This is a genomic window from Actinomadura sp. SCN-SB, assembly GCF_043906805.1.
Classification (GTDB): domain Bacteria; phylum Actinomycetota; class Actinomycetes; order Streptosporangiales; family Streptosporangiaceae; genus Spirillospora.
In genome coordinates this window covers 1-56,850 of sequence record NZ_JBIMPP010000027.1, presented here as the reverse complement: position 1 = coordinate 56,850, position 56,850 = coordinate 1, and the positions used below count along the sequence as shown (strand labels likewise).

Below are 56,850 nucleotides of genomic sequence, written 5' to 3'. Positions count from 1 at the left end.
CCGCGCACGCGCTGCGTGGGGCTCTGCCGCGGCACCGCCCGCACCCCGCCGCGCTTCGCGCCCCGCGCGGGCCGCCGCTTGGACCGTCCCGGCCGCTCGCGCGGCTCGGCGGCCGCCCGCCTGGGCCTGGCCGGGTACGGCTCGGACCGCGTCCTGGCCGGGCGCGCCGGGTTCGACCACGCGGGATTGGACCAGGCGCCGCCCCGCATGTCGTTGCGCGGGTCGTCCCGCGGATCGGTGCGCAACCCGGCCCGTGCCACGCTCCGCATGTCGTTGCGGGGATCGTTGCGCGGCCCGGGGCGGGGCGTCCCGCCACGCGGGTCGTTCCTCACGGCGTTACGCGGGTCGTTCCGCCGGTCACCGCGAGGCGCCCGCTGCTCGCCCGTGGGATGGTCACGCCGGGTGCTCCGGGAGTCCCCCAGGCCCGCGCCTCGCGGATCCGTGCGGCCGGGGCCGTGCGGCTCGCCCAGACCCGGACCCCGCGGATCGGTGCGCCCGAGCCCGCGGGGAGCGCCCGCGTTCCGGGGATCGGTGCGCCCGGGGTCACGCGGCCCGCCCAGGGCGGCGCCGCGCGGATCGGTGCGGCCGGGATCGCGGGAACCCGTGCGGCCGGGGTCACGAGGGCCGGTGCGCCCGGGGTCACGAGGGCCCGTGCGCCCGGGGTCGCGGGGCTCGCTCCGGCTCAGGCCGCGAGGGTCGGTGCGGCCAGGGTCACGGGGACCGGGATCGCGAGGGTCGCGGGGACCGGGGCGGCCGCGTGGCGCGGTGCGGCCGGGCGCGTCGCGGCGGACGGTGCGCAGGTCGTTGCGCGGGTCGCTGCCCATGTCATTACGGGGGTCGCGCTTGTCGCGGCCACGCCGTGGCCGCTCGCGCGGCGCCTGGGCACGCGAAGCCTTGTCGCGTGGTGCCTGGTCACCGGGGTCGTCCTCGCCGAACACCCAGGCCAGCCCGGACTGCGCCGGCTCGCCCTGCCGTCGCTGCCCGGATCCCTTGGCCCGGGATCCCTGCTTGGACCGTGGACGTGCCGGGTTCGCCCAGAAGGCTTCATACGTGCTTTCAGACGCATGCCTACTGTCGCGTCGCGCCATGCCCTCTCCTGTGGAGGAGGTGGAGGCAAGGCGAACGCCACCCGTGGTTCCGTCGTCGTCATGGGCCGGGGACCCGTGACGTGTCCCTGATTCGCCGCGGACGACGGCGACGAGCCCGCTCCGCTCACGCCGCGCCCTGGGACGGCTCGCCCTCGAGTCCGTCCCGACACGACGGGAGCATACGCCTCGCGGCCCCCCTTGAGACGCAATGGCGGCAAAAAACCCGCCGGAACCGTTATCCAGAAGAGGACCGCCGCCGTTTTCCGCCCTCCTCGCCCACGACGCCCATTCGGGATGAGAGCGCAGGTCAGAGGCCATCTAGCGGCGAAAACGGCTTAGACCCGGCTCAGCGGCACCTTAAACAAGACATAACCGGCGTGCCAGGTCCCCGCACAGGGTTTACTCTCGGAGTGTCATCGGTCGTCGGCGCCGTGAGGAGGTACCCCGGATGATCGACCTCCACGGGGTGGCCCACCCCTCCTCCGGCGCGCGCACGACACGATGCCGGGGTCGCGCCCGGCACTCCCGTCCACGTCTTGACGATCCACGGATTCCGGCCGTCCCGCATGACGCGCCCGCCTCCAGGTTCTCCCCCCGAAACGGGCGCCAGGCCGGAGCGTGGTGGATCGCAGCCTCCTCGACAGGGGCACCGTGGAACTGGTCTCCGGGAGTGCCCGGCGCGATCTCAACGCCGTCAGGTGGTCCAGGGCAGCCGTAGCGCCTCCAGCTCCGGGTCGGCCAGGATCGACTCGATGAGCGAGGACGGCCCCGCCACCTTGGTGCCCCACAGGTCCCAGTCGCAGTAGACGACCCAGGACCGGTCCTCGGCCCACAGGTTGGACGGGCAGCTCGGCATCCCCGGATGGTCGTACAGGTCCGCGGCGTCCCCGAGCCGCCCCGCCAGCACCGTCTCCCGGTCCCAGTCCCCGGTGACCAGCGAACAGTAGTACGCCAGGCAGCGCCGGCCCTCCCCCTCCACGTCGTGCCGGGCGAGGAGGGCCATCAGGCGCCGCCAGCCCTCCCGGTCCAGGCAGCCCTCGGCCGGGGGCTGGATCGCGGCCGACCAGCTTCCCGTGGGGTGCGCCTGCCGCAGGCAGCGATGGCCGGGCAGCGTCCCCTCGGGGACGACCGGTTCACCGAACCCCCGTGCCAGCTCGGCCCACCGCAGCCGCCGCCAGCCGGGTCCCGGATGGCCCGCGCGGCCCAGCCGGACGCCGGTCACCACGGCGCCCTCCATCAGGTCGCCCAGGTCCACGTCGCTGGTCGCCTCGGGTTCGGCGAGCCCCGACGCCGTGACCGTCCGGTGGACGTCGTCGTGGGTGGTGGTGACCAGCCCGTCCTTCCACACGTACATGGAATGCAGGATCCACACCGCGTCCGGGCGGCGCGGCGGCTCGTACCCCGCGTGGCCGTGGTCGGGGTCGAGCTTCTTCAGCCAGCCGGTGACCTCCCCGGAGACCGGTGCCCACGCGTCTTCGACGTCCGCCATGACCCGAATCCTGCCATTGCCCGGCACGGCCACGGCAGGTGGGTTCCTGTGATCTTTCAGGTGAGCACGAGGGCGTCCAGACGTGACGCCTGGAGTTCCCAGCGCCACTCCCGCCTCACCCACGCGCGGCCCTGCTCGCCCATTTTGCGGGCCTTCCCAGGGTCGCGCAGCAGGTCGATCAGCGCGCGCGCCACCGCGGCCACCGAACGCCCGTTGACGACCACCCCGGTCTCCCCGTCCAGGACGGCGTCCGGCGCGCCCCCAGAGTCACCCGCCACGACGGGCAGGCCGGTTGCGGACGCCTCCAGGTAGACGATGCCGAGCCCTTCCACGTCCAGGCCGAAGCGGCGCGTCCTGCACGGCATGGAGAACACGTCCCCCGCGTCGTAGTGAGCGGGCAGCTCCTCCCAAGGGACGCTCCCGGTGAACACCACCGAGTCCTCCACTCCCAGGGAGGCGGCCAGCTTCTCCAGGGACGCGCGGTACGGGCCGCCCCCGACAAGAAGCAGCGCCGCGTCCGGGACGTCCTTCAGCACCCGGGGCCAGGCGTGAATGAGAGCGTCCTGCCCCTTACGCGGAACGAGACGTGACACACACACGACCACGGGACGGTCCACCAACCCGTGCCGCGCCCGTATCTCCGCACCGCCCGCGCCCTCGTGGAAGACGCCCTCGTCCACTCCTGGCGCGAGCCATGCCATGCGGGACGCAGCCGCGGGCGACAGGGCCCGCGCCATACGGGAACGGGTGTACTCCCCCAGGTAGGTCAGCGTGTCGACGCCGTCACCGATCCGCCGCAGCAGGCCACGCGCCACCGGCAGCGAAGCCCACCCCGCCTCGTGCCCGTGGGTGAGACCCACCAGCCGTTCCGCGCCACGCCGCCGCAGCGCGGGCGCCAGCAGTCCCAGCGGCGCGGCGGCGCCGAACAGCACCGAGTCACAGCCCTCCGCCCGTAGCAGATCCCCCGCCCGGCGCAGCACGGACGGCTCCGGCACCATCAGCGAGGTCGGGTGCCGCACCACCGGGAAGGGCTGCTCGGCGTCGAACCTCTTCGCGCCCTTCCACGCCGGCGCGTACACCACCACCGACCCCGGCGGGCGGCGCACCGCCAGGTTGTGGACGAACGCCTGGATGCCGCCCGGACGCGGCGGGAAGTCGTTGGTGACGACAAGGGTCCTGGTCATCGCTTTCCAGCCTACGGAGGTACCGGAACGAGGAAGCGGCCCGCCACCGGGGCATCCCGGTGACGGGCCGCTTCACGAGTCCCCAGAGGTCGGCGGGGTCAGGGGTTGAGCTGCTTGGGCCCCCCGCTTCCGACCTCGACCTCCTCGGGATGGTGACCGTTGCCGTGGTCGCCGTTCGCGTGCTCGCCGTTCCCGTGCTCCTCGACGGGGATGTCGTCGAACGTCCACGCCCGGTTGAGCCGCGAGCGCAGGTGCCCCAGCGGGCCCTTGCTGGCCGGCGACGGCACGCCTTTGGCGTCCACCGCGGGCGGCTCGGGACGGGCGTTCTCCTTGCTGAGCAGCACCGCCTTCTCCTCGGGACGGGGCGGCTCGTGCCGCTCGCTGAACTTTCCGTCCGGCGACATCACGATGATGCCGCTCTCCACGCCGTGGCCGACCGTCGCGGCGTCCTTGCGCTGCAACCCCAGGCAGATCCGCTTGGTGACGGCGTACACCACGAACGGGCCGACGATCACCGTGACCCGGAAGAACCAGGTCGTGGCGAACAGCGACACGTGGAACCGCTCGGCGATGACGTCGTTGGCCCCGGCGAGCCACAGCAGCCCGTAGAAGGTCACCCCGGCCATGCCCACGCCGGTGCGGACGGGCGCGTTGCGCGGCCGCTGGTTGACGTGGTGGTGCCGTTTGTCGCCGGTGACCCACTGCTCGATGAACGGGAACAGCGCGAGACCACCGAAGACGATGCCGAGCGGCACGGTCGCGGGGATCAGGACGTTCCAGCTGATCGTGTGGCCGAGCGCGGTGGTCTCCCAGTTCGGCATGATCCGCAGGGCGCCTTCCAACACGCCCATGTAGAAGTCCGGCTGCGACCCGGAGGAGATCGCCCCGGGATCGTAGGGGCCGAACAGCCAGATCGGGTTGATCTGGGCGACTGCGCCCAGCAGCGCGCACACGCCGAAGGTGAACAGGAAGTAGGCGCCCGTCTTGGCCATGAAGACCGGGTAGAACGGGTAGCCGTACACCTTGTCCTCGGTCTGCTCCTTGGTCGGCATGGCGGTGTGCTTCTGCACCCACATGATCATCATGTGCGCGGTGACCAGCGCCAGGATGATGCCCGGGATCAGCAGCACGTGCAGGGTGAACAGCCGGGGGATGATGTCCCCGGTGTTGCCCTCGGGGAACTCGCCGCCGAACAGGAACATGTAGAGGTAGGTGCCGACCACCGGGATCGACTCGGCCACGCCCTGGGTGATCCGCAGCCCCGTCCCGGACAGCAGGTCGTCGGGCAGCGAGTAGCCGAACAGGCCCTCCACCATGCCCAGCGTGAACATGCCGATGCCGATCAGGTAGTTCAGCTCGCGCGGCTTGCGGTACGCGCCGGTGAAGAACACCCGCAGCAGGTGCGCCATGATCGACGCCATGAACAGGATCGCGGCCCAGTGGTGGATCTGCCGCATCAGCAGACCGCCGCGCACGTCGAAGCTGATGTGCAGGGTGGAGGCGTACGCCTCCGACATCCGCACGCCGTTCAGCTTGGTGTACGACCCGTCGTACACCACCTCGATCATGCTGGGCTTGAACCACAGCGTCAGGAACACTCCGGTCAGCAGCAGGATGACGAACGAGTACAGGGCGATCTCGCCCAGCATGAACGACCAGTGGTCGGGGAAGACCTTCTTCGCGTTGCGCTGCAGGAAGTTGGTCGACCCGAACCGGTCGTCGAGGTAGTTCGCCGTCCCCTCGACCGCCTTGGGTGCGGTGGCCCCGGGGGCCACCGGTGCCTGAGTCATCCGCGCTCCCAGAAGGACGGCCCGATCGGCTCGGGGAAGTCGTCGGTGGCGATCAGGTACCCGTCCTCCTCGCTCAGCGGAAGCTGCGGCAGCGGCCGCGCCGCCGGGCCGAACACGACCTTGGCGGCGTCGGTGGCGTCGAACGTGGACTGGTGGCACGGGCACAGGATGCGGTGCGTGGTCTGCTCGTACAGGGCCGCCGGGCAGCCCACGTGCGTGCAGATCTTGGAGTAGGCCACGATCCCGTTGACGTCCCAGTTGCGGTTCCGCAGAGCCGGCTTCATCTGGTCCTCCGGGATGTTGATCAGGATCGTCACCGCCTTGGCGATCTCGTTCAGCGGGTGGTGGGCGTGCTCCTCGATGCCCTCGGGCAGCACCGTGATCATGGCGCCGGGCGAGGAGAAGTCGCTGACCTTGAGCGGCTTGTTGGTGCCGTCCACGACCAGCCGGACGCCCTTCTTGCCCTCGCGCTTGGCCCGCTCGACCGCCTCGCCCCAGTAGGTGCGCCGCAGCCGCTTCTCCGGCAGCGGGCCCAGGTCGCGCAGCAGCACCAGCGGGGCCAGGCCCAGCGGCGCCGCGGCCAGCAGCAGGGTGCGGCGCAGCAGCGGCCGCTTGGTGATGCCGCTGTCCTGCGCGCCCTCCATGAAGGTCTCGCTGAACCGCTGCCTGGTCTCGTCGTCGGCGCGCGCCTCGTGCCGCTCCTGGACGATCGGCTTGCTGGTCATCAGCCGCCGCACCCAGATGGTGATGCCGATGGCCAGCGCCAGGAACGACAGCGCCATCAGCCCGCCGAGCCAGTAGTTGGACTCCCTGGCCCGGTCGATGCCGTGCATGCCGCCGTGGCGGCCGCTCCACCCGATGTAGTAGGCGATGAACCCGATGCTGGCGGCGAACGCGACGAGGAAGAACAGCGCCACGACGCGCTCGGCCCGCTTGGCGGACTGCTCGTCGAGCTCCTCGCCGAACCCGGCGGGCGCGGAGATGTCCTCGCTGGCCAGCAGCTTCCTCTCGGCCGCCGGGGACGGGGTGCCCACGACCCGCTCGGGCCGGCCGTGGGCGTCCGGCTCCCGTCCGGAGCCGGTGGTGTCGTTGTTGTCGCTCATGACTTCTTCAGCTTCTTCGGCTTCTTCGCGGTGATCCACATGGCCGCGAGGACCAGCAGTCCGATTCCGACCAGCCACCCGACCAGGCCCTCGGAGACCGGGCCGATCCGGCCGAGCCCGTTGCCGCCGGGGTTGGGCTCCTCACGGGTCTGCACGAGGTAGGCGATGATGGCCTTCTTGTCCCTGGGGGTCAGCGTGGTGTCGTTGAACACCGGCATGGCCTGCGGCCCGGTCAGCATGGCCTCGTAGATCTGCGTCGGGGTGACGTCGCTCTTGTCCAGCGGCGGGGCGTACTTGCCGCCGGTCAGCGCGCCGCCCGAGCCCACGAAGTTGTGGCACTGGGCGCAGTTGGTGCGGAACAGCTTGCCTCCGAGCGCGACGTCGCCGCCCTCCGGGTCCACCGCCTGGGCGCTGGGCACGTCGGGGCCGTCGCCGAGCGAGGCCACGTAGGCGCGCAGGTCGGCCAGGTTCTTCTCGGCCCGGGCCTTCTGCCGCTCCAGGGCGGCGCGCTCCTCGGGGTTCTCGACGTCGGTGTCGATCTGGGTGTTGAAGTCCGGGACCGGCGCCTTGCGCGGTATCTGGGCTCCGGGGTTGGCCGCCGGCATCCGGCCCGTGCTGACCTGGAAGTCGACCGAGGCGGCGCCCACTCCGATCAGGCTCGGCGCGATCGGGTTGCCCTTGGCGTCCTTGGTGCCCTCGGCGTTCAGCCCGTGGCAGCTCGCGCAGTTCTTGTTGAAGAGCGCCTTGCCGTTCTGCAGGTCGTTCGCCGCCGCGGCGGTGGCCGTGGCCTCGGCGCGGTCGGGCCGCGGCTGGAACCCGGCGTAGATCACGCCGATCGCCGCCAGGGCCGCCAGCACGACGGCGTAGCCCGCCCACGGGCGCCGTCGCCATGCGGTGAACCTTTTCACGGAAATCCCCGTTCGGGTCTCGTCGTCGGTGGAAGTGGAGTGGAGCGCGTCACAGGTCGAGCAGGTAGATCGCGGCGAACAGGCCGATCCAGACCACGTCGACGAAGTGCCAGTAGTAGGACACGACGATCGCGCTCGTGGCCTGCTCGTGCGTCCAGCGCTTGGCCGCGTACGTCCGGCCGAGCACGAACAGGAACGCCACGAGGCCGCCGGTGACGTGCAGCCCGTGGAAGCCGGTGGTCAGGTAGAAGACCGAGCCGTAGGCCGAGGAGGACAGCGTCAGCCCGTCCTTGGTGACCAGGCTGAAGTACTCGTAAGCCTGCCCGGCGATGAAGTAGGCGCCCATGAGGAACGACAGGACGTACCACTCGCGCAGCCCCCAGCGCCGGAAGTTCAGCAGCCCGCCGTCGCGTCCCACCTTGCCGGCCTCGGCCTTGAACACGCCCATCTGGCAGGTCACCGAGGACAGCACGAGGACGGTGGTGTTGGCCGCCGAGAGCGGCAGATTGAGCGGGGCGCCGGGCCAGGCGTGCTCGCCTTCCTGGCCGATCGTCACCGAGCGGATCGTGAAGAACATCGCGAACAGGGCCGCGAAGAACATCAGCTCGGACGACAGCCAAACGATCGTCCCCACGCTGACCAGGTTGGGACGATTCGCCCGAGCGTGAGGGGTTGTCTCTATCGCGGGTGCTGCTGTCACGGGGGCCATTATTACGTCACCGGTCCCAAGATCCGCGCATGACCCCCCTTGAGCGCTCTCCGGGCATGTCCCACCAGGGCGTTCGCGGCCTCGCGCGGTGCCCTCGCGGGGCCGGTCACCGGCCGTCCGACCGGCCCGGCCGTACCCGGGGTGACCTCGCGGCCACGTTTCGGCCACGGAAGGGACACGGCCGGGCCGCGCCGCGCGGCCGGCCGTCCGGCCACGTCAGCCACATGATCGCGCACGCCGGCGGGGACGTGGCAGAGGCGGCGCCGCGCCCGGTACGCTCTCAGCCATGAGCACCACCCCGGAGAGCCCGATGAAGGTCCTGGTCTACAGCGACGACGCGAACACCCGCGCCCAGATCCGGCTGGCCATCGGGCGGCGGCCCGCCGCCGACCTCCCCCGGGTGGAGTTCGTCGAGTGCGCCACCCAGCCCGCCGTGGTGGAGCGGCTGGACGAGGGCGGCATCGACGCCGTCGTGGTCGACGGCGAGGCGCAGCCCGCGGGCGGCCTGGGCGTGTGCCGCCAGGCCAAGGACGAGGTGTACGACTGCCCGCCGGTGCTCGCGATCATCGCCCGGCGCGACGACGGCTGGCTGGCCACCTGGTCGGGCGCCGACAAGGTGGTCGGCCTGCCCCTGGACCCGATGGCGCTGGCCACCGGCGTCGCCGAACTGCTGCGCTGGCGGGCGGGCGACCGCCTACCGGCTCTGTAACACCTGCTCGCCGGGGAGGCGGGGGCGAGCCCCCGGCCTGGAAGGGGGCACGGCATCGGCCGGCCCCCGCGCGTCCCCTCGGACCCGAACCGGGAGACACCATGGATGCGCGTACCACTTGGCCGGCGCTGCTGAACGCCCTGCTGGACGGCCACTCGCTGACCAGCGCGCAGACCGCCTGGGCGATGAACCAGATCATGGCCGGCGAGGCCACCGACGTGCAGATCGCGGGCTTCGCCATGGCGATGCGGGCCAAGGGCGAGACCGTCGAGGAGGTCTCCGGGCTGGTCGAGGGGATGATGGCCAACGCCACCCCGATCGAGGTGCCGGGCCGGATCGGCGACCTGGTCGGCACCGGCGGCGACCGGGCCAACACCGTGAACATCTCCACGATGGCCGCGGTGGTGGCGGCCGCGTCCGGGGTCAAGGTCGTCAAGCACGGCAACCGCGCGGCCTCGTCCGCCTGCGGCGCCGCCGACCTGATCGAGGCCCTGGGCGTCAGGATCGACCTGCCGCCCGCCCGCACCGCCGAGGTGGCCGAGGAGGCGGGCATCGCCTTCTGCTTCGCGCCGCTGTACCACCCGGCGCTGAGGCACGCGGCCAAGGCCCGCGGCGAGCTGGGCATCCCCACCGTGTTCAACTTCCTGGGCCCGCTGACCAACCCGGCGCGCGCCACCACTCAGGCGGTGGGCGTCTTCCACCCGCGGATGGCGGGCATCGTGGCGGGCGTGTTCGCCAAGCGGGGCTGCTCGTCGCTGGTCTTCCGCGGCGACGACGGCCTGGACGAGCTCACCACCACCGGCCCGTCCACGGTCTGGGTGGTGCGCGACGGCGGCTCGGCCGAGACGACGTTCGACCCGGCCGACCTGGGCATCCCCCCGGCCCGCCCGGAGGACCTGCGCGGCGCCGACGCCGCCTTCAACGCCCGGGTGGCCCGTGCCGTGTTCGCGGGCGAGCCCGGCCCGGTCCGCGACATGGTGCTGCTGAACGCCGCCGCGCTCATGGTCGCCTACAACGGCGTCCCGGCCCCCGAGCGCCTCACCGGGGAGCTGGCCGCCGCCTACGCCAAGGCGGGCGAGGCCATCGACGAGGGGCTGGCCGCCGCCAAGCTCGACCAGTGGATCAAGGCGAGCAACGCCTAGTCCGCGGCGGGGAGGCCGAGGGAGAACGCGGCCTCGAGGTCGTGCTGCGAGTAGGTGCGGAAGGCGATGTGGGTCTCGGTGTCGCGGATGCCCCGGACCTTGTTGAGGCGGCCGGGGATCACGTCGTTGAGGTCGTCGTGGCGGCGCACCCGCACCATGGCGATCAGGTCGTACTCGCCGGTGATCGAGTAGACCTCGCTGACGCCGTCCAGCGCCGCGACGCTCTCGGCCACCTCGTGGATGCTCGCCACATCCGCCTTGATCAGCACGATCGCGGTGACCACTGGACCCTCCCCACCCGTTAGGACGATGGGCAGAACCCTACAGGGAGCTGCGGCTATCCGCGGCTGAGCGCGAGAGCGCGGCGGGACGGGCCGGTGCGGCGGGCCACGACCGCCACGGCGAGACCGGCGATGAAACCGGCGATGTGGGCCACGTACGCCACGTTGCTCTCCTCGTCGCCGAGGGACAGCCACTGGAGGACGAACCAGTACCCCAGGACGACCCACACCGGCAGCCGGACCACGATGATCGGCGGGACCAGGCTGACGATCCGGCCGCGCGGGTTGAGGACCAGGTAGGCGCCCAGGACGCCCGCGATGGCCCCGGACGCGCCGATGAGCGGGACCGTGGAGTCGGGCGAGGTGTAGGCGAACCCGTAGACGGCCACCAGGCCGAAGAACAGGTAGCACAGCAGGAAGCGCAATCGGCCGAGCCGGTCCTCCACGCCCATGCCGACCACGAACAGCGCGATCAGGTTGCCCAGCAGGTGCAGCGCGCCCGAGTGCAGGAACATCGAGGTGAACGCGGAGACCCAGGGCGTCTTGCGGTACTCGGCGACGCCGCACTCTTGGACGATCTCGCCGCGCATGGGCTGCTGCCTGCCGGTGGTCAGCTCCTTGGGGACGGCCCCGTGCTCGAAGGCGAACCGGGCCGCGTTGCACTCGCGTTCCTTGCCCGACCCGTACCAGCTCGGGAAGCTGGCCATCGGGGTGAACAGGAAGACCACGACGTTGACGGCGACGAGCAGGTAGGTCACCCAGGGGACCCGCCGGGCGGGCTGGCTGTCGTAGAGCGGCAGGGCCATGGGGACGTCCCTCGTTGCGTGCCGGGTCGGTGGGCGCGGATGCCTTCCGTCATCCTTCCGTCACCTTAGTGGGCGGCCGGCTCTCGGCTCGCCGGGCTCGCGCGCGGCGTAGGCGTTGTCGATCCAGGCGCGCAGCCGCTCGCCGCCGTGGACGGGCGAGGTCCAGGTGCCGTCGACCTCGACGGGACGGGTGCCGGGCGCGTCCATCCAGCGCAGGACGCACTCCATCTCCTCGGCGGACGCGGCGCCGCCCGGCGCCCCGGTCGTCACCGACCACGGGAAGACGGTCTCGGCGGTGGCGATGAGGGCGTCCACGTAGGGGCGCGGGTGCGCCCCCGGCGGGATCGTCCCGGCGGCGGCGAGCCGGCCGTACCGCACCACCGCCAGCTCCCAGCCGCCGTCGAAGGCGGGACGCGCGGCCACGATCTGGCGGCAGCCGGCGAGCGCGCCGAGCCGCTGCCCGCGCGCCGCCGCCCGGACGAAGGCGGCCAGCCGGTCGCGCTGCGCCGCGGCCTCCTCGTACCGCTGCGCGGCGGCGAGGCGGTCGATGCGCACCTGGGCGGCGGCCACGACGGGACGCACGTCACCGGCCAGCACGGAGCGCGCGGCGGTGACGTGCGCCTCGTAGCCCTCGACCGTCTCGTGGCCCTCGCAGGGCGCGCCGCACCTGCCGATCTCGCCGAGCACGCAGCCGCGCGCCTTGCCGCGTTCGATGAGCCGGGGCGTGAGCCGCTGCGTGCACTGCCGCAGCGGGATCGCCTCGTGCATCGCGGCGCGCGCCTCCTCGGCCTGCCGCTGGGACGACAGCGGCCCGAGGTAGGCGGCGCCGTCGTCGCGGCACTCCCGGACGATCGACAGCCGGGGGAACGGCTCGACGGTCAGCTTGAGCCACAGCACCCGCTCGGGGAACTTCGAGCGCCGGTTGTAGCGGGGCTTGTGCTCGGCGATGAGCCGCAGCTCGCGGATCTCGGCCTCCAGGCCGGTGGCGCACACGATGGTGCGGACCCGTTCGGCCAGCCCGACCATCTCCCTGACCCGCCACCGCGTCTCCGAGCCGGTGAAGTAGCTGCGGACGCGGGTGCGCAGGTCGCCGCTCTTGCCGATGTAGAGCGCCTCGCCGCCGGCGTCCTCGAACACGTACACGCCGGGGGCGCTGGGGACGGTGTCGGCGAGATGGCGCTTGCGCCGCTGCTCGGGCGTGGGTGCCTTGGCGAAGCCGCGCAGCTCCTCCAGGGTGGTGACGCCGAACGAGCCGAGCCGCTCGATGAGGCCGTGCAGGACGTCGACGGTGGCCCTGGCGTCGGCCAGCGCCCGGTGGACGGGCCGGGTGCCGGCGCGGAAGAACCGGGCGAGGGTCTCCAGCCGGCAGTTGGGCACCTCGTCGCGGGTCAGCACGCGCCGCGCCAGGTCGACGGTGTCGATGACGGGGAACGCGGGCCAGGCGTAGCCGTGCTCGGCGCACGCCGCCTTGAGGAAGCCGGTGTCGAACGGCGCGTTGTGCGCGACCAGCACGCAGCCGCGGGCGAACTCCAGGAACGCCGGGAGCACCGCGTCGATCGTCGGCGCGGCGGTGACCATCGCCTGGGTGATGCCGGTGAGCGCGGTGATGAACGGCGGGATCTCTGAGCCGGGATCGACCAGCGTGCCGAAGTCGCCCAGGTGCTCGCCGCCGCGCACCTTGACCGCGCCGATCTCGGTGATCGCCGACTCGGCCGGGGAGCCCCCGGTGGTCTCCAGGTCGACCACCACGAAGGTGACCTCGGCCAGCGGGGTGCCCAGGTCGTCGAGCGTCCCCTGGACGCCGTAGGCGGGCAAGGGCTCCGAAGCGCTGGCCGTCATGGGCGCGACCGTAAAGGACGCCACCGACAGACCAGGGCGAGGCATCCCCCGGTGCCTGCGGACGCTTCGCGCTAGTGTTGGAGGAACGCTGGGATTCCTCCAGGTGAGGGAGCCGCCGGGGCCGCGCGACCCGTGGCCGCGAGCGGAGCGGGCGTGCCGGGGCCGGGGTCCGGCGGATCGCGCGTTCGCGCAGGTTAAGGCGCGTGTCACACGGGAAGGCAGAACGGCGTCCGCGGCGGGACGGCCGTCGCCGTCCCGGAACGCCGGCCCGGGGGGAACGGCGAGCGAGCGGTCTTCGGGGGGACATCGGCGGCACGGCCTGGGAGGAGCGAGATCATCGACAGCGGCGCGGAGGCCGGAGAACGCCTGGCCCGCCCCCTCCCCGAGGCGGTCAGGGTCGGCGTCGTGGAGGCGGCGGCGGAGCTGATCGGCACGCTGCCCGCCGACGAGGTGCCGCTGCCGCTGCGCCGGTTCGCCCGGTTCGAGCGCCGCAAGCGGGCCAAGCTCGCCGGGCAGCACATCGCCGCGCAACTGGAGAAGGACGCCGGGTTCCGCGAGCGCGTGGCCGTCCCGCTGCGGAAGGCGCAGCCGGAGCTGGCCGAGGCGGTCGAGGAGGGCCGGCTGCCGCCGGCCGCCGATCCCGTGCGGGTCGCGGTGCTGGCCTACCTGCTGCGCCCGCAGGGGTGGACCGCGCTGGTGGAGACGGCCCGGGACGAGCTGGAACGCTCGGCGAGCGCGTCCGAGGGCGAGGCCGCCGAGCGGCGCATCGCGGAGCTGCGCGAGGAGGTCGCCGCGGCCCGTGCCGGGCGCGCCGCCGAGGTGGACCGGCTGCGCTCGGAGCTGCGCGAGGTCAAGGCCGAGGTCACCGAGCTGCGGCGCAAGCTGCACGACGCGCGGACGCGCGCCAGGGCGGCCGAGGAGAGGGCCGAGGCGCTGGCCGCGCAGAGCGAGCGCGAGCGGGCCGCCGCCCGCGAGGGCGCCGCGGCGGCCGACAAGGAGCTGCGCAGGCTGCGGGGCAGGCTGGCGCGGGCCGAGACGGACGCGGAGGCGGCCAGGAGGGCCGCCCGTGAGGGCCGCAACGTGGACGACGTCCGCCTGCGGATGCTGCTCGACACGCTGGTGGACGCCGCGCTGGGGATGCGCAGGGAGCTGGCGCTGCCGTCCACGATCGCGCGTCCCGCGGACGCGGTGGCCGGGGCGGGCCCGGGGGCGGCGGCGAATCCCGTGATGACCGGCAGGTCCCTGTCCGACCAGGACCCGCAGCTGCTGGACCGGCTGCTGTCGCTGCCCCAGGTGCACCTGCTGGTGGACGGCTACAACGTCACCAAGACCGGGTACGGGGAGCTGCCGCTGGCCGACCAGCGCAGGCGGCTGCTGTCCGGCCTGGGCGGGCTGGCCGCGCAGACCCGTGCCGAGATCACCTGCGTGTTCGACGGCGCCGAGCTGGACGCCCCGGTCGCGACGGCGGTGCCGCGCGGGGTGCGGGTGCTGTTCAGCCGCCCCGGGCAGACCGCCGACGAGCTGATCGGCGAGCTGGTGCGGGCCGAGCCGCCCGGCCGGCCCCTCGTGGTCGTGTCCTCCGACCGCGAGGTCGCCGACAACTGCCGCCGCGCCGGAGCCCGCCCCGCCCCGTCCACGCTCCTCCTGCGCCGCCTCGGCCGTACGTAGCCGCTCCCGGGTTCTGTCGGACCTTCCCCGTACCGTCGCTGCCGTGAACGAGGCATCCGGTACCGGATGAGGTACAGGGGGACATCATGGTGATCGAGTGTGAGGGCTGCCGGGCGCGCGGCACGGGCTGCGGCGACTGCGTCGTCCCCGCTCTGCTGGAGTGCGCGGGAGCCGGCCCCGCCGCCGGGGTGCTGGACATCGACGAGGACGAGCGGCGCGCGCTGCGGGTGCTGGCGGAGCACGAGCTGGTGCCGCCGCTGCGCATGGTCCCGTTCCCGCCACGCGGCGTGACGAAGAACAGGCGTGACGAGCGCGCTTCGTGATCTTAATTGCACCCATGGTGGCATAAGGTCGATTTAAGGCGCCTAAGAGCAACGAATCAGTTGTGACGGGTGAGGTGCCTCGCTAGTGTCGTCCGGCGACATCACGGACGAGAGGGGCACTAGCGATCGTGGCCAGTGATCACACCAAGGCGGGCTCCCAGGCGCAGCGCAACCGCCCGCACGTCATCGCGGGGCGCGGCACCACCCCACGCCGGATCACGGCGACCGTCTGCCTGGCCGTGGCGGCCTCCTTCGCCGTGCCCGCGACCGCGGCGCACGCCGACCCCGAGGCCGAGGCGAAGAAGAAGCTGACCAAGCTCAACGAGCAGGTCGACCAGCTCGTCGAGAAGTACAACCAGGTCAACCAGAAGTACAAGATCGCCAAGAAGAAGTACCAGGCGTCCAAGGCGTCCAGCGCCGAAGAGCTCGCCACCTACAACGCGTTGCAGGCGAAGGTCTCCCAGATGGCCGCCGACGCGTACAAGCGGGGCAACACCGGTGACGTCGCCGGTCTCGTGGGCGCCGACGACCCGCAGGCGGTGCTCGACCAGGCCGCGGTCTTCACGCACCTCGCCCGCAACCGCAGCTCCGAGCTGGCCCAGTTCCTCGGCGCGGCGCAGCGGGTGCAGCGCGAGCTGGCCCAGACCAAGGCCGCCTACGACGAGGCCAAGAGGCAGCAGGACGAGCTGAAGGCGCGCAAGGCCGTCCTCGACAAACAGGTCAGGAAGCAGAAGGCGCTGGTCGCCAAGTACGACCCACCGTCCGCCGGCGGCGGTGTCGGCGGCACCTACAACGGCCCGGCCAGCGGGCCCGCGCGGGTCGCGTTGAACTTCGCCTTCGCCCAGAAGGGCAAGCCGTACCAGTACGGCGCCGAGGGGCCGAACTCCTACGACTGCTCCGGCCTGACGATGAAGGCGTGGGCGGCGGCGGGGGTCAACATCACCCGTACCACCAACTCGCAGTACGCCGCCACCAAGCGGGTGGCCAAGAGCGACCTGCAGCCCGGTGACCTGGTGTTCTTCAGCAACCTCGGGCATGTGGGGCTCTACATCGGCAACGGCCAGATGATCCACGCGCCGAGCACCGGCAAGACGGTGTCCATCGTCAACATCAACTCCGGCTACTACGCGGCGAACTACGTCGGCGCGGGCCGGCCCTGACCCGGCGGGGCCGCCGTGGTCAGGGCCGGGTAGTCAAGATCGAGTCGAGCCGACGCCGCCGGATCGGGTTGTCCCTGGTCCGGCGGCTTTTTGTGCCCCTATTTGCCATCTCGCCGACCTTTGCTATCTTGTGTCCCACTCGCGGCGCCCGCCAGGCGTCGCCCCAGGTAGCGGCGCTTCTCACGCACCGCGCCTCCGCGGCACCCCCCAGGTGCCGTCCCCGCTCGGCACTCCCCAGGTGCCGCGTCACTTCAGTTCCACTCCAGTTCACTCAAGGCCGGCCCGGCCGCACCGTGAGCATCACGGCAGTGTGCATGGGCGCTTCCGTGGCGTTCATGGCGGCCCACCCATCGGGCCTCGGCCGTGGGCGATTCCTGTTCTTGGACGCCCCCACAATCCCGAAGAACCGACAACTCCCATAGCGCCTCGCAGCGCGGCCTGGAGCCAGGCGTGGCCGCCCGTCCCCGCTTCCCTGGGACGTCCCCGTTTCTTCCCCTGATCCCTTGGGGAGCCGGGGCGGCCACGCCGTCTTCGGCCGTGCGGCTTGACGGGCCTTGACGGGCCCGGCTGCGCTCACCCAACCCCCCACGGGCCCCGACCCCTTCGGGGAGCCGACCCAGTCCGAGATGTCGGCGTCCGGACGTACCGGACGCCCACCGCCGAGTCCGCGCGACGCGGAGCCGGGGACCCATCCAGTCCCACGGGGTGAATCGGCCGCAGGACGTGACGTCCAGGCCGTAGGGCACGCTTCCACGCCCGAACCCGACAGCTAACCCGGCAGGCGGTCATTGGAAGCCGAGGAGCCCACGTGGCAGCTAAGCACCGCTGTGCCAAGGGAAGGCACCGCACCCCCCAACCCCTGAACGTCACCCTCCGCACCACCGGCGGGCTGCTCGCCGGTGTCACGCTGATCGGCCTGGCCGCCGGGACCGCCAGGATCGCCGGGGCCGACGGCCCGTCCGCGCGAGCCGCCACCCTGGCGGCGGTGGCCCCCGACGCCGAGGTCGGCGTCCCGCACACGTCGCGGGAGGACGGCGAGAGCGAGAACGGCCACGCGTCCCTGGTCCGCGCCACGATCATGAAGCGCAAGGCCAAGGCGAAGCGCGTGCGGTCCATGCCGGGACAGTCCATACCGGCGGAGGCCGAGGCCGAGGCCGAGGAGCACGCGGACGTCCAACGGCAGGTGGCCGCGCCCAAGGCCCCGGCGCCGAAGGCCGCCCGGCCGGCGCCCGCCAAGAAGAGGGTCACCGCCGCCGACGCCATCAAGCTCGCCAGGGAGCAGGTCGGGATCCAGGAGGACTCCCAGGGCAAGACCAAGTTCCAGGAGTGGTACGTCACGACCAAGCGGGCCAGGGAGACCGCGCGGCGCGACGGCGGGCGCGACCCGAAGATCTACGCCAACGCCGCCTGGTGCAGCATGTTCATCTCCTGGGTCGGCGACAAACTCGGCCTGAGCGACCAGATCGGCAGCGACGCCTGGACGATCGAGCACGCCAAGTGGTTCCAGGAGCGGGATCGCTGGGGCACCAGGCCGAGGCCGGGCGCCATCGTCTTCTTCGCCTGGAACGGCTCCAAGAACCTCTACGCCATCGAGCACGTCGGGATGGTGATCAAGGACAAGGGGCACGGCACGATCGAGACCGTCGAGGGCAACACCAGCAACGCGGTCCGCGTGCGGCAGCGGTCCACCAGCACCGTCGTCGGCTACGGCTACCCCGACTACGCCAAGGGGTGACCGACCGGAGGGCGGCCGGCCGGGCCGCACCGCGCGCATAGGATCACGCGCATGGGCGCGGGAGGCGCGGGCTCGGTCCGCGGACGGGCGCGGGTCCCGCGGCGCACGGCGTCGATCGCCGTCGCCGCGGGACTCGCCGTCTGCGTGCTCGGCGGCCTGGGCCTGGCCGGTGCCCGTCCCGGCGACGGCCGGTCCGGCGCCCCCGGCGCGGCCCGGGAAGCCGTGGCGCCGCCCGACCGGAACGCGATAGGCGCCGTCCTGGCCAACCGTGCCCGCGCGGTACGCGACCGCGACCGGATCGCCTTCATGGCGACCCTCGCCTCGGCGCCCGCGCCCTACCGGCAGGCCCAGGCGGTGATGTTCGACAACCTGCTCAAGCTGCCGCTGCGGGACTGGCGGGAGGACTTCACGTCCCTGGAATCCACCGGAGGCGGCGCCGCCGTCGTCAGGATCCGGCTGACCTACACCCTCCGCGGCCACGACGCCGAGCCCGTCGCCCGTACCCGGTACCTGGTGTTCGCGCCGCGTCCCGGCGGCTGGGCGGTCGTCGGGGACGGGACGGCGCGCGGTCACGCCGACGACGCCGAGATCTGGGACGGCGGCCCGCTGACCGTCGTCCGCGGCCGCTCCGTCCTGGTCATCGGCGACGCCCCGGGGCTGCGGGAGATCGCCCGCCGCCTGGACGCGGCCGTGCCCGCCGTCACCGCGGTCGCCGGCCGGCTCGCCCCCTCCGGCTGGGCGCGGCGGGTCGTCGCGCTCGTCCCGGCGGACCCCGCGCGGGCCGCCTCGCTGGCGGGCGGCCGTCCCGGCCTGCACGAGATCGCGGCGCTGGCCACCGTCGCCCCCACCACGGGCGGGCGGGGCGCCGACCGGATCGTCATCGCGCCCGCCGCCTTCGGGCGCCTCAACGCGCTGGGACGCGACGTGGTCCTCACCCACGAGCTGACCCATGTGGCCACCGGCGGTGCCCGCGACGGCCGCACCCCGCTCTGGCTGATCGAGGGGTTCGCCGACTACGCCGGGTACCGGGGCCGGGACGTGAGCGTGCGGTCGGCCGCCGCCGAGCTGCGGCGCGAGGTGGCCGCGGGACGGCTGCCGGACGCGCTTCCGGGACGCGCCGCGTTCGACGGCGGCTCGCCCCGGCTCTCGCAGGCGTACCAGGAGTCCTGGCTGGCCTGCCGGATGATCGCCGAACGGTACGGTGAGGCGGCGCTGGTCCGGCTCTACCGCGCGGCGGGACGCAGCACGGAATCGGCCGCGCTGAGGGAGGCGCTGGGCGTGGACCTCCCGCGCTTCACCGCCGCCTGGCGCGACTACCTGCGGAGGGAACTGCGATGACGGGACGCGGCAAGGCCGGCACGGGCGTCGATCCCGGCGAGGGGACGGGATCCGGGCCCGCGCCCGGCACCGGCCGCCCCGGGCCGGACCGGCGGTCCCGGCGGGCCGCCGCGATCGCCTCGGCGGTGCTGTTCGCCGCCGTGATCGCCGTGATCGCGGTGACGACGCCATGGCACCCGCTGCCCGGGACCGTGCCGGGCGGCGCGGTCCCGGTGGACCCGGCCCGCGACTTCAGCCCCGCGGAGATCGCCCGGTCCCGCGCGTTCGACGCCGCGCTCACACCCCGCGCCTACGCCGGCCTGGCCGTGGGCCTGGTCGTCGTGCTCGTGCTGGGGCTGACCCGGCTGGGGTCCGGCCTCATCGCCCGCTGCACCGCGTGGCCGCGGCGCCGTTCCCTCCGGGTCGCGGTCGCGGTCGTCGTCCTCACCACCGTGCTGCACCTGGCGAGCCTCCCGTTCGGCGTCTGGGGCGAGGCGGTGCTGCGCCGGTACGGGCTGTCCACCCAGTCCTGGCCCGCATGGCTGCTCGACGACGTCAAGTCGCTGGGCTTCACCTGGCTCATCTACTCGATCGCGCTGCTCCTGCTGTACTGGGCGCTGCGGCGGTTCCCCCGGTACTGGTGGACGGGCGCGGCGGCCGGGGCCTTCGCCCTCGTCGTGGCGGTGTCGTTCCTCTACCCGGTCGTGTTCGAGCCAGCGTTCAACGACTTCCGGCCGCTGCCGCAAGGGCGGCTGCGCGCCGACCTGCTGGCGATGGCCCGGCGGGACGGCGTCCCGGTCAAGGACGTGCTGGTCGCCGACGCGTCGCGGCGCACCACCTCGCTCAACGCCTACGTGTCGGGATTCGGCTCGACCCGGCGCATCGTCATCTACGACACGCTGCTGGAGAACACGCCGCCCGCGCGCGTCGAGGCGATCGTGGCGCACGAGCTCGGCCACGCCAAGAACGACGACGTGCTGCACGGGACGCTGATCGGCGCGCTGGGCGTCTCGGCGGCCGTCTGCCTCCTGCACCTGCTGCTGAGCTCGCCGCGCCTGCTACGGCGCTCCGGCGTCGTCCCGGACGGCGTTCACGGCGGGGGCGAGCCGCCCCAGGGGAACCCCGGCGCCGATCCACGGTCGATCGCGCTGCTGCTCGCGGGCGTGGCGGTCGCGACACAGGTCGGCATGCCCGTCCAGAACCTGGTCAGCCGCCACATCGAGGCCAGGGCGGACGCCCACTCCCTGGACCTCACCCGCGACCCCGCCACGTTCGCGTCCATGCAGCACGAGCTGTCGGTGCGGAACATCTCCGACCTATCCCCCGACGCGATCGAACGCTTCCTGTGGTCGAGCCACCCGTCCGCGCCCGAACGCATCGCCATGGCCCGAGACTGGGCGCGGCAGCACCACGTCCCCGAACCTCCCCCACGACGACGTTAGCCCCGCACCCGGAGGTGCGGGGCCGGCGGCCGGGCAGGTCAGGGGCGCCGTTCGGGCGACCCCGCCATCGCCTCCGTGGACCGGTGCGCCACGGGCACGCTGCCGTCCGGCCCGACCTTCAGGGAGTGCTTCAGGGCGCTGCCCTTCACCCACTCCCCCCACTTCATCTGCCAGTAGCCCCAGCCGTTGTCCGGCTCCAGCTCCCGGTCGCTGCCCGTCACGATGTACGGGTCGCCCCGCTGCGCGAAGTTGTAGAACCACCTCGCGTCCGAGGGGCTGGCGTTCACGCAGCCGTGGCTGACGTTGCTGTTGCCCTGCGCCCCGACCGACCACGGCGCCGAGTGCACGTACTCGCCGCTGTTGGAGATGCGGACCGCGTGGTGGACCGACAGGCTGTAGTAGCCGGGGGAGCCGGGCCCGATCCCCTCCCAGCCGGAGGTCATCGTCACCGGGTTGCCCTTGTCCATCGTCAGATGGATCCCGTTGGTCGTGGTGTACTTCCTGACGCCGCCGCGGCCCATGCTGATCGGCATCTTCCGCACGACCTCGCCGTTCTTGCGGACGATCATCTTGTGCTTGTTCTCGCTCGCCGTGCTGATCTGCTCCTCTCCGATCCGGAAGCGGACGGTGGTGTTCTTGCCCCCATAGGTGTCGCCGGCACCGGCGACACCCGCCAGCCGCGCCTTGAACGTGACATCGGTGTGCCGCGGCCAGAACGCCTTGGTGCGGAACACCAGGGTCTTGTTGTCGAACCAGTGCCACGCGCCCTCGACCGGCTTGCTGGACCGCACCTCCAGCGCCCGCTCCACCCCCGCCCGGTTGGTGACCTCGCGCTGGAACCGCATCACGATCGGCATGCCGACGCCGACGGTCTCCTTGTGCTTGGGCGCCTCGTACACCACGCCCAGCGTCCTCTTCGCCTCGGCGGTGACGAACCGGCTGCTGACCGTGCGGGTCCTGCCGTCGTCCCCGACCGCGGTGGCGGTGATCGTGTACCTGGTGCCGGGCTCCAGCGTCCAGCGGGACCGCCACTGCGTCCGCTCGGCGTTCAGCGCGCCCTCCACCGGCTCGCCATCGGTGGTCACCGTGACGTTCTCGATCGTGCCCTGACGGGCCTGCACGGACACCGGGGCGTCGGGACGCGGACGCGCCGTCCCCGACCCCGTCGTCGCCGCCGCCGCGACCGGGCTCACGGCGAGCGACACCGCCCCGGCCCCGGACGGCAGATCCGTGTCGGAGCCCAGCGAGCACCCCACCGCGCCCGCTCCGGCCGTCACCGTCACCAGTCCGAAGAGCACCGTAGTGCGAACATTCAACGCGGTCATCATGAATGGGCCGGTACCCGGGAAAATCAGGGGGCACCGGGCGCTTGACGTACCTTTACCGGGTCCCAACCGAATGATCAGGACCGTCCGGTTCAGGACGGTTGGGGGCAGTGCGACGGTTGGGCCTTGTACGACGGTTGGGGCTCTACGACGGTTCGGTCCCATACAGCCGTACGGCGCCGGACGGTTCGTCCGGCGCCGTACGGCGTTCCAGCGTGACGGGCTCAGTGCGAGAAATGACCCCGGTAGTACTCGAAGACCATCCCGATCGTGCTCATGATGCACGCGGCCACGCCGACGATCACCAGCCACCAGCCGAACACGATGCCCAGCGTCACCGTGGCGGCCGACAGCGCCACGAACAGCGGCCACCAGCTGTGCGGGCTGAAGAAGCCCAGCTCGCCCGCCGCGTCCGCGATCTCGCCCTCGGGATCGTCCTCGTACAGCGGGCCGCCGTTGCCCTTCTCCAGCCGCCGCACCGTGAAGTGGATGTAGAACCCGATCAGGCCGGCCAGGCCGACCGCCAGCGCCAGCGCCGTGGTGCCCGTCCAGTCGCCCGACCACAGCCAGTAGACGACATCGGTGGCGAGGAAGAAGACCGCGCACCCGTAGAACATGAACGCCTGTACGCGCATCTCCTACCCCTTCGTCCCGGTGAGCTCGCCCTTGGCCCCGACGTGCGGGTGGTGCAGGTCGAAGGCCGGCCGCTCGGAGCGGATCCGCGGGATCGCGTTGAAGTTGTGCCGCGGCGGCGGGCACGACGTCGCCCATTCCAGCGACCCGCCGTACCCCCACGGGTCGTCCACCTCGACCCGCTTGCCCCGCTTCGCGGTGATGTAGACGTTGTAGAAGAACGGGATCATCGACAGGCCCAGCAGCATCGCGAACACCGTCGACACCTGGTTCATGCCGGTGAACTCCGCGGCGTAGTCCGCGTACCGGCGCGGCATGCCCGCGGCGCCCAGCCAGTGCTGGATCAGGAAGGTGCCGTGGAAGCCGATGAACAGCATCCAGAAATGCACCTTGCCGAGCCTGTCGTTCAGCATCTTGCCGGTCCACTTCGGCCACCAGAAGTAGAACCCGGCGAACATCGCGAACACCACGGTGCCGAACACCACGTAGTGGAAGTGCGCCACCACGAAGTAGGAGTCCGACAGCTGGAAGTCCATCGGCGGCGACGCCAGGATCACGCCGGTCAGCCCGCCGAACAGGAACGTCACCAGGAACCCGATCGACCACAGCATGGGCGACTCGAACGACAGCTGTCCCCGCCAGATCGTGCCGACCCAGTTGAAGAACTTCACCCCTGTGGGCACCGCGATCAGGAACGTCATGAACGAGAAGAACGGCAGCAGCACCTGGCCCGTCACGAACATGTGGTGCGCCCACACCGTCACCGACAGGCCCGCGATCGAGATCGTCGCGAACACCAGGCCGATGTAGCCGAACACCGGCTTGCGGCTGAACACGGGCAGGATCTCCGTCACGATGCCGAAGAACGGCAACGCGATGATGTAGACCTCCGGGTGCCCGAAGAACCAGAACAGGTGCTGCCACAGCAGCGCGCCGCCGTGCGAGGCGTCGAACACGTGCGCCCCGAGCTTGCGGTCGGCCTCCAGCGCCAGCAGCGCCGCGGCCAGGACCGGGAACGCCAGCAGCACCAGGATCGAGGTCAGCAGCGTGTTCCAGGTGAAGATCGGCATCCGGAACATGGTCATGCCCGGCGCCCGCATGCACAGGATCGTGGTGATGAAGTTGACCGCGCCCATGATCGTGCCGAAGCCCGACATGGCCAGGCCCATCACCCACATGTCGCCGCCGATGCCCGGCGAGCGCACCGCGTCCGACAGCGGGGCGTAGGCGAACCAGCCGAAGCTGGCCGCGCCGCCCGGCGTCAGGAACCCGGCGATCACGATCAGGCTGCCGAACAGGAACAGCCAGTACGCCAGCATGTTCATCCGCGGGAACGCCACGTCCGGCGCCCCGATCTGCAGCGGCATCACCACGTTGGCGAACCCGGCGAACAGCGGGGTCGCGAACATCAGCAGCATGATCGTGCCGTGCATGGTGAACAGCTGGTTGAACTGCTCGTTGCTGACCACCTGCAGGCCGGGCTTGTACAGCTCCAGCCGCATGACCAGCGCCAGCACGCCGCCGAACAGGAACATCACGAACGAGGTGATCAGGTACAGGTAGCCGATCACCTTGTGGTCGGTGGACGACAGCCAGGACGCCAGGATGCGCCCCTTGCTCGTCCGAGCGCCTCCCACAGGAGCCACGCCGGGCGCCTCGCTCACGGTCGTCACTGGGCACCCCCCGTCGCACGGGCCTTGGCCGCGGCGATGTACTGGTCGTACTCGGCCTGCGGCACGACCTTCAGCTGGAACAGCATGCGGCTGTGGTCCACGCCGCACAGCTCCGCGCACCGGCCCTCATAGGTGCCGGTCTTGCGCGCGGTGAACTCGAACTCGTTGACATAGCCGGGCATGACGTCCTTCTTGTACAGGAGCGCCGGCACCCAGAACGAGTGGATGACGTCGTTGGCGTGCAACCTGATCCGCACCGTGCGGTCCACGGGGATGGTCAGCACCGGCTTGGCGCCCGTGGTGGCGTTCGGGTCGACCGGGGTGCCGACCTCGGAGGCGACCGTCCGCTCCCGCCCCGAGGCGTCCTTCTCGCGGTAGTCGAACTGCCAGCTCCACTGGAACCCGGTCACGTCGACGGTGACCGCCGGGTTGGCGGTGGTCTTCTCGACGTAGGTCTCGTCCCGGGCCGTGAAGTAGAACAGCACGCCGATGATCACGAACGGGACCGCCGTGTAGAGGATCTCGATCGGCATGTTGTAGCGCACCTGCGGCGGCAGGTCGTCGGAGCGCCTGCGGTGGAACAGCACCGCCCAGATGATCAGTCCCCAGACGACGCCGCCCACGGCGAACGCCGCGATCCAGGACCCCTGCCACAGCGTCAGCATGCGCTCGGCCTGGTCGCTGATCGGCTCGGGCATGCCAAGGCGGGCCGCCTCGCTGTCGCTGCTGCACGCGGTCGCGGTCAGCGCCAGCAGGCCCAGCGCGCCGGCGCCCGTCAGTGCGCGCGTCGATGCGCGGCGGCCGCGCACAGGCGTACGCCGCTCCCTAGAGCGGGTCGGACTCACGGAATGCCTTCCCCACGGATAGAAGCCCGGTCGGCCGGGCGGTGAGATCAGTTGTTACACGTGTGTGGGGGACACATTAGCGTGAGGGTCCCGCAAACCCCCGATCGGGTGGCCGGTTAGGGTTTCTGGCGTGGCCCACCCCGTCCCGAGCGGCTATTTCGACGCCGCGTCCACCGAGCCCGCGCACCCCGCCGCGCGCCGGGCCCTGCTGGACGCGCTGGACGGCGGCTGGGCCGACCCGGCACGCCTGTACGGCCGCGCGCGCCAGGCCCGCGTCCTGCTGGACGGCGCCCGCGAGCGCATCGCCGGGGTCCTCGGCGTACGGGCCGACGAGGTGTCGTTCACCGCGTCCGGCACCCAGGCGGTGCACCTCGGCGTGCTGGGCGCTCTGAGGGCCCGGCGGCGCGTCGGCCGCCACCTGGTGGTGAGCGCGGTCGAGCACTCCAGCGTCCTGCACGCCGCGGAGACCCACGAGGCGGAAGGCGGCGAGGTCACCACCGTCGGCGTCGACAGGCACGGCCGCGTCGACCCGGCCGCCTTCGCCGCCGCCCTCCGCCCCGGCACCGCGCTGGCCTGCCTCCAGTCGGCCAACCACGAGGTCGGCACCCTCCAGCCGGTCGCCGAGGTCGCCGAGGCATGCCGGGCCGCGGGCGTCCCCCTGCTGGTCGACGCGGCACAGTCCGCCGGACGCGCCGACATCCCCGCCGGCTGGTCGATCCTGACCGCCAGCGCCCACAAATGGGGCGGCCCGCCCGGCATCGGCATCCTGGTGATCAGAAAGAACACCCGCTGGCGCTCCCCCCTCCCCGCGGACGAACGCGAACGCCGCCGCGTCCCCGGATTCGAGAACGTCCCCGGCGCCGTCGCCGCGGCCGCCGCCCTGGACGCCTACCGCGCCGACATGCGCTCCGAAGCGCCCCGCCTGTCCGCCCTCATCGACCGCATCCGCGACCAGGTGCCCCGGCTCGTGCCCGACGTCGAAGTCGTCGGCCACCCCACCCGGCGCCTCCCCCACCTGGTCACCTTCTCCTGCCTGTACGTTCCCGGCGAAGCGCTCCTGACCGAACTCGACAGACAAGGTTTCGCGGTTTCCTCAGGAAGCTCCTGCACGGCGGATACGCTGCGACCCAGTCACGTCCTTGAGGCGATGGGGGTGCTCACGCATGGCAACGTACGGGTCTCGCTGCCCCGAGGCACCGACCCCGCCGACATCGACCGCTTCCTCGCCGCGCTCCCCCAAACCGTCGACCGGCTTCGCCGGGACGCCGGAGTGAGCGCACAATGAAGAGAACGATCCGCGTCAGGGCAGCCACGACACAAGGGAGGCGGTCGCGCCCATGAGGTTCCGAGGCCGCGCGAAGGCCAGGTCGCGCCGCGACACCGCGAACGCGCCCCACCCCGCCCCCGAGCCCGCGGGTCCCGCCCCCGCGCTGGTCATCGACGCGCTCGGCCGCAAATGCCCCATCCCGATCATCCTGCTCGCCGAGCGCATCCGCGAGATCCCCGTCGGCCAGGTCGTCGCCGTCCTCGCCGACGACGTCGCCGCCCGCACCGACGTCCCCGCCTGGTGCCGCATGAAATCCCAGGACTTCGTCCGCGAGGAGACCCTCCACCACCCCCAGGCCCCCGCCGACGCCCCCCCAAGAGGCTGGGCCTTCCACATCAGAAGAACCTATTGACCGTACCCCTCCCGAGCCGCGTGTGCCCGCCCAGTCGGCACCGTCCTGATGGGGCAGGGACGAGCAAAGCGATGGCGGTGTTACCTACACTTCGCATCCACCTCAGCCACCAGCCCCAACCCCGAACGGTCGCTCAAGCGTTGCGATCGCGTCCGAAGGCAGCGAGCCTTTAGGCGAGTCGGAGCGATGCAGCGATCGCCCCAAGCACGACAAGCGACGAGCCGCTAGGCGAGGAGCGCAGCTCGTGCTTGCAGTTAACGGTGGGCCCGCCCGCCCGGGTTGGGGGTTGGGCGGGCGGTTTCCGAGTCAGATGTTCAAGTGCTGGGCTACCTCGTTGTCGGCGTTGTCGCCGTAAGAGGCGGTCAGGCGGTCGAGGAACTGCTGCTTGGTGAACTCGTATTCCTGGGGGCCGTTGGTCTCCAGGACGTAGGCGGCCAGGACGTGGCCTACCTGGGCGGCGCGTTCCAGGGGGAGGTCCCAGGCCAGGGCGGTGAGGAAGCCGGCGCGGAAGGCGTCGCCGCCGCCGGTGGGGTCGACGACCGCGGACACCGGGGTGGCGGGGACGTGCACGCCCTCCTCGCCCTTGCGGTCGATGGCGACGCCCTTGGAGCCCAGGGTGGTGATCCGGACGCCGACGCGGTCGAGGATCTCCGACTCCGACCAGCCGGTCTTCTCCTCGCAGAGCGCCTTCTCGTACTCGTTGGTGAAGAGGTAGGCGGCGCCGTCGACCAGGCGGCGGACGTCCGCGCCGTCCATGCGGGCGAGCTGCTGGGAGGGGTCGGCCGCGAACGGGATGCCGCGCTGCCGGCACTCGTCGGTATGCCGGAGCATCGCCTCCGGATCGTTCGGGCTGATCAGGACGAGGTCGAGGCCGCCGACCCGCTCGGCCACCGGGCCCAGCTCGATGGAGCGGGCCTCGCTCATCGCGCCGGCGTAGAAGGTGGCGATCTGGTTCTGGTCCTGGTCGGTGGTGCACAGGAACCGCGCGGTGTGGTGCAGCTCGGAGACGTGCACGGACCGCGTGTCGACGTTGTGGCGCTCCAGCCAGGAACGGTAGTCGGCGAAGTCGTCGCCGACGGCGCCCACCAGGATGGACTCCTTGCCCAGGCTGCCCATCCCGAAGCAGATGTTGGGCGCGACCCCGCCCGGGCGCACCACCAGCTCGTCCACCAGGAAGGACAGCGAGATCTGCTGGAGCCGTTCGGGAATGAGCTGGTCGGTGAACCTGCCGGGGAAGGTCATCAGATGGTCGGTCGCGATGGAGCCAGTCACGGCGATGCGCACGGCGTCGCTCTCCTCGTCTGGGTCGTCCGGCTATATATCCGGCTGTTGTGCAACCCGGAAAGACTACTGGCCATCGCATCACAGGCGGCCCGTACCGCCCAGGCCGTTCCCGGAGGACGGAAACGCGAAACGCGGCCCTGCCCCGGCGAATGGGGGCGGGCCGCGTGACGTCGGCGGACCTTAGTTGAAGGAGTCGCCGCAGGCGCAGGAACCCGACGCGTTCGGGTTGTCGATCGTGAAGCCCTGCTTCTCGATCGTGTCGACGAAGTCGATGGTGGCGCCGGTCAGGTAGGGCGCGCTCATCCGGTCGACCCGGACGGCGAGCCCGCCGAAGTCCTGCACGAGGTCGCCGTCCATCTCACGCTCGTCGAAGAACAGCTGGTAGATCAGGCCCGAGCAACCGCCGGGCTGCACGGCGACGCGCAGCGCGAGGTCGTCGCGGCCCTCCTGCTCAAGCAGGCCCAGCGCCTTCTCCGCAGCGGCGTCGGTGAGGATGACGCCCTGCTGGGTGGTCTCCTGCGTGGTGGTCTCGCCTGCCGTCATGTCTCAGCTCCCGGTCTCGCCGCAAGTCGTCTTGCCATGTCATCGAGGACGCGGTGCGCCTCTTCCGTAGACCAACGTACCTCGGCGCGAGGTCATTCCGGCCTAGGCCCAGTGTTACACACACCGGACGAAGGGGGCCGCCGGGAGGCGGCGCCCGAGAGATGTGCCATCATTAGTCGTCAAAGCGACGATAAGCCCCGTCGCGGAGGAGGGAGACTCCATGACGACCCCAGTGCGCGATCTACCGCTGCTGTTCCTGGGCGAGGGCGCCGACCCGGCCAGCGAGCGAGGCGTGGACTGTCCCGGCGACCTGCCGCCCGCGTCCGACCCCGCGCTGGTGGAACGCGCCAGGGCGGCCAAGGAGGCGCTCGGCGACCGGGTGTTCGTCCTGGGCCACCACTACCAGCGGGACGAGGTCATCCAGTTCGCCGACGTGACCGGCGACTCGTTCAAGCTGGCCCGGCAGGCGGCCGCCCGGCCGGAGGCGCCCTACATCGTGTTCTGCGGCGTCCACTTCATGGCCGAGTCCGCCGACATCCTCACCGCCGACCACCAGAGCGTGGTGCTGCCCGACCTGGCGGCCGGGTGCTCGATGGCCGACATGGCGACCTTCGACCAGGTCGAGGAGTGCTGGGACGTCCTGGAGGACGCCGGGATCGCCGACGACGTGGTCCCCGTCACCTACATGAACTCCTCGGCCGACATCAAGGCGTTCGTCGGACGCCACGGCGGGACGGTCTGCACCTCGTCCAACGCCAAGCGCGCTCTGGACTGGGCCTACGGGAAGGGCGAGAAGGTGCTGTTCCTGCCCGACCAGCACCTGGGGCGCAACACGGCCGTGCTGGAGATGGGCTTCGCCCTGGACGACTGCGTCGTCTACAACCCCCACAGGCCGGACGGCGGCCTCACGCAGAAGGAGCTGCGGGACGCCAAGATGATCCTGTGGCGCGGCCACTGCTCGGTCCACGGCCGCTTCAGCAAGGAGTCGGTGGACGAGGTCCGCGCCCGGGTTCCCGGGGTGAACGTGCTCGTCCACCCCGAGTGCAGGCACGAGGTCGTGCTGGGCGCCGACCTGATCGGGTCGACCGAGTACATCATCAAGACCATCGAGGCGGCCCCGTCCGGCTCGTCCTGGGCGGTCGGCACGGAGCTGAACCTGGTCCGGAGGCTGGCGAACGCCCACCCGGACAAGAACGTGATGTTCCTGGACAAGACCGTGTGCTTCTGCTCGACGATGAACCGCATCGACCTGCCGCACCTGGTCCGGTCCCTGGAGTCGCTGGCGGCGGGCGAGGTGGTCAACCGCATCCAGGTGGACGAGGAGACCGCGCACTACGCCCGCGCCGCCCTCGACCAGATGCTGGCGTTGCCGAGCTGACCGCGGTCAGGCGGAGACGCCCGCGGACTCGCGGTCGACCGCGTCGAACCGCAGCCGGTCTCCGGAGACGGTCACCCTCACGTGCTGACCGCCGTGCAGGGTGCCGTCCAGGAGGCGGCGGGACAGGGCGTTGTCGACCTCGCGCTGGATGGTGCGGCTGAGCGGGCGGGCGCCGAACTCGGGCTCGAAGCCGCGCTCGGCCAGCCAGTCCACCGCCGCGGTGTCGAACTCGACCGTGACGTCCTGGGCGTGCAGGCGGCGGCGGGTCTCCTCCAGGAGAAGGTCGGTGATCTGCCGCAGCTCCTCGGCGCCGAGCTGCCGGAACACGATGATCTCGTCGATCCGGTTGATGAACTCGGGCCGCAGGTGCTCGCGGAGGCGGCGCAGGACGCGGTCGCGCACCGACGCCTCGGCGGCGCCCTCACCGCCGCCGCCGAAGCCGATCCGCCCGCCGCCGCCGCTGATCAGCTCCGAGCCCAGGTTGCTGGTCATGATCACGATGGTGTTCTTGAAGTCCACGGTGCGGCCCTGGGCGTCGGTCAGCCGGCCGTCGTCCAGCAGTTGCAGCAGCACGTTGAACACGTCCTGGTGGGCCTTCTCGATCTCGTCCAGCAGGAGCACCGCGTACGGGGTGCGGCGGACCGCGTCGGTGAGCTGGCCCGCCTCCTCGTACCCGACGTAGCCGGGCGGGGCGCCCACCAGCCGGCTGACGGTGTGCCGCTCCTGGAACTCGCTCATGTCGAACCGGATCATCCGGTCCGAGGAGCCGAACAGCGCCTCGGCCAGGGCGCGGGCCAGCTCGGTCTTGCCGACCCCGGTCGGGCCGAGGAACAGGAAGCTGCCGATGGGACGGTCCGGCGGCGCCATGCCCGACCGCGACCTGCGGACGGCCTCGGCGACCGCCGCCACCGCCTCCTCCTGGCCGATCACCCGCCGGTGCAGGTGCTCCTCCAGGCGCAGCAGCCGGTCCCGTTCCTCCTCGGTCAGCTGGGAGACCGGGACGCCGGTGGTGCGGGACACCACCTCGGCGATGTCCACCTCGGTGACCTCCGGCACGGTCTTGCCGCCGCCGTTGCGGGTCTCCGCGATCCGCCGCTCCAGCTCGGCGATCTCGTCGCGCAGGGTCGAGGCGCGCTCGTAGTCCTCGGCCGCCACCGCGTGCTCCTTCTCGCGGCGGCGGGCCTCCAGGTCCTGCTCCAGCCGCCGCGCCTCGCCGGCCGGGGTGCGCACCCGCAGCCGGACGCGGGCGCCGGCCTGGTCCATCAGGTCGATCGCCTTGTCCGGCAGGAACCGGTCGGTGATGTACCGGTCGCTCAGCTCGGCGGCGGCGACCAGCGCGCCGTCCTGGAAGCGCACCTGGTGGTGCGCCTCGTAGCGGTCGCGCAGCCCGCGCAGGATCTCGATGGTGTCGTCCACGGTCGGCTCGGGCACCAGGATCGGCTGGAAGCGCCGCTCCAGCGCCGCGTCCTTCTCCACGTTCTTGCGGTACTCGTCGACGGTGGTGGCGCCGATGATGTGCAGATCGCCGCGGGCCAGCGGCGGCTTGAGCATGTTCCCGGCGTTCATCGCGCCCTCGCCGCCGCCGGCGCTGACCATGGTGTGCAGCTCGTCGATGAACACGATCAGCTCGTCGGTGTGCTGGGTGATCTCGTCCACGATCTTCTTGAGGCGCTCCTCGAAGTCGCCCCGGTAGCGGGTGCCGGCCACCACGCCCGCCAGGTCCAGCTGGACCACCCGCTTGCCGCGCAGCGTCTCGGGGACCTCGCCGTCCACCACCCGCTGCGCGATGCCCTCGACGATCGCGGTCTTGCCGACGCCGGGGTCGCCGATCAGGACGGGGTTGTTCTTGGTGCGGCGGGACAGCACCTCGACGGTCTGCTCGATCTGCTCGTCCCGCCCGACCACCGGGTCTATCCGGCCCTCGGCGGCCAGCGCGGTCATGTCCCGGCCGAACTCGTCCAGCGTGGGGGTGCCGGTCGAGGGCGGTCCGCCGGGCGCGCCGCCACCGGCGCCGCCGCCGTAGACCGCGTCGCGCAGCGCTTCGGGGGTGAGCCGTTCCCTGGCCAGGATCTGGCCGGCGGGGGACTCGGGGTTGAGCGGCAACGCGAACAGCAGGTGCTCGGGACCGATGTAGGACGCGCCGAACGCCCGCGAGATCTGGTGCGCGTCCAGCAGGGCGCGCTTGGCGGCGGGCGTCAGCTCGGGCGGCGTCTCCCGCGCCTCACCGCGCGACACCTCGCCCTCCACGTCCCGGACGATGGTGGCCGAGTCGACCCCGGCGCGCTCCAGCAGCCGCCGCGAGCTGTCCTGCTGCGCCAGCGCCCAGAGCAGATGATCGGTGTCCAGGTCGCGGCTGCCCCACTCGGCGGCCTTCAGGGCGGCCTCGCGGACGGCCTCGCGGGCCTCCTCGTTCATCAGCCGGCCGATGTCGATCCGCTGGACCGGGCGCCGCGGCACGCCGCCGAAGAAGCGGGCGAAGAACTCCTCGAAAGGATCGGAGCCGAACCCCTCCGGCCCGTACAGGCCACCGGTCATGACGTTCCCCCTTCTCGTCGCTGTGGCCGGGCCCCGCCCGGATGGCGCCACTAAGGCCGTCTGCCCGGCGAGATCCCCCCGAAACGGGGCGCGCGACGAGGTCAGAGGCCGGGGGCGCCCCAGACCGGGAACCAGCGGCTCAGGTCCGGCTCGATCGGCAGGTCGGCGCCGACCGCGCCGCGCACCTGGAGCTCCAGGGCGTTGTCGCGGGCCTGGGCACGGCCGGGCAGCGGGGCGAAGGGGAAGAACGTGCCGCGCTTGTAGAGGTAGACCAGCGCCAGGCGCCGGTCGTCCTCGTCGCCGGGCCCCCGGAACCCGATGAGGGAGCACAGCAGGTGGGGGCCGAACCCGTTGGACTCCAGCGTGGCGTTCACCGCGTGCAGGTCCGTGACCAGGCCGCTCAGGTCGCCCGGGTCGTGCCGGGCCAGCAGCCAGGTGTAGCCGTAGGCGTCGGTGCTCAGCTCGACCTCGGGGCCCTCGTCGGCGTCCAGCAGCTCCTGGATGTCGCGCTGGAGCCGCGCGAACGCGCCGCCCTCCACGGCCCGGAAGCAGACCGAGCCGAGCCCGGTCGGGGTGAAGCCCGTCGCCGCCTCCAGCGTCACCGCGGCCGTCGGCAGCGCGAACAGCCGGTCCAGGTCGGGCTTGACCGGCTTGGACCGGCCCAGCAGCACGTCCAGGAAGCCCATCGGATCACGCCCCCTCGCGGCTCAGCCGGGCCGAGATCTCCTGGAGCTGCGCCAGCCTGCGCTCCAGGGACGGGTGCGTGGCGAACAGCGCCGAGAAGCTCAGCCCGCCGCTCAGCGCCGGCGCGAAGAAGAACGCGTTGAACGGCTCGGCCGCGCGCAGGTCGCGGGTGGGGATCCTGGCCATGTCACCGGAGATCTTGACCAGCGCCCCGGCCAGCGCCGAGGGACGCCCGGTCAGCAGCGCCGCGGCACGGTCGGCCGACAGCTCCCGGTACCGCGACAGGGCGCGGGTCAGCAGGAAGCTGATCGCGTACGCGACGGCGCTGACGGCGATCACCGCCAGCAGCACCAGGCCGGTGTTCTGGTCGCGGTTGCGGGAGAAGCCGCCGAACAGCCCGAACTGGAGGCCGAAGCGGGTGAGCAGCCCCGCCACCACGCCCAGGAACGAGGCGACCGTCATGACCGCGACATCGCGGTGGGCGACGTGCGACATCTCGTGCGCCAGCACGCCCTCCAGCTCCACGGGATCGAGGCGGCGCAGCAGCCCGGTGGTGACACAGACGACGGCGCGGCGCTGGTTGCGGCCGGTCGCGAACGCGTTGGGCACGTCGGTGTCGGCGATCGCCACCCGCGGCTTGGGCACGTTCGCCATCGCGGAGATCCGGTCCACCACGCCGTGCAGCTCGGGCGCCTCCTCGGGGGAGACCTCCCGGCCGTGCATCGCGAACAGCGCGAGCCGGTCGGAGAAGAAGTACTGCGCCAGCAGCAGCCCCGCCGCGATCACCAGCACGGCCGGGCCCAGCTTGGGCGCTATCACGAAGAACGCCGTCACGAAGGCGACGTAGACCAGCCCCAGCAGGAACATCGTCACGAGCATCCGTGACGTCAGCCCCCGGTCGGGGGCGTAGCGCGTGCGGGCCATCTGGATCCCCCCATCCCTGGCCAAGCCTTCCGGGACTTCCCGGTTCACTAGGACAAACGCCGGAAAGCCGGATTTTGTGCCTTATTGGGGTTGGGGGGACGGACGGCGCCGGATCAGTCCGGGATCAGGCCCTCGTCTCCGAGCATCTTGCGGACCTCGTCCATCGCCGCGTCCGCGGGGGGAAGGATCAGCTCCGACGGCTCCAGGCTGTCCTCCGGCAACGCCTTGCCGACCTTGCGCACGTTGTCGAGCAGCCCGTGCAGCGCGGTACGGAAGGTCGCCTCGTCACCGGTCTCGATCGCGGCCTCGAGCTCCTCGTCGAGCGTGTTCAGGGACGCCAGGTCGTCGGGAGCGACCTCCAGCTGCCCCTCCCCCATGATGCGGACGATCATTGCCCACCACCGGGCTTCTGCTGCCAGTCGGCCTGCTGGTGCGGCGCCTGCTGCTGGGGGGCGTCGACGTCCTGCCGCGCGCCGGAGGAGGGGGTGCCCTGGCCCAGCTCCTTGGGCGTGGGACCCTGGCCCAGCTCGGCCTTCAGCCGCTCCAGCTCCAGGTCGACGCCCGGCCCGGCGCCCATCCGGTCCAGCTCGGCCTGGATGTCGTCCTTGGGACCGGAGAAGTCCTCCAGCGCGCCCGAGGCCAGCAGCTCGTCGATCGCGCCGGCGCGGGCCTTCATGTTCTCGGTCTTCTCCTCGGCGCGCTGGATCGCCAGGCCCACGTCGCCCATCTCCTCGGAGATGCCGGTGAACGCCTCGTTGATCTTCGTCTGCGCCTCGGCCGCCGTGTAGGTGGCCTTGATGGTCTCCTTGCGGGTACGGAAGGAGTCGACCTTGGCCTGCAACCGCTGCGAGGCGAGCGTCAGCTTCTCCTCCTCGCCCTGCAACTGCTGGTACTGCGCGCGCAGGTCACCGAGCTGCGAGTCCAGGCCGGCGCGGCGGGTCAGCGCCTCCCTGGCCAGGTCCTCGCGGCCCACCTGCAACGCCTTCTTGCCCTGGTCGGTCAGCTTGTTCTGCTGCTGCTCCAGCTGGTTGATCTGCAGCTCGAGACGCTTGCGGGAGGTGGCGACGTCGGCGACACCCCGACGGACCTTCTGCAGCATCTCCAGCTGGCGCTGGTAGGAATAGTCCAGGGTCTCGCGAGGATCCTCCATACGGTCCAGGGCCTTGTTCGCCTTGGACTTGAAGATCATCGACATTCGCTTCATCACGCTCATCGCGCGGCGCCGGTCCCTTCGTGCTGTGCTCAGTCACAAACTGGGCTCAATGACCACTGCTGGGGTTCTTATCACCCTACGCGTTAACGCGCGAGGCAGCCACGATGTTCGCAGCCGGTAGGCTGATCCCTGTGTTCCGACGTCGTACCCAGGAAGCCCCCCAGGATCCTCCTCAGGTAGCAAAGCCGGGAGGAAAGGGCCGTCCCACGCCCAAACGGGCGGAGGCCGAAAAGCGCCGCCGCCAGCCCATCACGGCGCCGGCCAACCGCAAGGAGGCGTACAAGCGGGTCCGCGAGCGGCAGGCCGCCGAGCGCGCCAGGGCGCGCGAGGGAATGGCCAGGGGCGAGGAGAAGTACCTCCTCAAGCGCGACAAGGGGCCGGTGCGCCGCCTCGCGCGCGACTACGTCGACGCGCGCCGCACCGTGGGCTCCTACATGATGTACGTGCTGTTCGCGATCATCGTGATCAGCCTGCTCCCGTTCGCCGCCGCCAAGCTGCTGGTCGTGTTCGCGCCGGGGCTGCTGCTCGGCGTGGTGCTGGTCGAGGGCATGGTCCTCGCCCGCGGCGTCAAGAAGCTGGCCGCGGAGCGCTACCCGGACGAGAGCACCAAGGGCGTCGGCATGTACGCGGCGATGCGGGCCATGCAGATCCGGCGGCTGCGCGTCCCCAGCCCCCAGGTCAAGCCCGGCCAGAAGGACCTCGTCGGCAAGTCCTGACCGCGTCCTGGCCGCATCCGGACCCACTAGGGTCGGGCCCATGGAGTTCAGGTATCTCGGCCGCAGTGGCCTGAAGGTCAGCGAAATCGCCTACGGCAACTGGCTCACCCACGGGTCCCAGGTGGAGGAGGACGCGGCGCGCGCGTCCGTCCACGCCGCCCTGGACGAGGGCATCACCACCTTCGACACCGCCGACGCCTACGCGGGAACACGCGCCGAGGACGTCCTGGGCCGGGCTCTGGAGGGGCAGCGCCGCGAGGGACTTGAGATCTTCACCAAGGTGTACTGGCCGACCGGTCCCGGACCGAACGACAGGGGCCTGTCGCGCAAGCACATCATGGAGTCGCTGCACGGGTCGCTGCGCCGGCTGCGCACCGACTACGTGGACCTCTACCAGGCGCACCGGTTCGACCACGAGACGCCGCTCGAAGAGACCATGCGGGCGTTCGACGACCTGGTCCGCCAGGGCAAGGTGCTCTACGTCGGCGTGTCGGAGTGGCGGGCCGAGGAGATCGAGCGCGCGCTGAAGATCGCCGACGAGATGGGCTTCGACCGGATCGTGTCCAACCAGCCGCAGTACTCCATGCTGTGGCGGGTCATCGAGGCCGAGGTCGTCCCGCTGTGCGAGCGGGAGGGCATCGGGCAGATCGTGTGGTCCCCGATCGCGCAGGGCGTGCTGACCGGCAAGTACCTGCCGGGACGGCCGCTGCCGGAGGGCTCGCGCGCCACCGACGACAAGGGCGGCGCCGACATGATCAAGCGCTACCTCAACGACGACCTGCTCACCCGCGTGCAGGAGCTGAAGCCCGTGGCGGCCGACCTCGGCCTCACCATGGCCCAGCTCGCGGTGGCCTGGGTGCTGCAGAACCCGAACGTCTCCTCGGCCATCGTCGGCGCGTCCCGTCCCGAGCAGGTGCGCGACAACGTCAAGGCCGCCGGGGTCAAGCTGGACGCGGACGTCCTCAAGCGGATCGACGAGATCCTCGCCGACGTCGTCGTCCGCGACCCGGACAAGACCCGCAGCCCCCGCACGCGTCCATGACGAGCGCGAGCCGCGCGACCGGCGCTAATCTCAGGGCGACCTGCGGGCGACGGGCGGTGCCGGCGAGCACGGTGAGGCGCAGCGGGCGACGGGTTGCAGGGAGGACATGACGCGATGGCATGGAGCTGGCGTTTGGAGAAGGCCGACGGCCGGCCCGCCGGGGTGGCGGAGGAGACCTTCACCACCCAGGCCGACGCCGAGTCGTGGCTGGGTGAGAACTGGCGCGAGCTCCGCGACGAGGGCACCGACCAGGTGACCCTCCTGGACGGCGAGAGGCCGGTCTACGGCCCCATGAGCCTCCATGATCCGGAGTGATCCGGAGTGATCCGGAGTAGGGGACTCCGGCCCGCCCGCGCCAGGTGAGCGGACCCCGGGGCGCGGCCACGGCGCGTCCCGGGGGCGCCCGCCACAGCCCCATGTTCCGGTCAGTGTCCGGCAAACCATAGTGTTTCGGGCACGATGAACATCGAGCTCTCGGGAACGGCCGGCGGGACCGGCTGGCCCGCCCCCGGATGCGGCTGCGCCTCGTGTTCCCGGTTGCGCGCGTCCGGGGCCCGTTTCGAGCCCACCCGCGTCCTTCTGGACGGCGTGCCACTGGAGCGGTACGCGCGAAAGGACGTTCCCGGCGGCTACGACGTGGAGGGTCCGGACGGGCGGCGCGTCCTCGTGGCCGCGGGCCCCGGGGAGCGCCCGGAGCCACCGGACGGCGCCGTGTACGACGCGGCCCTTCTCGACCTCGTCGGCTCCCCCGACCACCTCGGCCTGCTGCGCCGCACCGGCGCGGTGACCCCGCGCACGGACGTGAGGGCCGTCCACATGGACCATCGCATCCGGTCACCACGGGAACTGGAGCGCCGGCTCGGTCACTGGCTGCGCCCACCGGACGGCCCGCACCGCACGCTGATCCTCGGCGGAGCCCGTTCCGGCAAGTCGGCCGAGGCGGAGATGCGCCTCCTCGCCCATCCCGACGTCACCTACCTCGCCACGAGCGCGCCGCGCGACGACGACCCGGAATGGACGGCCCGCGTCGCGGCCCACAGGCGCCGCCGTCCCTCCTGGTGGCGGACGATCGAGACCACGGCGCTCGCCGAGGCCCTGCGCCCGGAGGAGTGGGGGCCGGGGCGCGCGGTGCTGGTGGACGGCATCGGCACCTGGCTGGCCGCCGTGATCGACGAGGCCGGGGCCTGGGACGACCCCGCCTCCGTCCGCCCCCGCCTGGACGACCTGGTCGCCGCCTGGCGCGCCGTGCCGGCCCGGGTGGTGGCGGTCAGCGACGAGGTGGGGCTCTCCCTCGTCCCCGCGACCCCCTCGGGACGGGCGTTCGCCGACCTGCTCGGAACGCTGAACCAGCGGCTGGCGGCCGAGTCGGAGGACGTGGCGCTCGTGGTGGCCGGACGGATCCTGGAGCCCGCGTGACCACCCGCGTGACCGGCTGGGCGCGAGGTCTCGGCCTGGCGATGACCCTCCTCACCATCGTCCCGGTCCCCGACCGCCTGAAGGACGCTCCCGGCGGGCCGGGCCGGGAGCCGGCCCGCCGCGCGATGACCCTGGCGCCGGTCGCCGGGCTGGTCGTCGGCGGCGGCGCGGCCCTGGTTCTCCTGCTCGGGGACCTGATCGGCCTGGCGCCGCTCCCCCGCGCCGCGCTGGCCGTGGCGGCGATGGAGGTGCTGACCCGGGCCCTGCACCTGGACGGCCTGGCCGACCTCGCCGACGGGCTGGGCAGCGGCCGTCCCGCCGCGGGCGCCCTGGAGATCATGAAGCGGTCCGACATCGGGCCGTTCGGCGTGGTGACGCTGCTGCTGACGCTGCTGGTCCAGGTCGCCGCCCTCGCCACCGCCCCGGACGCCCTGGTCGCCGTCGTGGTCGCGGCGGTGGCCGGACGCCTGGCGCTGCCGTGGGCCTGCCGTCCCGGCGTGCCGGCGGCCCGGCCGGACGGGCTGGGCGCCCTGGTCGCGGGCACGGTGCCGATCCGCTCGTCCCTGGTCGTGACCGCGGTCGTCCTCATCGCCGCGACACTGGCGGGGGCCGCCGCCGGGGGGCTGGCAGGCGCATTGCACGCCGCCACCGCCGTGGCGGTGGGGCAGGGCGTGGCCTACCTGGTGCTCCGCCACGCCGTGCGGCGCCTCGGCGGCGTCACCGGCGACGTGTTCGGCGCCCTGGTGGAACTCGCGGTGACCGCCGCGCTGATCGTCCTCGCCACCGCCTAGCGAGCGGCCCCGGCGACCCGGTCAGGGGAGATCGCGCAGGGTAAGGCTTGATCCAAAAGGGCGAAACCGGTCACCGGGGGGACTACCATCGGGGTACGTGACGACCATCAGCCTTGACAGCGCAGAACCCGCCTCACTCGACGCCGGCGCGATCGTGATCGGCGTCGTCCCCGACGGCCGGAGCGGCGACGGCGCGCTCCGTCTCCATGGCGCCGAGGGCCTGGACGGGGCACTGAACGGCGGGCTGGCCACCGCGCTGACGACGCTGGGGGCCACCGGCAAGGAGGGCGAGGTCACCAAGCTGCCCACGATGGGCGCGCTGCCGGCCGGCGTGGTCGTCGCGGTCGGGCTCGGGGAGGACCCCGACGCCGAGGCGCTGCGCCGCGCCGCGGGAGCGGGCGTGCGCGCGCTCGCCGGCACCGCCAAGGTCGGCCTCGCCCTGCCCGCGTCCTCCGCCGAGGAGGTCGAGGCGGTCGCGCTGGGCGGCCTGCTCGGCGCCTACAGCTTCGGGACGTACCGCACCGGCGAGCGCAAGGAGCCGGTCGCCGAGCTCGTCGTGCTCACCGCCGCCGGCGACGCGGGCCGGGCGTCCCTCGAACGGGCCCGCACCCTCGCCGAGTCGGTCACGCTGGTGCGCGACCTGGTCAACACGCCGCCGTCCGACCTCACCCCCGAAGACCTGTCCGGCGTGGCCGAGCGCGTCGCCTCGGACAACGGCCTGGACATCGAGATCCTGGACGAGAAGGAGCTGGTGGAGGCCGGCTTCGGCGGCATCACGGGGGTCGGGCAGGGCTCCGCGAACCCGCCCCGGCTGGTGCGCCTCGCCTACAGCCACCCGGAGGCGTCCAAGACGCTGGCACTGGTCGGCAAGGGCATCACCTTCGACTCCGGCGGCCTGTCCCTCAAGCCCGCCGACTCCATGGACTGGATGAAGTCCGACATGGGCGGCGCCGCGGCCGTGCTCGGCGCGCTCGCCGCCATCGCCAGGCTGCGCCCCAAGGTCAACGTGATCGGCTACCTGGCCCTCGCCGAGAACATGCCCAGCGGCACGGCGCAGCGCCCGTCCGACGTGCTGCGGGTGTACGGCGGCAAGACCGTCGAGGTGCTCAACACCGACGCCGAGGGCCGCCTGGTCATGGCCGACGCGCTGGTCCGCTCCGGCGAGGACGACCCCGACCTCCTCGTGGACGTGGCCACCCTGACCGGCGCCCAGCTCGTGGCGCTCGGCACCAGGACCACCGGAGTCATGGCCAACGACGACGAGGTCCGTGAGAAGGTGGTGGCGGCGGCGGGCCGCGCCGGGGAGCCCTCCTGGGGCATGCCGCTGCCACCGGAACTGCGCAAGGGGCTCGACTCCGCGGTGGCCGACATCGCCAACATCAGCGGCGAACGCTGGGGCGGCATGCTGACCGCCGGGGTGTTCCTCAAGGAGTTCGTGCCGGACGGCGTCCGCTGGGCGCACCTGGACATCGCCGGTCCCGCCTTCAACAAGGGCGAGCCGTACGGCTACACCCCGAAGGGCGGAACAGGCGCGGCGACGCGTACGTTGGTGCAGATCGCCGAGGACCTGGCGGCCGGCGTTCTCTAGAACTCCGAAGGGTCATAGGCCGGCCGTACAAGTGAACAGGTTCCCTGGGACCCGCGTGGCCGGTGCCGTCCGGTGCGGCAGCGTCCGCCGGTGACGGGAACCGCCTGAGAGAGGGAGAGGGAGCGTCCAGTGGTCGACAGCGGCCCCTTCGACATCGTCGTCCTGGGTGGTGGCAGTGGCGGCTACGCCTGCGCGCTGCGCGCGGCGGAGCTCGGCAGCTCGGTCGCGCTGATCGAACGCGCCGAGCTCGGCGGCACCTGCCTCAACCGTGGCTGCATCCCGACCAAGGCGCTGCTGCACGCCGCCGAGGTCGCCGACCAGACGCGCGAGGCCGGCACCTTCGGGATCAGGGCGAGCTTCGACGGCATCGACATCGACGGCGTCAACGCCTACAAGGACAAGGTGGTCTCCACCACCGTCAAGGGCCTGACCGGGCTGATCAAGTCCAAGGGCATCACGGTCGTGGAGGGCGAGGGGCGGCTGACCGGTCCCACGTCCGTCGAGGTCACCCGGAAGGACGGCACGACCACCACCCTCGAAGGGCAGCACATCGTGCTGGCCACCGGGTCCAGGCCCAAGACCCTGCCCGGCCTGGAGATCGACGGTGAGCGGATCATCTCCAGCGACCACGCCCTGCTGCTCAAGCACATCCCCGCGTCCGTGGTGATCGTGGGCGGCGGCGTGATCGGCGTCGAGTTCGCCAGCATCTGGCGCTCGTTCGGCGCCGAGGTCACCATCGTGGAGGCGCTGCCGCACCTGCTGCCGCTGGAGGAGGAGTCCAGCTCCAAGCGGCTGGAGCGGGCGTTCCGGCGCCGCGGCATCAAGTTCGAGCTCGGCGCCGGATTCAAGGAGGTCAAGACGACCCAGGGCGGCATCGCCCTCACCTTGGAGAACGGCACCACGCTGGACGCCGAGACCCTGCTGGTGGCGGTCGGCCGCGCCCCGGTGTCGGAGGGCATCGGGCTCGAGACGGCGGGCGTCGCGACCGAGAACGGCTTCGTCAAGGTGGACGAGCACTGCCGCACCAACGTCCCCACGATCTCCGCCGTGGGCGACCTGATCCCCACCCTGCAGCTGGCGCACGCCGGATTCGCCGAAGGCATCCTGGTGGCCGAGCGGCTGGGCGGGCTGAACCCGGCGCCGATCGACTACGACGGGGTGCCGCGGATCACCTACTCCGACCCCGAGGTGGCCTCGGTGGGGATCACCACGGCGATGGCGCGCGAGCGCGGCCACGAGGTCAGGGAGGTCGTCTACGACCTGGCCGGCAACCCCAAGAGCAAGATCCTGGGGACGCAGGGCGAGGTCAAGGTGATCACCGCGGTGGAGGGCCCGGTGCTGGGCGTCCACCTGGTCGGCGCCCGGGTCGGCGAGCTGATCGCCGAGGGCCAGCTCATCTACAACTGGGAGGCGCTGCCCGCGGAGGTCGCGCAGCTGATCCATCCGCATCCGACCCAGTCCGAGGCGATCGGCGAGGCGCATCTGGCCCTCGCCGGCAAACCATTGCACGTGCACGGCTGAACGCCCGCACCAGAACGAGATCTCGAAGGATCGAAGGAGTCGCTGAGAGCCATGCCGGTCTCCGTCACCATGCCCCAGCTCGGCGAGAGCGTCACCGAGGGCACCGTCACCCGCTGGCTGAAGAAGGAGGGTGAGCACGTCGAGACCGACGAGCCGCTTCTCGAAGTGTCCACCGACAAGGTGGACACCGAGATCCCCTCACCCGCGTCCGGCACCCTGACCAGCATCAAGGTCGCCGAGGACGAGACCGTCGAGGTCGGTGCCGAACTGGCGATCATCGGCGAGGCCGGCGAGGCCCCGGCCCCGTCCGCGCCGCCGGAGCAGGAGCAGGCCCCGGCGCCCGCCGCCCAGGAGCAGGCGCAGGAGCAGGCGCCGCCGGCGCAGCCCGAGGCGCCGCAGCCGCCGCCCGCCCCGGCCGCGCCGCCGGAGCCGGCACCGGCCGCGCAGCAGGGCCCGCCGCCGTCGGCCTGGCCGCCCGCCGCGCCCGCGGCCCCGCCCGCGCCACCGGCCCCGGCTCCGGCCGCCGCCCAGCCCGCCGCGCCCGCGCCCGAGCCCGCCCCGTCCGGTGAGGGCCCGTACGTGACGCCGCTGGTCCGCAAGCTGGCCGCCGAGCACGACGTCGACCTGAGCAGCATCAAGGGCACCGGCGTCGGCGGTCGCATCCGCAAGCAGGACGTGCTGGAGGCCGCCCGCGCCAAGCAGGCCGCCGCCCAGGCCCCCGCGGCGCCCGCGGCCCCGGCCGCGCAGCCCGCCGCCGCCGCGCCCGCCGCCGCGGCCCGTCCCGCCCCGGCCACCGCGCCCGCCGAGCAGATCGCGCTGCGCGGCAAGACCGAGAAGATGAGCCGGATCCGGCAGACCATCTCCCGCCGGATGGTGGAGTCGCTGCAGGTCTCCGCGCAGCTCACCACCGTGGTCGAGGTCGACCTCACCAAGGTGGCGCGGCTGCGCGAGCGCGCCAAGGCCGACTTCCAGGCCCGCCAGGGCGTCAAGCTGTCGTTCCTGCCGTTCCTGGCGCTGGCCACGGTCGAGGCCCTCAAGGTGCACCCCAAGCTCAACGCCGTCATCAACAGCGAGACCAACGAGGTCACCTACTACGACGTGGAGAACCTCGGCATCGCCGTGGACGTCCCCGAGCGGGGCCTGATGGTCCCGGTCGTGCACAACGCCGGGCAGCTCAACCTGGGCGGCCTCGCGCAGCGGATCGCCGACCTGGCCGAGCGCACCCGCACCAACAAGGTCAGCCCGGACGAGCTGGCCGGCGGCACGTTCACGCTGACCAACACCGGCAGCAGGGGCGCGCTGTTCGACACCCCGATCCTCAACCAGCCGCAGGTCGGCATGCTCGGCACCGGCGCCGTCGTCAAGCGTCCCGCCGTGATCGACGACCCCGAGCTGGGCGAGGTCATCGCGGTGCGGTCGATGATCTACCTGGCGCTGACCTACGACCACCGCCTGGTGGACGGCGCCGACGCGGCCCGCTTCCTGGGCACGATCAAGCACCGTCTGGAGGAGGGCAACTTCGAGGCCGAGCTCGGTCTCTGACCCTCGGGGCTCCGCCGGGACCCCGCCGCTCCCCCGCCCGGAGCGGCGGGGTCCCCGCGTTTCACCGCCACCGCCGGACGCCGGCGATCTAGGGTGTCGGGCATGAGGGTCGTCGTCTCCGGTTCGGGCGGGCTGATCGGGTCCGCGCTGGTCCGGGCGCTGCGCGAGGCCGGCGACGAGGTCGTGCGGCTCGTCCGCCGGGAGCCGTCCGGCCCCGCCGAGGCCCGCTGGGACCCGATGGGCGGCACGGTCGACACCGGTGCCCTCCAGGACGCGCACGCGGTCGTCCACCTCGCCGCCGCGGGGGTCGGCGACCGGCCGTGGACGCGGGCGCGCAAACGGCTGATCCGCGAGAGCCGCGTCCGGGGCACGCGGACACTGGCCGGGGCCATCGCCGAGACCGCGAAGGCGGGCGGCGGTCCGCGGGTGTTCGTGTCGGGCTCCGCGATCGGGTACTACGGCGACACCGGCGACCGGGAGGTCGACGAGTCGTCGGGCATGGGCGAGGGGTTCCTCGCCGAGCTCGTCCGCGACTGGGAGGCCGCCACGGGCGCCGCCGCCGACGCGGGCGTGCGCGTGGCGCACCCCCGCACGTCCCTCGTGCTGGCGCGCTCGGGGGGCCTGCTCGGCAAGCCGCTGCCCCTGTTCAAGCTGGGCCTCGGCGGCCGGCTCGGCAGCGGACGGCAGTGGATGAGCTGGATCACCCTGGACGACGCCGTCGCCGCCCTCAGGCACCTCATCGCCCGGGACGACCTGGCGGGGCCGGTGAACCTGGCGGCGCCGCACCCGGTGACCAACGCCGAGTACACCAAGGCCGTCGGCCGCGTCCTGCGCCGTCCCACGGTGCTCCCGGTCCCCGCGTTCGCGCTGCGGGCGGCGCTGCTCGGCTTCGCGGACGAGGGGCCGCTGATCAGCCAGAAGGTCCGGCCGAGGCGGCTGGAGGAGTCGGGGTTCGCCTTCGCCCACCCGCGCCTGGACGGCGCGCTGCGGGCCGTCCTGGAACGGGACTGACCGGCGTCCCGCGGGTCAGTCCCAAGATTCAACAAAGTGCCGCACGTCCCGGAACGCCGACCCTAGCGTAAAGGTCATGAGGTTGGTCGGGGCCGGCACGCGATGCCTCACGGCGCCCCGGAGGCGAGTGGAAGGCACATCATGAGCACGGACGGACAGCCGCACATCCTCGCGATCGGGGGCGGCAGCTTCATTCCCGACGACCGGTGCGGGATATCGCCGAGCCCCCTGCTGCGCTACGCCGCCGACCTGACCGGCCAGGACCGTCCCCGGATCTGCTTCCTGGCGACGGCATGCGGCGACGGCGACGGCGTGATCGGCCGCGCGTACGCGGCGTTCAGCAGGATGGAGGCCGAGGTCAGCCATATCGCGCTGTTCCCCATGCCCAACATCCCCGACATGCGGTCGCATCTGCTCGCCCAGGACCTGGTGTACGTGGGCGGCGGCAGCGTGGCCAACCTGCTGGCGCTGTGGCGGCTGCACGGGCTGGACGAGATGCTGCGGGAGGCGTGGCACGAGGGCGTGGTGCTGGCCGGGGAGAGCGCGGGCGCGCTGTGCTGGCACGTGGGCGGCAACACCGACTCCTACGGCCCCCAGTTGCGCCCGCTGACCGACGGGCTGGGGTTCCTGCCGTACTCCTGCGGCGTCCACTACGACAGCGACAAGCAGCGGCGGCCGCTGCTCCAGCAGCTCGTCAGCGAGGGGACGCTGCCGGACGGGTACGCGGCCGACGAGGCGGTGGCCCTGCACTACGTGGGGACGGAGTTCGTCCAGGCGGTGTCGTACGAGAAGGGTGCCGGGGCGTACCGCATCGAACCCGACGGCCCGGGCACCGCCAAGGAGACGCGCCTGGACGTCCGGCTCCTCGCCTCCCTGTGATCCTTCCCTCTGAAGGGGGGCACAGGCTGCGGCGAGGCATAAGCTGAACCGCGTGAGCGACGTAAAGGTACGCGAGACGGACGCCCTCCCGGAGACCGCCCGACCGGCGGCGCGGACGGGCGAACTGGTGTTCGTGCATGTCGGGTTCGGCACGGCCGCGGTCCCCTACGAGGAGGGCTGGGCGCTGCAGCGGCGCACCCACGAGCGGCGCGTCAACGACGAGATCCCCGACACGGTGCTGCTCCAGGAGCACGAACCGGTCTACACCGCGGGCAAGCGGACCGCCGCCGCCGACCGCCCGCTCGGCGACCCCGGCGCCCCCGTGATCGACGTGGACCGCGGCGGCAAGATCACCTGGCATGGCCCCGGCCAGCTCACCGGCTACCCGATCCTCCGGCTGCCCGACCCGGTGGACGTGGTCGCCTACGTGCGGCTGCTGGAGGAGATGATGCGGGACGTGTGCGCCGACCTGGGGCTGCCCACGATCACCGTCGAAGGGCGCAGCGGGCTGTGGGTGGCGGGCACCCCCGACCGCAAGATCGGCTCCATCGGGGTCCGGGTCTCGCGCGGGATCACCATGCACGGCTTCATGCTCAACTGCGACTGCGACATGGACTGGTTCGACCGGATCATCCCGTGCGGCATCCGCGACGTCGGCTCCACCTCGCTCAGCCGGGAACTGGGCCGCCGCGTCACCGTCGCCGAGGTCACCCCGCTCGTCGAGCGGCACCTCGCCCGCGCCCTGGGCGCCACGGAGTCCTACCACCGCACCACGGCACAGCTCGAAGCGGCCTGACGGGCACGGCCGGAAGCCCGGCGACGGCTAGGCGCGGTCCGTCATGACCTTGTAGATCGCCTGGCCCTCGTCGGACGCGGCCTGGAAGAAACGCCCGAGCCCGTCGTAGGCGGGCTGGAGCGACCGCGGCTCCGGCTTGAGCGCGTCCGCGTCCTGCACCCCGGCGGCGGCCATCGCGGCACGGTCGTACCGGTCCGCGAGGTCCCCGTACGGGGTGGACGCCAGATGGTCGGCGGCGGGCTTCACCCGGTCGGGCGCCAGGTAGATCACGTCCACGCCCAGCTCGCCGGCGCCGTCCTCGGTGAGCAGCCGCCCGCCGCAGACCACGTCGGACTCCGGCGGGCGCCCGTCCCACGGGTCCCCCGTGATCAGATAGTGCAGCGCCTGCCAGGTCCCGCCCAGGTCCAGGACGCTGGCCGCGGGGTTCTTGCGGCGCCAGTCGGCCGCCCCGAAGAGCAGCCTGGCGATCGCGGCCGGGTCCCGCTCGCCCTCCAGCACGGGCGGCACCCTGAGGTACGACATGGCCATGCCCACGGTGGATCCCTCCGACTGAACGGCCCCCGGAACGGAGCGCTAGCGCGACGACAGGGAGTCACCTTAGGAGATCAACGGGCACCTCCGGGGACGAACCGGATATCAGCCTTGTACCGAACGTGTGATCTTCATTGCGGCCGCGGGGGCACCGTCCGCGCCGACGTAGGCTGAAGGGGTGACGACGGTGACACCCGAGGGGCGCAGGCTCCTTCGCATAGAGGCACGCAACAGCCAGACGCCGATCGAGCGCAAGCCGGACTGGATCAAGACCCGGCTGAAGATGGGCCCGCAGTACAAGGAGCTCACCCAGCTGGTGAAGGCCGAGGGCCTCCACACGGTCTGCCAGGAGGCCGGCTGCCCCAACATCTTCGAGTGCTGGGAGGACCGCGAGGCCACGTTCCTCATCGGCGGCGACCAGTGCACCCGGCGCTGCGACTTCTGCCAGATCGACACCGGCAGGCCCGCCGCCCTCGACCGCGACGAGCCGCGCCGCGTGGCCGAATCCGTCGCGACGATGGGCCTGAAGTACGCCACCGTCACCGGCGTCGCCCGCGACGACCTCGACGACGGCGGCGCCTGGCTGTACGCCGAGACCGTCCGCCAGATCCACGCGCACGTCCCCGGCTGCGGCGTGGAACTGCTGATCCCCGACTTCAACGCCGACCCCGCCCAGCTCGCCGAGGTGTTCGGCTCCCGCCCCGAGGTGCTGGCGCACAACGTCGAGACCGTCCCCCGGATCTTCAAGCGGATCCGCCCGGCCTTCCGCTACGAGCGCTCCCTCGAAGTGATCACCAGGGCGCGCGAGGACGGTCTGGTCACCAAGTCCAACCTCATCCTCGGCCTCGGCGAGACCCGCGAGGAGGTCTCCGAGGCGCTCCGCGACCTGCACGAGGCCGGCTGCGAACTGATCACCATCACCCAGTACCTGCGCCCGTCCCCGAGGCACCACCCCGTCGAGCGCTGGGTCAAGCCGGAGGAGTTCGTGGAGCTCAAGGCCGAAGCCGAGGAGATCGGCTTCGCGGGCGTCATGTCGGGCCCCCTCGTCCGCTCCAGCTACCGCGCCGGGCGCCTCTACCAGCAGGCGATCGAGGCCCGCGGATAGCCTCCGCAGTGATCATCCGACGGCGTCCCGGCCGTGGAAGCCACTACCATGAACGGTATGGCTAAGAAGTCCACGGACGGCGCGCAGCAACAGCCGGGCCGCCTCAAGCAGATCCGCATGGTCGCGAAGATGCTGAGCCAGGCGGACCCCAAGGCGCTGCCGATCGTGTTCGGCGCGTCGATCGGCACCCTGGTCGTGGTGATCCTGATCGGCTGGCTCATCGACCAGCTGTTCTTCTCGATCCCCCTGGGCATCCTGGCCGCGGCCGCCGTGGGCATGATCGTCTTCGGGCAGCTGGCGCAGCGGGCCCAGTACAAGCTGATCGCCGGGCAGCCGGGCGCCGCCGCGGCCATCCTCAAGAACATGCGAGGCGGCTGGACCGTCACCGAAGCGGTCGCCGGCAACCGCAACCTCGACATGGTGCACCGCGCCGTCGGACGCCCCGGCGTGGTCCTCGTGTCCGAAGGCCCCCGCAACCGGGTGGGCCCGCTCCTCGGCGCGGAGAAGAAGCGCATCTCCCGCGCCGCCCAGCAGGTCCCCATCTACGACGTACAGGTCGGCGAGGACGAAGGCCAGATCCCCGTCGGCAAACTGCAACGGCACCTCATGAAACTGCCGCGCAACCTCACCAAGGGCCAGGTCGCCGAACTCAACGACCGCCTCCAAGCCCTGCCCCGCTCCATGCAGATGCCCAAAGGCCCCATCCCCAAGGGCGTCCGCATGCCAAAGGGCCCCAAACCCAAGACGCGGTAGTTTTTTGCATCCGCGAGCTGCGCTCGTCGCTGGCGCTCCTCGCTTGTCGCGGCTGCGGCGATCGCTGCATCGCTTCGACTCGCCCAGGGGCTCGCTGCGCGATCAGGTCCTCGCAAGCTCGGACCTGCCTTCGGACGCGATCGCAACGCTTGAGCGACCGTTCGGGGCTGGGGTGACGGGGCTGAGGTGGGTGCGGCTGTGTTTATTGGCAAGCGCGAGCTGCGCTCCTCGCCTGGGGGCTCGTCGCTTGTCGTGCTTGCGGCGATCGCTGCATCGCTCCGACTCGCCCTAGGGGGCTCGCTACGCGATCAGGTTCCTCGCACGCTCGGAACCTGCCTTCGGACGCGATCGCAACGCCTTGGCGCCGTTCGGGGTTGGGGTTGCGGGCTGAGGTTGTTGCGGAGGGTTTTATTGCATGCGTGAGCGGCGCCCCTCCGCAATGCCTCCGTTCGGGGCTGGGGGCTTGGGTTTGGTCAGATGTTCACGACCACGGTGTTGCTGGCGCGGTCGTGGAGGCCCCGGTAGTCGCGGTCCCAGATCAGGGCGGGGACCACGAACAGGATCAGGATCGTGCGGGCGAACGCCCAGAGGGGGCCCACGGGGCGGCGGTCGAGGCGGACCACGTGGATGCCGCACAGGCGCTTGCCGATCGTGGTGCCGAGCAGGCCCACCAGGATCCACACCTGGACGCCGAAGACGGCGAGCGTCAACAGGCTGCGCTGCGGCGGCGCCCAGTCGAACAGGCGGGCGAGGAGGCTGGCGACCAGCAGGGACAGGGCCCAGTCGATGAAGAGGGCGAGGAGCCTGCGCCCGTACGGGGCGACCGCGCCGGAGCCGCGTTCCGGCAGGCCGAGCCGTTCGCCGGGGTAGCCGAGCTCGGCCCCGGCCGTGCGCGCGCCGCCCAGCCACGTCTGCGTCCACCGCGGCGCCGGGGAGGGACGCTCCTTGCCCGTGCTCATGCCTCTACGCTATCCCGTCCCCCACGGGGCCCGGACCAGGGTGTCGCCGCGCGGCGGGAAGCCGTGGCCGATACGCTCGCCATAGTGGCGTAACGCACAGAGTGGCGCGTAACACAGCCGAAACATATGAGACACGGCTGGGAAACGGCTCGTTCCTAGGCTCGCTCACAGCCATAAAAGCGCCCAAGGAGGCTGGATGTTCAGCAGCGCCGACGAGGTCCTGAGCTATATCAGGAACGAAGGTGTGCGATTCGTCGATTGTCGGTTCGTGGACCTGCCGGGGAAGATGCAGCACTTCACCTTCCCGGTGGAGAGCTTCGGCGAGAGCGTCTTCACCGAGGGGCTGATGTTCGACGGGTCCTCGGTCCGCGGATTCCAGGAGATCCACGAATCGGACATGCTCCTGCTCCCGGACCCGAGCACGGCGGTGCTCGACCCCTTCCGCCAGCACAAGACGCTGATCCTCAACTTCTTCGTGCACGACCCGCTGACCGGCGAGCCCTACAGCCGTGACCCGCGCAACGTCGCGAAGAAGGCCCAGGACTACCTGCGCGGCACCGGTATCGCCGACACGGCCTACTTCGGCCCCGAGGCCGAGTTCTACATCTTCGACGACGTCCGCTTCGAGACCAAGCAGCAGGCGGGCTACTACTACCTCGACTCGGTCGAGGGCGCGTGGAACACCGGCCGTGAGGAGTCCGGCGGCAACCTGGGCGCCAAGCCCCCGTACAAGGGCGGCTACTTCCCGGTCCCGCCGATGGACCACTACACCGACCTGCGCTCGGAGATGGTCGCGCAGCTGATCGCGTCCGGCATCACGGTCGAGATGCAGCACCACGAGGTGGGCACCGCGGGCCAGGCGGAGATCGACTTCCGCTTCGACACCCTGCTGAAGACGGCCGACAACCTGCTGCTGTACAAGTACATCGTCAAGAACGTGGCGCGGGCCGCCGGCAAGACGGTGACGTTCATGCCCAAGCCGATCTTCGGTGACAACGGCTCCGGCATGCACACCCACCAGTCCCTCTGGAAGGACGGCTCCCCGCTGTTCTACGACGAGGTCGGCTACGCCGGCCTGTCGGACACCGCGCGCTACTACATCGGCGGCCTGCTCAAGCACGCCCCGTCGCTGCTGGCGTTCACCAACCCGACCGTGAACTCCTACCACCGGCTGGTGCCGGGCTTCGAGGCCCCGGTCAACCTGGTGTACTCGCAGCGCAACCGGTCCGCCTGCATCCGGGTGCCGATCACCGGCTCCAACCCGAAGGCGAAGCGGATCGAGTTCCGGGTGCCCGACCCGTCCTGCAACCCGTACCTGGCCTTCTCGGCGATGCTGATGGCCGGCCTCGACGGCATCAAGAACAAGATCGAGCCCGCCGAGCCGGTCGACAAGGACCTCTACGAGCTGCCCCCGGAGGAGGCCCGCGCGATCCCGCAGGTCCCCGGCTCGCTGGAGGGCGTCCTCGACGCCCTGGAGGCCGACCACGACTACCTGCTCGAAGGCGGCGTGTTCACCCCCGACCTGATCGAGACCTACCTCGCGATGAAGCGCGAGTTCGAGATCGACGAGATCCGCCTCCGTCCTCACCCCCACGAGTTCGAGCTGTACTACGACGTCTGATCGGTCGCCGACCGGAGACACTGAGGGCCCCTCGGCAACCGGGGGGCCCTCGTCGTGTCTCAGGAAGGCCGCCGTGCGCGGTTGGGAAGAACCGGCGTGTGGGCAGTGTTGTGTGGGCGGTCAGAGCGACGAAGTCGAGGGGGTTGTGATGCCCGAGGTCAGGGTGGAGCGGGTCGGGGACGGGTTCGAGGCCACCAACGAGCGCGGTGCGCGCGTGGCGATGGGATCGTCCGACCAGGACGGGGTGTTCTCCCCCGTGGAGTTGCTGCTGGCGGCGCTGGGCGGGTGCGAGCTGGTGTCGGTGGAGCCGCTGACCGCCAAGCGGGGGCACCGGCTGGTACGGCTGGCGGCGAGGATCCAGGCGGACAAGGTGGCGACCAGCGTGCTGGGCGACATCACGATCACCTATGACGTGGAGATCCCCGAGGGGGACGACAAGGCGCGCGAGGTGTTCGAGGCGGTGGCCAAGCGGGTGCACGAGCGCTACTGCACGGTCGGCAACGCGCTCAAGGAGCCGATGCAGGTGCACCAGGTACTCCAGTAGCCGTACCTTGTGCGGTTCCTTGCGCAGGGAGCGGTCCGCGGGCCATAGTCCCCTGGGACGACTCTGAACGTGTCCTGACCTCTGTACTGCGCGCCGACCCTGAATTTGCTCACCCGAAAGTCCGGATGGAGTCTGAGGGTCGTACTACTCAAGTCTGAGACGAAGACCGTTCATATCGGCGATCTCAAACTGATCACATCGCGGCAAAGTTACCAGCATGGCGCACACCGCCCCGCCGGCTCGCACAAGCCGCACCGACGACGGCCGCCGCGGCACACCGCGGCGGGCCGGCACACGCCTGCCCCTGCCCCGGGCGCTGACCGCTCCCCCGGTGTGGCGGGAACTCCTCCTGATCGTTTTGTTCTACTCGGCGTATACGTTGACGCGGGTGCTCCTGGTTCAGGACGGCACGGGCCCGGCCTTCGCGCACGCCGACGAGATCCTCGCCTGGGAGCGGCACCTCGGCATCGACGTCGAGCTGGGCCTCAACCAGACGCTGCTGAGCCTGCCCTGGCTGGCCCGCGCCGCCAACGTCTTCTACGCGACCGCCCACTTCGCGGTCACGCTGCTCGTGGTGGTGTGGCTGTACCGCAGCCGCCCGCACGACTACCGCTGGCTGCGTACCGGCATCATGGTGGCCACGGGCTTCGCGCTGGTCGGGTTCTGGCTGTACCCGCTGGCCCCGCCCCGGTTCATGAAGGCCGAGGGCTTCGTCGACCCGGTCACCGCGCTCCAGTCGATGGGCCTGTACGCCAGCGACGCCTCGGCCACGTTCACCAACCAGTACGCGGCGATGCCCTCGATGCACGCCGGATGGGCGCTGTGGTGCGGGATCGTGCTGCTCAGGCTGGCCACGCCGCGCTGGGCCAAGGTGTTGGGCGTGCTGTACCCGCTCACCACCGTGCTGGTCATCCTGGGCACCGCCAACCACTACGTGGTGGACGCCGTGGCCGGGTTCGCGCTGATCGGTGCCTCGCTGGGGCTGTCCTGGTCGGCGTACCACCGCTGGCCCGCCGAGCTGAAGGGAATGTCGCTGCGGCTGGGCCACATCGTCCTGCACCGGGTGATGATCCCCGTCCTGCTGGGGATGCGCGCCGCCGCGCAAGGATGGCTCCTCCCGGTCCAGCCGTTCCCGGTCCCGGAAAGCCCTGGGAACGCCCGGGGCGTCCGGAACGCCGTCCAGGGCCCGGAGACCCTCGGGGGCGTCTCCGGGCCCCGCTCCGAGCCGTCCACGGCCCGCGGCACGGTCACGTGACCCCGTAGAAGACGCGGTCGACCACGGCGCGCGCCCTGCGCGCGTGCCGCCGGTAGTCCTCCAGCAGGTCGCCCGTGCCGGGATAGCCCAGGACGCGGGTGACGGCGCTGCGCTCCTTGTGGTGGTCGGTGGGGAGCAGGTCGGAGGCCCGCCCGCGCACCAGCATCATCGTCCCCCGGATGCGGGTCGCGAGCTGCCACGCCTCCGACAGCACGGTGGCGTCGCGCTCGTCCAGGAGCCGCGCCGCCGCGGCCGCCTCCAGCGCCGCCAGGGTACGGGTCGTGCGCAGCGACGGGACGTCATGGGCGTGCCGCAGCTGAAGCAGCTGGGCGACCCACTCCACGTCCGAGAGCCCGCCCGGCCCGAGCTTGGTGTGCAGCCTCCGATCCACCCCGCGCGGCAGCCGCTCGGACTCCATCCGCGCCTTCAGCCGCCGGATCTGCCGGACGGCCTCGTCGTCGATGCCGTCCTCCGGCCACCGCACCGGGTCGATCACGGCACGGAACCGCTCGCACAGGTCCGGGTCGCCGATGATCGGGTCGGCGCGCAGCAGCGCCTGGCTCTCCCAGGGTGCCGACCAGCGGGCGTAGTACGCGGCATAGGACGCCAGCGTGCGCACCAGCGGGCCCTGGCGTCCCTCGGGACGCAGGTTGGGGTCGATCTCCAGCGGCGGGTCGGGGGCGGGCAGCGCGAGCAGCCTGCGCAGCTCCTCGGCGACCGCGTGCGCCGCGCGTGCCGCGTCCGGCTCGTCCACGCCGGGCAGCGGGTCGTGCACGAACATCACGTCGGCGTCGCTGCCGTAGCCCAGCTCGTGCCCCCCGAACCGGCCCATCGCCACGACCGCCATCCGGGTCGGCAGCGGCCCGCCGCGCTCCGACTCGATCTTGCTGATGGCGGCCCGCAGCGCCGCCTCGACCGTGACGGTCGCGATGTCGGTGAGCGCCTCGCCGACCGTCCGCACGTCCACCATGCCGAGCAGGTCCGCGACCGCCACCCGGAACAGCTCCCGGCGGCGCAGCCCGCGCACCACCGCCACCGCGTCCTCGGCGGGCATCGCCGTCCCCTCGCCCCCGGGTCCCGGCGCGTGACGCCGGACGGCGGCCAGCGCCTCGGTGCGCAGCGCGTCGTACGAGCGGGGCTTCAGCTCGGCGGCGTTCCCGAGCATGCTCACCGCCTCCGGGGCGCGCAGCAGCAGGTCGGTGGCGTACTGGCTGGAGCCCAGCACCCGGGCCATGCGTTCCGCCACGGTGACGTCGTCCCGGAGCAGGCGCAGGTACCAGGGCGTGGTGCCGAGCGCGTCACTGACCTTCCGGAAACCCAGCAGGCCCGCGTCCGGGTCGGGGGCGTCCGCGAACCAGCCGAGCATCACCGGCAGCAGCGTCCGCTGGATGGCGGCCCGCCGCGACACCCCCGCCGTCAGCGCCTCGATATGGCGCAACGCCCCGGCGGGATCCCCGTAGCCCAAGGCCACCAGCCGCGTCCTGGCGGCCTCAGGGGTGAGCCTGGCCTCCTCCCCCGGCAGCCTGGCCACGGCGCGCAGCAGCGGACGGTAGAACAGCTTCTCGTGGATGCGGCGGACCTCCCGGGCATGCCGCCTCCACAGCGCCGTGAACTCGCTGATCGGCTCCGTGCGCAGCCCCAGGGCACGTCCCAGACGGCGCAGATCCGCCGGGTCGTCCGGCACCAGGTGCGTGCGCCGCAGCCGGTAGAGCTGGACGAGGTGCTCGACGCGCCGCAGGAACCGGTACGCGGACGCGAGCGCCGCGGCGTCGTCACGTCCCACATAGCCCCGCTCGGACAGCGTCGACAACGCCTCCAGCGTGGTGGGACTGCGCAACGCCTCGTCGCTCCGCCCGTGCACCAGTTGCAGTAACTGGACGGAGAACTCCACGTCCCGCAGCCCCCCAGGGCCCAGCTTGAGCTGGCGCTCCGCCTCCGCCGTGCGCTGGTTGAGGTCCGCCTCCACACGGCGCCGCATTTCCTGGACGTCCTCGACGAAGCTCTCCCCGGCCGCCGCCTTCCACAGCAAGGGCGTGATGGTGTCGAGGTAACGCTTCCCCAGATCGTGATCGCCCGCCACTGGGCGCGCCTTGAGGAGGGCCTGGAACTCCCACGTCTTGGCCCACCGCTCGTAGTAGACCCGGTGGCTCGCCAAGGTACGCACCAGCGGACCCGCCTTGCCCTCCGGACGCAGTGCCGCGTCCACCTCCCACAGCGAGCCCTCGACCGTACTGGTCGAACACGCCCGCATCATGGCGGCGGCCAGACGGGTCGCCGTGCGCAGAGCCTCGTCCTCGTCCCGGCCGTCCCTGGCCTCCGCCACGAAGATCACATCGACGTCGGAGACGTAGTTCAGCTCCCGCCCGCCGCACTTCCCCATGCCGATCACCGCGAGCCGGCAGACGTCATGCGCCGGCACCTCGGCACGGGCGATCGCCAGCCCCGCCTCCAACGCCGCAGCGGCCAGATCCGCCAGCTCCGCCGCCACATCCCCCACCGTCGCCACGCCGGTCAGGTCCCGGCCCGCCAACGCCAGAAGATGCCGCCGGTACTCGGCGCGCAACGCGACCAGAGTGTCAGGGGCGGCGTCCCGCGCCACCGGCTCGTCCACGGCCGGATCCGCGCCCACCGCCGTCAGCAACGCGGCACGCAACGCCTCGACGGGCGGACGCGGCGGTTCCACCTCCCCCGCCTGAGGCGGCACCTCCGGAGAAGACCCGTCCTGGACGGCGACCGCCTCGGCCGGAACCGGCACCTTCTGGATCGGTCCATCATCGTCCAGCGCCCGCCAATGATCAGGATGGCGGGCCAGGTGACCCCCCAGCGCGTCACTGACCCCCAGGACCGCCAGCAGCCGCTCCCGCCCAGGAGTGTCCCTCGCCAGCGCCGCCCTCAGCGCCTCGCCCTCACCGGCCCGCTCCGCCGCCTCCAGCAGCCGCACGAGGCCCGCCAACGCCAGATCCGGATCCGCCGTCCCGCCCAGCGCGTCCAGCACCTCATCGGACGGTCCACCACCCGGCTGCCGACCCGCCTCCGCCAAGACGCGCTCAGCACGCCCCGCATCGGTGAAACCCAGCCTCGCCAGCCGACCCGTCAACCCCGAAGGGCGACGCTCAGGAGTCCAAGCCCCACTCACGGGCTCAACCTACAGTCTTTTCATTGTGGGGGGGCGACCCCCCACACCCCCCGAAGCGGGGTCGGCGGCCCCCGCCGCTCGCCTGGCGGCTCGCGGCGGTGTCTTTTCATTGTGGGGGGACGACCCCCCACCCGAAGCGGGGCCACCGGCCCCCGCCGCTCGCCTGACGGCTCGCGGCGGTGTCTTTTCATTGTGGGGGGACGACCCCCCACACCCCCCGAAGCGGGGTCGGCGG

51 protein-coding genes and 1 riboswitch (1 of these 52 only partly in view) are annotated in these 56,850 nt (G+C 72.0%); of the genes, 27 read left to right on the top strand and 24 right to left on the bottom strand.

Annotated elements, in window-relative coordinates; genetic code table 11:
• The 7 genes from ACGWYJ_RS19125 to ACGWYJ_RS19095 form a co-directional block, all read right to left on the bottom strand.
• Positions 1–1,088 carry the start of a hypothetical protein gene (locus ACGWYJ_RS19125; protein WP_395107417.1) on the bottom strand. The gene continues 1,246 nt to the left of window position 1, outside the view, so the window shows 1,088 of its 2,334 coding nt (coding positions 1–1,088); the start codon lies at positions 1,086–1,088; its stop codon lies off the left edge, out of view.
• A 694-nt stretch (positions 1,089–1,782) separates the two neighbouring features.
• A complete protein-coding gene (locus ACGWYJ_RS19120; RefSeq protein WP_395107416.1) occupies positions 1,783–2,577 on the bottom strand; it encodes a hypothetical protein in 795 nt (264 codons plus the stop codon).
• 56 nt (positions 2,578–2,633) lie between these two features.
• Positions 2,634–3,761 carry a glycosyltransferase family 4 protein gene (locus ACGWYJ_RS19115; RefSeq protein WP_395107415.1) on the bottom strand — a complete coding sequence of 376 codons (1,128 nt, stop codon included), beginning with the start codon at positions 3,759–3,761 and terminating at the stop codon, positions 2,634–2,636.
• Between the two features lie 98 nt (positions 3,762–3,859).
• On the bottom strand, positions 3,860–5,551 hold the full coding sequence (locus ACGWYJ_RS19110; RefSeq protein WP_395107414.1) for a cytochrome bc complex cytochrome b subunit: 1,692 nt from the start codon (positions 5,549–5,551) through the stop codon (positions 3,860–3,862).
• Positions 5,548–6,654, bottom strand: coding sequence for a Rieske 2Fe-2S domain-containing protein (locus tag ACGWYJ_RS19105; RefSeq protein WP_395107413.1), 1,107 nt, complete (start codon positions 6,652–6,654; stop codon positions 5,548–5,550). The genes ACGWYJ_RS19110 and ACGWYJ_RS19105 overlap by 4 nt, the downstream gene beginning before the upstream one ends.
• Positions 6,651–7,562, bottom strand: a complete 912-nt coding sequence (locus tag ACGWYJ_RS19100; protein ID WP_395107412.1) for a c-type cytochrome — start codon at positions 7,560–7,562, stop codon at positions 6,651–6,653. Before ACGWYJ_RS19100 ends, ACGWYJ_RS19105 begins: the two co-directional genes overlap by 4 nt.
• 49 nt (positions 7,563–7,611) lie before the next feature.
• Positions 7,612–8,271 (bottom strand): heme-copper oxidase subunit III, encoded by a 660-nt coding sequence (locus ACGWYJ_RS19095; RefSeq protein WP_395107411.1) that lies wholly within the window; start codon positions 8,269–8,271, stop codon positions 7,612–7,614.
• 286 nt (positions 8,272–8,557) lie between these two features.
• Between ACGWYJ_RS19095 and ACGWYJ_RS19090 the strand changes: the two genes are divergently transcribed.
• The gene (locus ACGWYJ_RS19090) at positions 8,558–8,980 is read left to right on the top strand and encodes a hypothetical protein (RefSeq protein WP_395107410.1); all 423 of its coding nucleotides are present in this window, start codon (positions 8,558–8,560) and stop codon (positions 8,978–8,980) included.
• Between the two features lie 101 nt (positions 8,981–9,081).
• Complete coding sequence (trpD, locus tag ACGWYJ_RS19085; protein ID WP_395107409.1) at positions 9,082–10,122, top strand: anthranilate phosphoribosyltransferase; 1,041 nt, start codon at positions 9,082–9,084, stop codon at positions 10,120–10,122.
• Here the strand turns inward: trpD and ACGWYJ_RS19080 are convergent.
• The 3 genes from ACGWYJ_RS19080 to ACGWYJ_RS19070 are packed head-to-tail and all read right to left on the bottom strand — an operon-like array spanning position 10,119 to position 13,048.
• Positions 10,119–10,406 (bottom strand): Lrp/AsnC family transcriptional regulator, encoded by a 288-nt coding sequence (locus ACGWYJ_RS19080; protein ID WP_395107408.1) that lies wholly within the window; start codon positions 10,404–10,406, stop codon positions 10,119–10,121. The genes trpD and ACGWYJ_RS19080 overlap by 4 nt on opposite strands.
• Positions 10,407–10,459: 53 nt before the next feature.
• Positions 10,460–11,209: a rhomboid family intramembrane serine protease gene (locus ACGWYJ_RS19075; RefSeq protein ID WP_395107407.1), complete on the bottom strand. Its 750-nt coding sequence runs from the start codon at positions 11,207–11,209 to the stop codon at positions 10,460–10,462.
• Between the two features lie 60 nt (positions 11,210–11,269).
• Positions 11,270–13,048 (bottom strand): DEDD exonuclease domain-containing protein, encoded by a 1,779-nt coding sequence (locus ACGWYJ_RS19070; RefSeq protein ID WP_395107405.1) that lies wholly within the window; start codon positions 13,046–13,048, stop codon positions 11,270–11,272.
• A gap of 405 nt (positions 13,049–13,453) precedes the next feature.
• Between ACGWYJ_RS19070 and ACGWYJ_RS19065 the strand changes: the two genes are divergently transcribed.
• From ACGWYJ_RS19065 to ACGWYJ_RS19040, 6 genes are all read left to right on the top strand, one after another.
• Positions 13,454–14,716 (top strand): NYN domain-containing protein, encoded by a 1,263-nt coding sequence (locus ACGWYJ_RS19065; RefSeq protein WP_395107403.1) that lies wholly within the window; start codon positions 13,454–13,456, stop codon positions 14,714–14,716.
• Positions 14,717–14,802: 86 nt separating this feature from the next.
• Complete coding sequence (locus ACGWYJ_RS19060) at positions 14,803–15,039, top strand: hypothetical protein (protein WP_395107402.1); 237 nt, start codon at positions 14,803–14,805, stop codon at positions 15,037–15,039.
• A gap of 128 nt (positions 15,040–15,167) precedes the next feature.
• On the top strand, positions 15,168–16,199 hold the full coding sequence (locus tag ACGWYJ_RS19055; RefSeq protein WP_395107400.1) for an NlpC/P60 family protein: 1,032 nt from the start codon (positions 15,168–15,170) through the stop codon (positions 16,197–16,199).
• A gap of 647 nt (positions 16,200–16,846) precedes the next feature.
• Positions 16,847–16,998, top strand: a riboswitch (cyclic di-AMP (ydaO/yuaA leader).
• A gap of 9 nt (positions 16,999–17,007) precedes the next feature.
• Positions 17,008–17,934, top strand: a complete 927-nt coding sequence (locus ACGWYJ_RS19050; protein WP_395107398.1) for a CHAP domain-containing protein — start codon at positions 17,008–17,010, stop codon at positions 17,932–17,934.
• Positions 17,935–17,985: 51 nt separating this feature from the next.
• Positions 17,986–19,272 (top strand): hypothetical protein, encoded by a 1,287-nt coding sequence (locus ACGWYJ_RS19045; RefSeq protein WP_395107397.1) that lies wholly within the window; start codon positions 17,986–17,988, stop codon positions 19,270–19,272.
• On the top strand, positions 19,269–20,693 hold the full coding sequence (locus ACGWYJ_RS19040) for a M48 family metallopeptidase (protein WP_395107395.1): 1,425 nt from the start codon (positions 19,269–19,271) through the stop codon (positions 20,691–20,693). The genes ACGWYJ_RS19045 and ACGWYJ_RS19040 overlap by 4 nt, the downstream gene beginning before the upstream one ends.
• Before the next feature lie 38 nt (positions 20,694–20,731).
• Here the strand turns inward: ACGWYJ_RS19040 and ACGWYJ_RS19035 are convergent, their stop codons facing one another.
• The 4 genes from ACGWYJ_RS19035 to coxB form a co-directional block, all read right to left on the bottom strand.
• Positions 20,732–22,018, bottom strand: a complete 1,287-nt coding sequence (locus ACGWYJ_RS19035) for an Ig-like domain-containing protein (protein ID WP_395107461.1) — start codon at positions 22,016–22,018, stop codon at positions 20,732–20,734.
• 224 nt (positions 22,019–22,242) lie between these two features.
• Entirely contained in the window at positions 22,243–22,653 is a 411-nt protein-coding gene (locus ACGWYJ_RS19030; RefSeq protein WP_395107393.1) for a cytochrome c oxidase subunit 4, read from the bottom strand.
• A gap of 3 nt (positions 22,654–22,656) precedes the next feature.
• Positions 22,657–24,297 (bottom strand): cytochrome c oxidase subunit I, encoded by a 1,641-nt coding sequence (gene ctaD, locus ACGWYJ_RS19025; protein WP_395107392.1) that lies wholly within the window; start codon positions 24,295–24,297, stop codon positions 22,657–22,659.
• Positions 24,298–24,320: 23 nt separating this feature from the next.
• The gene (coxB, locus tag ACGWYJ_RS19020) at positions 24,321–25,133 is read right to left on the bottom strand and encodes a cytochrome c oxidase subunit II (protein ID WP_395107391.1); all 813 of its coding nucleotides are present in this window, start codon (positions 25,131–25,133) and stop codon (positions 24,321–24,323) included.
• A gap of 166 nt (positions 25,134–25,299) precedes the next feature.
• Between coxB and ACGWYJ_RS19015 the strand changes: the two genes are divergently transcribed.
• Both ACGWYJ_RS19015 and ACGWYJ_RS19010 read left to right on the top strand, forming a co-directional pair.
• Positions 25,300–26,454, top strand: coding sequence for a cysteine desulfurase family protein (locus ACGWYJ_RS19015; protein ID WP_395107389.1), 1,155 nt, complete (start codon positions 25,300–25,302; stop codon positions 26,452–26,454).
• A 52-nt stretch (positions 26,455–26,506) separates the two neighbouring features.
• A complete protein-coding gene (locus ACGWYJ_RS19010) occupies positions 26,507–26,848 on the top strand; it encodes a sulfurtransferase TusA family protein (RefSeq protein ID WP_395107387.1) in 342 nt (113 codons plus the stop codon).
• A 306-nt stretch (positions 26,849–27,154) separates the two neighbouring features.
• On the opposite strand, the gene ACGWYJ_RS19005 is transcribed toward ACGWYJ_RS19010, so the two are convergent.
• Together ACGWYJ_RS19005 and ACGWYJ_RS19000 are read right to left on the bottom strand one after the other, a co-directional pair.
• Positions 27,155–28,132, bottom strand: coding sequence for a carbohydrate kinase family protein (locus ACGWYJ_RS19005; protein ID WP_395107386.1), 978 nt, complete (start codon positions 28,130–28,132; stop codon positions 27,155–27,157).
• Between the two features lie 180 nt (positions 28,133–28,312).
• A complete protein-coding gene (locus tag ACGWYJ_RS19000) occupies positions 28,313–28,675 on the bottom strand; it encodes an iron-sulfur cluster assembly accessory protein (RefSeq protein WP_285693924.1) in 363 nt (120 codons plus the stop codon).
• Between the two features lie 220 nt (positions 28,676–28,895).
• Between ACGWYJ_RS19000 and nadA the strand changes: the two genes are divergently transcribed.
• The gene (gene nadA, locus ACGWYJ_RS18995; RefSeq protein WP_395107385.1) at positions 28,896–30,053 is read left to right on the top strand and encodes a quinolinate synthase NadA; all 1,158 of its coding nucleotides are present in this window, start codon (positions 28,896–28,898) and stop codon (positions 30,051–30,053) included.
• 6 nt (positions 30,054–30,059) lie between these two features.
• Here nadA and ACGWYJ_RS18990 read toward each other — a convergent pair whose 3' ends face one another.
• The 5 genes from ACGWYJ_RS18990 to ACGWYJ_RS18970 all read right to left on the bottom strand — a co-directional run bounded on the left by ACGWYJ_RS18990 (position 30,060) and on the right by ACGWYJ_RS18970 (position 35,409).
• A complete protein-coding gene (locus ACGWYJ_RS18990) occupies positions 30,060–32,588 on the bottom strand; it encodes an ATP-dependent Clp protease ATP-binding subunit (protein ID WP_395107384.1) in 2,529 nt (842 codons plus the stop codon).
• Between the two features lie 101 nt (positions 32,589–32,689).
• Positions 32,690–33,274: a hypothetical protein gene (locus ACGWYJ_RS18985; protein WP_395107383.1), complete on the bottom strand. Its 585-nt coding sequence runs from the start codon at positions 33,272–33,274 to the stop codon at positions 32,690–32,692.
• Positions 33,275–33,278: 4 nt separating this feature from the next.
• Positions 33,279–34,196 (bottom strand): zinc metalloprotease HtpX, encoded by a 918-nt coding sequence (gene htpX / locus ACGWYJ_RS18980; protein WP_395107382.1) that lies wholly within the window; start codon positions 34,194–34,196, stop codon positions 33,279–33,281.
• Between the two features lie 113 nt (positions 34,197–34,309).
• Entirely contained in the window at positions 34,310–34,588 is a 279-nt protein-coding gene (locus ACGWYJ_RS18975) for a hypothetical protein (protein ID WP_395107381.1), read from the bottom strand.
• A complete protein-coding gene (locus ACGWYJ_RS18970) occupies positions 34,585–35,409 on the bottom strand; it encodes a PspA/IM30 family protein (RefSeq protein ID WP_395107380.1) in 825 nt (274 codons plus the stop codon). Before ACGWYJ_RS18970 ends, ACGWYJ_RS18975 begins: the two co-directional genes overlap by 4 nt.
• A gap of 131 nt (positions 35,410–35,540) precedes the next feature.
• Between ACGWYJ_RS18970 and ACGWYJ_RS18965 the strand changes: the two genes are divergently transcribed.
• The 11 genes from ACGWYJ_RS18965 to lipB all read left to right on the top strand — a co-directional run bounded on the left by ACGWYJ_RS18965 (position 35,541) and on the right by lipB (position 46,711).
• Complete coding sequence (locus ACGWYJ_RS18965; protein WP_395107379.1) at positions 35,541–36,125, top strand: DUF3043 domain-containing protein; 585 nt, start codon at positions 35,541–35,543, stop codon at positions 36,123–36,125.
• Between the two features lie 40 nt (positions 36,126–36,165).
• Positions 36,166–37,167 (top strand): aldo/keto reductase family protein, encoded by a 1,002-nt coding sequence (locus ACGWYJ_RS18960; protein WP_395107378.1) that lies wholly within the window; start codon positions 36,166–36,168, stop codon positions 37,165–37,167.
• Positions 37,168–37,281: 114 nt separating this feature from the next.
• Positions 37,282–37,482: a hypothetical protein gene (locus ACGWYJ_RS18955; protein ID WP_285693915.1), complete on the top strand. Its 201-nt coding sequence runs from the start codon at positions 37,282–37,284 to the stop codon at positions 37,480–37,482.
• 144 nt (positions 37,483–37,626) lie between these two features.
• Positions 37,627–38,583, top strand: coding sequence for a bifunctional adenosylcobinamide kinase/adenosylcobinamide-phosphate guanylyltransferase (locus tag ACGWYJ_RS18950; protein WP_395107377.1), 957 nt, complete (start codon positions 37,627–37,629; stop codon positions 38,581–38,583).
• Positions 38,580–39,374, top strand: coding sequence for an adenosylcobinamide-GDP ribazoletransferase (locus ACGWYJ_RS18945; protein ID WP_395107376.1), 795 nt, complete (start codon positions 38,580–38,582; stop codon positions 39,372–39,374). Before ACGWYJ_RS18950 ends, ACGWYJ_RS18945 begins: the two co-directional genes overlap by 4 nt.
• Before the next feature lie 97 nt (positions 39,375–39,471).
• Complete coding sequence (locus ACGWYJ_RS18940; protein WP_395107375.1) at positions 39,472–40,962, top strand: leucyl aminopeptidase; 1,491 nt, start codon at positions 39,472–39,474, stop codon at positions 40,960–40,962.
• 129 nt (positions 40,963–41,091) lie between these two features.
• Positions 41,092–42,483: a dihydrolipoyl dehydrogenase gene (gene lpdA, locus ACGWYJ_RS18935; RefSeq protein ID WP_395107374.1), complete on the top strand. Its 1,392-nt coding sequence runs from the start codon at positions 41,092–41,094 to the stop codon at positions 42,481–42,483.
• Positions 42,484–42,534: 51 nt separating this feature from the next.
• Complete coding sequence (sucB, locus tag ACGWYJ_RS18930; RefSeq protein ID WP_395107372.1) at positions 42,535–44,025, top strand: 2-oxoglutarate dehydrogenase, E2 component, dihydrolipoamide succinyltransferase; 1,491 nt, start codon at positions 42,535–42,537, stop codon at positions 44,023–44,025.
• Positions 44,026–44,127: 102 nt separating this feature from the next.
• Positions 44,128–45,036 (top strand): TIGR01777 family oxidoreductase, encoded by a 909-nt coding sequence (locus ACGWYJ_RS18925; protein WP_395107371.1) that lies wholly within the window; start codon positions 44,128–44,130, stop codon positions 45,034–45,036.
• 141 nt (positions 45,037–45,177) lie between these two features.
• Positions 45,178–45,915 (top strand): Type 1 glutamine amidotransferase-like domain-containing protein, encoded by a 738-nt coding sequence (locus ACGWYJ_RS18920; protein ID WP_395107370.1) that lies wholly within the window; start codon positions 45,178–45,180, stop codon positions 45,913–45,915.
• A 124-nt stretch (positions 45,916–46,039) separates the two neighbouring features.
• Positions 46,040–46,711 (top strand): lipoyl(octanoyl) transferase LipB, encoded by a 672-nt coding sequence (lipB, locus tag ACGWYJ_RS18915; RefSeq protein WP_395107460.1) that lies wholly within the window; start codon positions 46,040–46,042, stop codon positions 46,709–46,711.
• A 27-nt stretch (positions 46,712–46,738) separates the two neighbouring features.
• Here lipB and ACGWYJ_RS18910 read toward each other — a convergent pair whose 3' ends face one another.
• Complete coding sequence (locus ACGWYJ_RS18910; protein ID WP_395107369.1) at positions 46,739–47,239, bottom strand: YfbM family protein; 501 nt, start codon at positions 47,237–47,239, stop codon at positions 46,739–46,741.
• 181 nt (positions 47,240–47,420) lie between these two features.
• Here ACGWYJ_RS18910 and lipA point away from each other — a divergent pair, with 181 nt between their 5' ends.
• Entirely contained in the window at positions 47,421–48,347 is a 927-nt protein-coding gene (gene lipA, locus ACGWYJ_RS18905) for a lipoyl synthase (protein ID WP_395107368.1), read from the top strand.
• A 57-nt stretch (positions 48,348–48,404) separates the two neighbouring features.
• The gene (locus ACGWYJ_RS18900) at positions 48,405–49,100 is read left to right on the top strand and encodes a DUF4191 domain-containing protein (protein ID WP_395107366.1); all 696 of its coding nucleotides are present in this window, start codon (positions 48,405–48,407) and stop codon (positions 49,098–49,100) included.
• Positions 49,101–49,573: 473 nt separating this feature from the next.
• Here the strand turns inward: ACGWYJ_RS18900 and ACGWYJ_RS18895 are convergent, their stop codons facing one another.
• Entirely contained in the window at positions 49,574–50,059 is a 486-nt protein-coding gene (locus ACGWYJ_RS18895; protein WP_395107365.1) for an RDD family protein, read from the bottom strand.
• A gap of 196 nt (positions 50,060–50,255) precedes the next feature.
• Here ACGWYJ_RS18895 and glnA point away from each other — a divergent pair, with 196 nt between their 5' ends.
• The 3 genes from glnA (at position 50,256) to ACGWYJ_RS18880 (ending at position 53,479) form a co-directional block, all read left to right on the top strand.
• The gene (glnA, locus tag ACGWYJ_RS18890; RefSeq protein WP_395107364.1) at positions 50,256–51,680 is read left to right on the top strand and encodes a type I glutamate--ammonia ligase; all 1,425 of its coding nucleotides are present in this window, start codon (positions 50,256–50,258) and stop codon (positions 51,678–51,680) included.
• 148 nt (positions 51,681–51,828) lie between these two features.
• Positions 51,829–52,224 carry an OsmC family protein gene (locus ACGWYJ_RS18885; RefSeq protein WP_395107363.1) on the top strand — a complete coding sequence of 132 codons (396 nt, stop codon included), beginning with the start codon at positions 51,829–51,831 and terminating at the stop codon, positions 52,222–52,224.
• A gap of 388 nt (positions 52,225–52,612) precedes the next feature.
• Positions 52,613–53,479: a phosphatase PAP2 family protein gene (locus tag ACGWYJ_RS18880; protein ID WP_395107361.1), complete on the top strand. Its 867-nt coding sequence runs from the start codon at positions 52,613–52,615 to the stop codon at positions 53,477–53,479.
• On the opposite strand, the gene ACGWYJ_RS18875 is transcribed toward ACGWYJ_RS18880, so the two are convergent.
• On the bottom strand, positions 53,472–56,519 hold the full coding sequence (locus ACGWYJ_RS18875) for a bifunctional [glutamine synthetase] adenylyltransferase/[glutamine synthetase]-adenylyl-L-tyrosine phosphorylase (RefSeq protein ID WP_395107360.1): 3,048 nt from the start codon (positions 56,517–56,519) through the stop codon (positions 53,472–53,474). The two genes, ACGWYJ_RS18880 and ACGWYJ_RS18875, sit on opposite strands and share 8 nt — an antisense overlap.
• Between the last annotated feature and the right edge of the window lie 331 nt (positions 56,520–56,850).

Bases quoted from the DNA above. Each gene is read 5' to 3' on its own strand.
- ACGWYJ_RS18885 (WP_395107363.1), top strand. From the start codon at position 51,829: ATGCCCGAGGTCAGGGTGGAGCGGGTCGGGGACGGGTTCGAGGCCACC.
- ACGWYJ_RS19110 (WP_395107414.1), bottom strand. From the start codon at position 5,551: ATGACTCAGGCACCGGTGGCCCCCGGGGCCACCGCACCCAAGGCGGTC.
- ACGWYJ_RS18910 (WP_395107369.1), bottom strand. From the start codon at position 47,239: ATGGCCATGTCGTACCTCAGGGTGCCGCCCGTGCTGGAGGGCGAGCGG.
- htpX (WP_395107382.1), bottom strand. From the start codon at position 34,196: ATGGCCCGCACGCGCTACGCCCCCGACCGGGGGCTGACGTCACGGATG.
- ACGWYJ_RS18925 (WP_395107371.1), top strand. From the start codon at position 44,128: ATGAGGGTCGTCGTCTCCGGTTCGGGCGGGCTGATCGGGTCCGCGCTG.
- ACGWYJ_RS19070 (WP_395107405.1), bottom strand. From the start codon at position 13,048: ATGACGGCCAGCGCTTCGGAGCCCTTGCCCGCCTACGGCGTCCAGGGG.
- ACGWYJ_RS18960 (WP_395107378.1), top strand. From the start codon at position 36,166: ATGGAGTTCAGGTATCTCGGCCGCAGTGGCCTGAAGGTCAGCGAAATC.
- ACGWYJ_RS18895 (WP_395107365.1), bottom strand. From the start codon at position 50,059: ATGAGCACGGGCAAGGAGCGTCCCTCCCCGGCGCCGCGGTGGACGCAG.
- ACGWYJ_RS19105 (WP_395107413.1), bottom strand. From the start codon at position 6,654: ATGAGCGACAACAACGACACCACCGGCTCCGGACGGGAGCCGGACGCC.
- ACGWYJ_RS19000 (WP_285693924.1), bottom strand. From the start codon at position 28,675: ATGACGGCAGGCGAGACCACCACGCAGGAGACCACCCAGCAGGGCGTC.
- ACGWYJ_RS19040 (WP_395107395.1), top strand. From the start codon at position 19,269: ATGACGGGACGCGGCAAGGCCGGCACGGGCGTCGATCCCGGCGAGGGG.
- ACGWYJ_RS18900 (WP_395107366.1), top strand. From the start codon at position 48,405: ATGGCTAAGAAGTCCACGGACGGCGCGCAGCAACAGCCGGGCCGCCTC.
- ACGWYJ_RS19035 (WP_395107461.1), bottom strand. From the start codon at position 22,018: ATGACCGCGTTGAATGTTCGCACTACGGTGCTCTTCGGACTGGTGACG.
- ACGWYJ_RS19120 (WP_395107416.1), bottom strand. From the start codon at position 2,577: ATGGCGGACGTCGAAGACGCGTGGGCACCGGTCTCCGGGGAGGTCACC.
- ACGWYJ_RS18955 (WP_285693915.1), top strand. From the start codon at position 37,282: ATGGCATGGAGCTGGCGTTTGGAGAAGGCCGACGGCCGGCCCGCCGGG.
- ACGWYJ_RS18990 (WP_395107384.1), bottom strand. From the start codon at position 32,588: ATGACCGGTGGCCTGTACGGGCCGGAGGGGTTCGGCTCCGATCCTTTC.
- ACGWYJ_RS18920 (WP_395107370.1), top strand. From the start codon at position 45,178: ATGAGCACGGACGGACAGCCGCACATCCTCGCGATCGGGGGCGGCAGC.
- ACGWYJ_RS19060 (WP_395107402.1), top strand. From the start codon at position 14,803: ATGGTGATCGAGTGTGAGGGCTGCCGGGCGCGCGGCACGGGCTGCGGC.
- nadA (WP_395107385.1), top strand. From the start codon at position 28,896: ATGACGACCCCAGTGCGCGATCTACCGCTGCTGTTCCTGGGCGAGGGC.
- trpD (WP_395107409.1), top strand. From the start codon at position 9,082: ATGGATGCGCGTACCACTTGGCCGGCGCTGCTGAACGCCCTGCTGGAC.
- ACGWYJ_RS19115 (WP_395107415.1), bottom strand. From the start codon at position 3,761: ATGACCAGGACCCTTGTCGTCACCAACGACTTCCCGCCGCGTCCGGGC.
- sucB (WP_395107372.1), top strand. From the start codon at position 42,535: ATGCCGGTCTCCGTCACCATGCCCCAGCTCGGCGAGAGCGTCACCGAG.
- ACGWYJ_RS19045 (WP_395107397.1), top strand. From the start codon at position 17,986: ATGGGCGCGGGAGGCGCGGGCTCGGTCCGCGGACGGGCGCGGGTCCCG.
- ACGWYJ_RS18985 (WP_395107383.1), bottom strand. From the start codon at position 33,274: ATGGGCTTCCTGGACGTGCTGCTGGGCCGGTCCAAGCCGGTCAAGCCC.
- ACGWYJ_RS19010 (WP_395107387.1), top strand. From the start codon at position 26,507: ATGAGGTTCCGAGGCCGCGCGAAGGCCAGGTCGCGCCGCGACACCGCG.
- ACGWYJ_RS19030 (WP_395107393.1), bottom strand. From the start codon at position 22,653: ATGCGCGTACAGGCGTTCATGTTCTACGGGTGCGCGGTCTTCTTCCTC.
- ACGWYJ_RS19095 (WP_395107411.1), bottom strand. From the start codon at position 8,271: ATGGCCCCCGTGACAGCAGCACCCGCGATAGAGACAACCCCTCACGCT.
- ACGWYJ_RS18975 (WP_395107381.1), bottom strand. From the start codon at position 34,588: ATGATCGTCCGCATCATGGGGGAGGGGCAGCTGGAGGTCGCTCCCGAC.
- ACGWYJ_RS19090 (WP_395107410.1), top strand. From the start codon at position 8,558: ATGAGCACCACCCCGGAGAGCCCGATGAAGGTCCTGGTCTACAGCGAC.
- ACGWYJ_RS19075 (WP_395107407.1), bottom strand. From the start codon at position 11,209: ATGGCCCTGCCGCTCTACGACAGCCAGCCCGCCCGGCGGGTCCCCTGG.
- glnA (WP_395107364.1), top strand. From the start codon at position 50,256: ATGTTCAGCAGCGCCGACGAGGTCCTGAGCTATATCAGGAACGAAGGT.
- ACGWYJ_RS18950 (WP_395107377.1), top strand. From the start codon at position 37,627: ATGAACATCGAGCTCTCGGGAACGGCCGGCGGGACCGGCTGGCCCGCC.
- ACGWYJ_RS18970 (WP_395107380.1), bottom strand. From the start codon at position 35,409: ATGAGCGTGATGAAGCGAATGTCGATGATCTTCAAGTCCAAGGCGAAC.